Below are 51148 nucleotides of genomic sequence, written 5' to 3' on the forward strand. Positions count from 1 at the left end.
ACGGACTCACGCCCGTTCGATTCTGGCCCTATGCGGTGACTAGTTGGATTGCGATGTTGCCGGGCACGTTCTTATATGTCTATCTCGGACACGTCACCGGTGCTGCGGTCGGCGCCGACCGCCAACGTTCGACTGCCGAATGGGCGATGCTGGCAATCGGCTTGCTGGCGACCGTCGCCGTGACCGTGTACGTGACTCGGCTGGCAAGTCGCAAGTTAAATGAGCAGGTTGATACCACAAACGGCGGCGAACCGACCGCTGAGGCGGATGACGAAACGCGATCAGCGCCAAATCTCCTCGGTACCGCGCGACTGGCCATCGCTGCGGCAGTTGTGGTCTCCGCGGCAACTTACACTTTCCTTTACGCGGACGAGATTGGCAAATCTCTGATCACCTTGCTCGGACCGTCGTAGATCGAAAAGTTTCGCAGATGTGCTGAGCAACTGGCGATCCCCGTAGCGGCATCCCGGAAAGAAGATTTTGCCTAACCGTGTACGCTTGCGATCTGGTCCATCCCCAAGGGGTATACCCACTTCTACTCTCATTTCGATTTGAAGCATCAGACGCATGCTCAGTCGCTGGAACTTTCCATGAATGCACTGCTACCCAACGACGCGCACAATCAACAGCTACAGGCAAACGTTCATCCTTCCGATTGGACAAACCCAGTTCCTGGTGGCCCTTATCATTTGGTCGTCATCGGAGCCGGGACGGCTGGCTTGGTGACTGCCGCTGGCGCAGCAGGGCTGGGGGCTCGCGTTGCGTTGATCGAGCGTGACTTGATGGGTGGCGATTGCTTGAACGTCGGCTGCGTTCCATCCAAGGGAGTCATCAGCGCGGCGCGGGTGGCTGCGACCGCGAGAGATGCCGGGAACTTTTCCGTGAATGTCCCCAAGGGTGTCGACGTTGATTTTGGCGGCGTGATGCAGAGGATGCGTAAACTGCGGGCCAGTATCAGCCGAAATGATTCGGCGACCCGCTTTCATGAACTAGGAATCGACGTCTACTTTGGTCAAGCAAGTTTTATCGATTCTGAATCAATCGATGTGGCGGGGACAACGCTCAAGTACAAGCGAGCTGTCATCGCAACCGGCGCTCGCGCCGCAGCCCCACCAATCGCGGGCCTGGACACGGTCAAGTACTTGACCAACGAATCGGTATTTTCACTCACCGAACTGCCCAAGCGATTGGGAATCATCGGCGCTGGACCGATCGGCTGCGAACTGGCGCAATCATTCGCTCAATTGGGATCCAAAGTGTTCCTAGTGGAAAACGATCACGGAGTTCTTCCTCGCGAAGATCGCGACGCAGCAGAAATTGTGCAGAACGCCATCACGCACGCAGGCGTAAAACTGTTGTGTTGTGGTCAAAATCTCCGCATTAACGGCGAAAACGGCATTCGGATGACAGTCGATTCTCACGGCACCAGTTACGACGAACCGGTTGACCAGTTGCTGGTCGCAGCCGGCCGTGCACCAAATGTCGAGAACTTGAATCTGGAAGCGGTCGGTGTCGATTTCACGAAAAAAGGGGTCGCTGTCAATGATCACATGCAGACGAAGAATCCACGCATTTACGCCGCTGGTGACGTGTGTTCAAAGTTTCAATTCACTCATGCCGCCGACTTTATGGCACGCATTGTGATTCAAAATTCGCTCTTTGCCGTTGGTCCGTTCGGTAGAAAGAAGGCCAGTGACTTAGTGATCCCTTGGGCAACTTACACATCGCCCGAAGTCGCGCACGTTGGAGTGTATGAAAACGAAGCGCTCGATGCAGGAATTGAAATTGACACTTACGTTCAACACTTCGCCGACGTGGATCGCGCGATCCTAGAGGGCGATGACGAGGGGTTCGTCAAGATTCATACAGCACGCGGGACCGACAAAATTGTCGGCGCGACGATCGTCGCTAAGAATGCGGGGGACATGATTTCCGAAGTGACGCTGGCGATGGTCAACAAAATCGGGCTCGGCAAGATCGCCAACACGATCCATCCTTACCCAACGCAAGCCGAAGCAATTCGCAAACTCGGCGATCAATTCAACCGCACTCGGCTAACACCGACCAGCAAAAAAATGCTCGACGTTTTACGTCGACTGAATGTCGGACGTTAGCTGAACCTCGTCAAGATTGAACCGAGACAGCTGGCTTGACTTTGTCAAGGCAATCATGGATTTCTCCTTACTCGGGGTGTTTCCGTGGCATTGTAATGAAACCCAGGCTGTTCAAATGTGCCGCACTAACAGTCCTTGGCAAGGGCATCTAGAATCTTTGATGCAAGCGACGGACAAGTTCAAAACTCACCCGGATTTTCCTGGCAATCGTAATCAACACTGGCGGATCGTTGTTTGGTCTCGCCGTTCGATGGTTGTAGACGTGCTGCAAGCATGCAGACCCAAGATTGCTGATCCATATTTGCAAACAAAAAATCTTCTTGGAGATCGAGAATACTCAATGACGCATCCATGCACAGTGAAGTCAAAACGGTACAATTTCGGTTGCCGTTCCGCCTGTGTTCTAGCCAAACGCCGTTAGAAAGCCAACCGAGTCATGCCCGAAGCTTTACTCCACAAGAATGAGCAATTGAGGCTGAAGGCACTTCGGATGCTCGGCATTTTAGATACGCCTAAGGAGGAAGACTACGACGCCATCGCGCGACTCGCTGCGGAATTATGCGGTGCACCGATCGGCGCGATCAGCTTCGTCGATGAAGACAGGCTGTGGTTCAAGGCGGCGTTCGGCTTCGACGCGCGCGAGTCACCTCGCTGTCAGGCGTTCTGCGCTCACGCGATTCACTCTCCTGATGCACCGCTGGTGGTATCGGACGCGACCAAGGATCCACGGTTCAAGGATAATCCACTGGTTCTCGGCGAGCCTCGCATGCGATTCTATGCAGGCATTCCGCTTGTCACCGAACACGAAAAGATGCCGATCGGTACACTCTGCGTTATCAGCAACGAGGTGATGACGATCGATGACCGGCAACTCAGAACGCTTTCGCTTTTGGCAAAGCATGTAGAACGACTATTGCATTTGCGTGAATCCAGTCAGCTGCTCGCGCATCGCAACGCACTTATCGATGCTAGCAGCGATGCCATCATGACGTGGACGCATGCCGATGGAATTCTATCGTGGAATAGAGGCGCAGAGGTGATGTACGGTTTCGGTCGCAACGAAGCCATTGGTCGCCAGCCCACTGACATCCTGCGATCAGAGGTTGCGATTCATCAGCATGCCAATGGACTGGCTGTCGGTGACGAGTGGGTAGGCGAAGCAACTCATCAAACCAAGGCCGCCGAACGCATCATTGTTTCGACAAAACTGCAGCGCGTTGGCGTCGGTCACGAGAGCGTGTTTCTGGATACCAGTCGCGACATTTCGGAACAGAAGCTGAAGGACCAGGAGTTGCGACGCGCAAGACATGCGTTGGAGTTTGCCGCTGACGCAATACTTTGGCTGCGGGAAGAAACGGGTGACCTTTTTTATGCGAACCAAGCCGCAAGCGGACTCTATCAATACACTGACAATGAACTCTTGATGCTGAACATTGCCGACATCGATCCCAAAATGCGAGCGCCAGAGGCACTTGCAGAGATTAGAAAACGTTCAACCGAACTAAAAGCAATATTTTTTCAGACAATTCACGTTCGCAAGGATGGCTCAGAAGTTCCTGTCGAAGTCGCGTCCCACCGAGTTGATTTCGAAAATGAAAAGTTTGTTTGTGTATTTGTACGAGACATTACCGAAAGACGACTCACACAACAGAAGCTCGAAGAAGTCAGCACCGAATTTCAAATGGTCTTTGACGCGTTACCGGTGGGCGTTGTCATCACAGACAAGCGACGCCGAATTAAAAGAATCAATCCTGCATTCGAGGAGATGTTTGGATACGACCAAAAAGACATTCTTGGAAAGCAAACAAAAATGCTTTATGCAGACCCCGCGGACTTTTCAGAACAAGGACGAGCGAAATACAATCAAGACAACAGCGCAGAGCTTACACCCTATGAAATGAACTATCGCCGCAGCAATGGTGAGATCTTTACCAGTCAGACAATTGGAAATCGGGTCGCAAATGAATCAGGTGAATTCATCACGTTCGTAGCACTCATTCAAGATATCTCTGAAAGCGTCGCATCTAGACTGGAAGCAGAGAAACTCAACGAAGAGCGTCGAGCGATGCTAGAGTTGCTTGGCACAACGGATGGCGTTTGGTCGTGGCAGGTCGGCAGTGAAGACTGTGACTATGCCCCAGGATTCAGAAAGATTCTTGGGTTTGACGGTGATGATCTCGTCTCTTTCCCGCAAACCATTCGAGCGGCTCAAGAGCGAATCCATCCCGACGATATTGACGAGTTGCGACGGGTAGTGAATTCCAGCCTAAAACGACGTACACCCTTTGTTCACGAGTTCCGATTACGTCATGCGGACAACAAGTACATCTGGGTTCGCTTACGGGCAAATTCGATCCGATCTGACAGCGACGTGCCTCGGCGACTTGTCGGGTCTATCTACGACATTTCTGATTTCAAGATCGCCGAGGCCGAACGTGAGCGGTTTTTTAACGCCGGGATACAACACTACGGTTTGGCCGACATTCAAAGCGCGACGTGGCTTAGAGTCAGTGAGAATTGGAGCGAAGTTCTGGGGTATACCAACGATGAATTGGTTGGCCAGCCCTATCTCGATGCAACTCACCCGGACGATCGTCCGCAATTTGAAGAATGCATGCGGCAATTGTTTGAGGGCAAGCCTGTGCTTGGGTTTCTGGGGCGGATGCGACACAAGGACGGATGTTATCGCCTGATTGAATGGAATGTGGCGGCACCGGAACCCGATAGTTCATCTGTCTACTTCACTGCCCGTGACGTAACCGACGCGGAATTCGATGTAATCCGAAAGATTTCTGATGCCGTTCCGATGACGTTTTTCGTGTACGACATTCAGGAGCACCGTAACGTTTTTATCAATCGGCATATCGAAAACTTGCTGGGTTACACACCGGCCGAGTTCGTCGCCCCAAAAGAGAAAGGGATCGGGGCGTTAATTCATCCAGACGACGAAGGCATTGTCGCCAATTTTTTTGCGGGGATTATGCGAGGTAACGAGGACCAATTCTTCGACAGTCAGTACCGCGTGAAGCGTAAAAATGGCGAGTTTCGGGAAGTCTACACCACTTGTCGGATCTTCAAGCGTTCTGCTGACGGAAAGGTGCAGCAGATCATCGGAACCGCATCGGCGGTGGATGATCTGGCGATCTTGCGGCGATATGCCAATGATTTGGAGGTCGCCAACGAAGAGCTCGAAGAGTTTGCTTACGTAGCGTCTCATGACCTGAAACAGCCATTGCGCGGTATCGACAACCTAGCTCGCTGGATCGAGTCGGATGCGGGAGATTCACTCCCCGCAATCGCTCGTGAACACCTAGTGAAATTGAAAGGACGAGTCGCAAGAATGGAGCGATTGCTCGATGACCTGCTCGCGTACTCTCGAATCGGACGAAGATCATCGGAGGTCGAAGCGATCGACGTCGGACAACTTGTTTGCGAGGTTGCTGAGTTTCTGTCGTCTCCGGAGAGTTTTCGAGTTGAATGCTATGGCCTAATGCCAGTTCTAACCACCCAGCGAATTCCACTGGAACAAGTTTTTCGCAACCTCATCGGTAACGCGATCAAACATCGCAAGCGTGATGATGGTCACGCGATCGTATCCGCTAAGCGAATTGGCGATCATTATGAATTTTCGGTCCGTGACGACGGTCCGGGCATCGCATCAGAGTATCACGAACGCATTTTTCGAATGTTTCATACGCTGCGTCCACGTGATGAAGTGGAAGCCAGCGGGATGGGGCTGGCATTATCAAAGAAGCACATTGAATCTCATGGTGGCAAGATCAGCGTCGAGTCGGCGGAAGGCGAAGGATCGGTCTTTCGCTTTACATGGCTAGCGATGTCTGAACGATCGACATGACGTTTAGTGAAAGAAGTCGCGCAGGGAAAGAATTTCGTGGGGGCAGCGAACAGGGCAAAGAATGAACTTTGAAGACAATATCTCGATTCTGCTCATCGAAGACGATGACATCGATGCAGAGTGCGTGCGAAGATCACTTCCAAAATGCACGGCACTTCACCGTGCGTCAACGCTCCAGTCCGCACTAGCAGTGCTCAGCGACATGCCGCTTGATTTGATCCTGCTCGACCCCGGCCTGCCAGACAGTTCCGGAGTCGATTCGTTTCTTCGGATTCGCGAGTCCTCGCCCGAACTTCCCATCGTTGTACTCACTGGTTTCCAGGACAAGGAGCTAGCAGTGCAAATCATCCGCCTGGGAGCTCAGGACTACCTGCTAAAGGATCAACTGGATGAGCGCGCGATGCAGGCACTACGCTTTGCCGTCGAGCGTGGACGACTTCTTCGGAAGCTGGAAGACGAACAAGCTCAGCGAGAACAACTTGCTAGTAAACTTCGTGAGCAGGAGCAAAGCCTCGCGCATCTAGGACGTGTGGCACTGATGGGTGAATTGGTAGCGGAAATCACACATGAAGTGAGCCAGCCATTGAATGTGATTTCGGCATTGGTTGGCGCGCTAGAAGTCTCGCATCAGCAAAGCGTCGTGGACACTGCGCAAAATGCAATTTTGATAAAAAACCTGTCCGATGCCAATTTGCACGCGGGTGCAATCTTACAGAGGCTTAGAGAGTTTATTCGAGACAAAACAACGACGTTCGATACGTTTGATATTAAAGAACTAATCATTTCGACAATTGATTTTGTCGATTCAGAACGTCGTCGACGAAAGATCACCATCAAGCACGATTTTACAAACGGTCGACTATTTGCTCTTGGCAACACGACGCAAATTCAACAGGTCATCGTGAATTTACTGCGGAACGCATTTGACGCAATGATGAACCTTCCTGAATCAAACCGACTGGTGACGGTTAGGGCCTATCAACAAGACAGCACCGTTTGCGTCGAAGTCATTGATCAAGGAAGTGGACTGGAACTTGAGACTGCTGCAGCCTTTTCCGCCTTTAAGACAACGAAGAGTGAGGGATTAGGCATGGGGCTGGCGATTTGCTCTCGGATACTACACAACCATCATGGTCGAATCACCCATCTGCCCAGTGATCGCCCTGGCTCGACCTTTCGCTTTGAACTTCCGAGCTCATGAGTTCCCTACCCTCAAATTCCCTGCCCTTAAATTCCCTGCCCTCAAATTCCCTGACCACTGCATTGATTGCTCTCGTCGATGATGATGCCTTGGTGCGATTCGCAACCAAGACACTCTTGGACTTCTATCAGTTCGATGTTCAAGAGTTTGATTCCGCGGAATCCCTTCTTGAAGTCGAATCACTTGCTAACTTCGATTGTTTGATCATTGACTATCGTATGCAAGGCATTTCAGGGCTGCAACTTCTTCTGGAGTTGAAAAGGCGTGAGTCGCGAATACCCGCCATCGTGGTTAGCGGATACATCAGTGACGCCGAGGCCGCTGAGTTGAGTGTTGCTGGGGCCTCGGCTATTATGGAAAAACCAGTGAAGGCAAAGGAACTTGTTGCGGAGTTAACGCGTTTAATCCAACTGCGAAAAACTCTCTAGTCAGGACAAGTAGCCTGTTCCAGCGAAGCATCAAATAGGTCTCGAAGTGTCGTCAAACAAAATTCTCCAAATTCTACTAGTCGAAGATGACGACATCGATGCTGAAGCCGTTAAACGCGCGCTGATGAAACAGCGGATCGCAAATCCGATTGTCGTCGCGAGAGACGGAGTCGCTGCGCTTGAGCGATTGCGAGGGCAGGATGGCAGTGAACCGCTGCAGAGGCCGTTTCTGATTCTGCTTGACTTGAATTTGCCACGAATGAATGGCATCGAGTTTCTTCGCGAGTTGCGTAGCGATCCAGAACTCCAGGGCAGTATCGTTTTTGTGCTGACAACGTCAGATGCTGATCGAGACAAGGTCGCCGCATACGAGCAACACATTGCTGGCTACATCGTGAAGTCTCAGGCTGGCGAAGAATTCGTCAACGTGATGGGAATTGTCGACCTCTATTGGCGATATGTCGAGTTCCCACCCTCCCCGTTCGAATCGAAGTCTCCATAACGAATTCGCTTGAGGTGCTGCCTTGCCCTTGCGGCGGGGGGAACAGTCGTCTTTTTAGGCAGCTATCTCTTGGTTGGTCGAATGAGTTGATCGGTGGTTGTGTTTACCACGCAAAAATCCCTGCGGTTATCCGAACAAAAGGGTAACATGATCGATTGGGTAAAACGCTCGGACGGTGCGGAATGCTTGGGTGTTCAGTACGTCACACGGTCAGTGCTTTGCCAAACGGAAGCAACGCCGTTTCGGTTTTCGTTATCGAATTCACTCCTAACATTCGCGAGTTTCATCATGGCAATGATCGGCCGACGACAGTTTGCAATCGCTAGCACCGCGATGCTTAGCGCTGCCTGCGCACATCTTGACCAAATTGCATTGGCCGAACAACGGTCTTTGCACGAGCAACAGTTAGTGCTGTTGGGGCTCAATGCGTTGGCTCGAGCGCCACAGCGGAGTTATTTCGCTGATGGTCACCGAGGTGCTTCGATGATCTCAGCTCACTTGATGTGCGTTGACAACGAACTCAGCGAACCAACGACGAACCGAATTGTTGAACTGTTTGATCGAAATTGGGCGTCATCGAAACTGTGTGAACCTTTCCCAGATGGCGACCATGTTGACGATGCTACTGATCGAATCGGCAGAACGCTTGCGGAGGGCAAAGGAGTATTGCGTGAGGTTGGCCACGACGCGATTTTCGCAATGCACGCGATAAAGGGATTTCGTATGATGCCGGAGTCTGCCACGACTGAGCGAGTTGACGGCGTGTGTGATCTGATTCGTGCAATCAAGCCTTGGCGTGACGTGACGCCGAACGACGACATCAACCCACCTCCGTTCGCGGACTCTGTCGAGGCTTCCAAATTTATTTTGCGGGAAGCCAGCGACTCGATTGATCGCTTTCAAGGATACGGTCAAGGCTTTGCCGGCCACATGCTGACGTTTGGTCAATCGCTGGTTGAAATGGCCGCTATGGGAATGCCCGAGTGGGCCGAGAGTTGCCGCGTCGCGTTTTGCAAGTACGTAACAGTGACGAGAACCGGTCCCGACCCCAGCGATCGAAAAATCAAAGATCACCAATTCAGCAAGTTGCGCCCAGACGCAACGGAGTACTGGAAACAGAGAGGCGACAAGACGCTAGGGATCGGGCACGTCTTCAAGTATCCCTATGCGTACTATGATCTGCTGGCTCGAGCGAACGATCCGGTGCTCGAGCAAGAACTCGACGCGAAAGCATGGCAGTTGTTCTAACTCTAACGATACATTTCCATGTCAATCAGAGTCGTTCTGGATTGATCATTACCGTCGGTGTTTTCCCAGACGCTCTGCCGCGCAGCATTGGCGTTAGACGTTCAATCACGTGTTTCGCCCGAGCATCCGGATCACTCGCAAGATTGTTGAACTCGTTGGGATCAGCATGGTGATCGTACAATTCAGCGCCGTACGTACCCTCGCCCCACTCGGTATATCGATAGCGATCTGTACGAATGCTGCAACCCATCACTTGCTTTGGCAAGCGACTATCGGCCGGCCGCAATATCTGCGTGACTGCATAGCCATCCCAATCGACGATGGGATCGTCCATCAGAGCACGGAGACTGCGACCGGCCAACCCTGCGGGTGAATTGATTCCCGCCAGGTCGGTCAACGTCGGATAGATGTCAACGAACTCGACAACTCGGTCGGTAGCACCGTTTGATTTTTGGTAAGGAGACCGAACGATCAACGGACTGCGTGAACCTTGTTCGAACAGGGTCCGCTTTTGCCACACTCCGTCATGCTCGCCTAGGTGATATCCGTGATCGCTCCACAACACCACAATTGTTTTGTTCGCAATTTTCAACTCGTCAAGCGCGCCAAGCAAACGACCGATTTGAGCATCGATGAACGATACACAGGCGTAGTACGCTTGCGTTGCACGCAGCAACGTCGTTTCATCGAGTCCATAGTTGGGGACCGGGCAGTTGTGCGCAAACGCAGCGACCGGGATGTCGCTTCGATCGTCTTTGGGGGAAAATGGTAAACGGAGCTCATCGATTGGGTACATGTCAAAGTATTTATTTGGCGCGATGTACGGTGTGTGCGGTCGGAAAAAGCCGACACCAAGAAAGAATGGTGTTCCCTTTCGCTCTCTCATGATCTTGATCGCTTCAGTCGCAATCATTCCATCAGTCTGTTCTGCGTCCGCTCCGTCCGCGGCAAGCCAGCTTAGCGATCCACTGATCTTGCGGTGCGGTTCGGCATTGAAGACGAGTGCTTCGTCGGTCTTATCGCGTCCCTTGGGATTCACCGTCTGGTTCCATGATGGCGGATCGTCAAAACCATCGGTGCCAATCGAGGCTGGAACGTTGTAGTGATAGATCTTTCCGACGCGGGCGGAGAAGTATCCAGCCTGCTGGAACGCCTGCGGCAACGTCACCACATTGGGAACCTCATCTCGAAAGTGTCGATCCAAATCGTACACTTTGATGGTGTCGGGACGCAGTCCTGTCATCACCGAAGCACGCGTTGGATTGCAAAGCGGCAATTGACAGTACGCACGCTGGAAACAGGTTCCCGTCGACGCTAAGCGGTCAATGTTAGGAGTCCGGGCGATCAAATCGCCGTAACATCCCAGCGAACACGCTAGATCATCGACCGAGATGAAGAGCACGTTTGGTTGATCCGCCTTGGCTCGGCACCTTTGCCCACTCGCCAACAAAATAACGAGCAAGGCGAGTGGCCAAACGGTTGACCAGCGACCAAATCGCAAAAAATAATTGCACATGGCGAGAGATGCTTTCGTGAAGATGACTAAGTTTCAAGCGGATAGTATCCAGCAATGTTTTCTCAGAACGTGACGGCCCTCTATTTGTCGTCGACCTCGTCGTGCATTGCTTCCGTTCTGGGCACCGCATTGCGATCTTCACACGTCTCAGTGTTGACTCTGGCTGGCCATTCTAACTTGTCTAGCGGCTGAGGATTCTCGTTCTCAAACAAATCGATTGGATAAGGTTTTGTCAACAGTTCCTGCTGTTGCATGATTCGTTCTCCATCGTATTGAACTCGGAAATTCGTCTTTCCTTCTCGATTCGATCCAACGGATCCGCTCTGCCCGATGCGGACGATAAGTCGATAATTGCAACTGTCCCGGCCGTGATTGACTTCCAACCCGGCGGGATCATTGCACCGTAGGATATCTCGAGTTCGCGAAGCAAGTGTCTTCGATAGAGCTCTGGCGCAAGCATCGTCGCTTCGCGATTAGTCGTCTTTGATGTTTCGCGACTAATCAACAACGCGATCAGTAGAGCGACCATCGCGATTGCGACCAAAAGTGACTTTAGATTGAATTTCATAAAGATGTTCTGCGGTCAATTTCACCTGCGGTCGCTCCGAGCAAAGTAGCTCGTCAGCAATTTGTGTTCGTTATGAATCGCTTTCGTCACTCGTTTTGATCGTGCGCGGCGAAAATTGATTGACGCAATCGGCTCGGAAACGAACATAGCCCAGGCTGATGGTCATTGCGCAATATGTCGCGATCGTGGCAGGCGCGACACCGGCGGCAAGCATCCGTGGTGTGTCAAGAAACCGTTCGCCAGAAATCCAGGCGAGTGCAAGATAACATCCGTTGGCTAGCATACAAAAATCTGCGACAAACCAAGCCCATCGACGGCGAATCGCGGCGGCAACGCAGAACGGACCGAGCGTCCCGAGCAGTGGGCCCGCCCACAGTGTCAGTCGCGGGTTCGGATCTGGCGAATGCAAAGAGAATGGCAAACGCCATGGTGCAATCGAAAATTTCGTCAACGTCGCGCCGCCGCACCAGCCTCCGACGACATGCCCGATCTCGTGCGTCGTCGTCATGATCGACCACGCTACAACTAGCAGCCCAATTGCAGTAAGCATTCGCGTCATCAAACCATTCGCCTTAGGAAACTTAATTCGCGGTCTTCAACTTCAACGCGAGATCTGATCATGCGAATCAAAATCACGGACTGCAAGAACGAAACCTCGAAGGCCACCGATGCTCGTGCTTAACACAAGCCCGACGCTCACAAACTGTACATCAATTACTTGGAACTGATGGTCTGCTTCATCGAGACTTCCTGCTTGAAAATTGGTTCAACGGCGAACTCGTCGGAGATTTTCATTGGCTTTTGACGAGTCCCGTTTCCCTGTCGAGCGTGAAAGGGGATCGTTTTCTGCGTATGGCGACGTGTTCTCGCATGCACCGCCTCGAAGGGACAGGCTTTGCTAATGGACCGATCAATCGGAGTTTGTTCGTTCGTTTAGGAAGCAAATCCAGTAATCAGCAAGTCCTGCGACGACACCCCACAGGATCGCCGTTTGTCATTACGCGCACATGCATGGCCACCTTGACGCAGGATTGACTCCCGCGTGGAATGATGGCGGATCATCGGGGCCCGTCACGTAACTAACAAGCTATTTTTTTCAACCTGTAAAAACGGAACAGCTAATCGCTTTTGGAATCAACGTTTATTTTCCAAGAGATGCCAAATCGATCAATCACAATGCCGTACCATGACGTGAATGCTGATTTGGTAAGTGGGATCAGAACTTGGCCTCCATTCGCCAGTCCCTCGAAAATGCTTTTACCTCGCTCGAGAGAGTCCATTTGCAAAGCGATCGCAAATCCCGCGAAAACCGGCTCGCTTTCTGTGTCGACGTACCCGACGTCGCTCGCCATAAACACAGTCCCATCAATCCGAAACGTTGCATGAAAGACTAGGTCCTCCATGCCCGGCTTGGTATGAGATTGATCTGGACTGTCGCGAAATCGCATCAAGAACGTGGTTTCCGCGTCAAGCACCATCTCGTAGTGAGCGAGTGCTTCTAAGGTGCGTCCCGCAAATCCGAGTGTGACAATTGTTGCCATAGGGAGGAACCGCTAAAGAGTTATGGAATCAAACGCAAATCAGCTTGGCATGTGTTCAATAAAATGCAACACAAGAAAAAGTTTACTGCCCGAATCGCCTGGGACCGAATTTCCGACTCTGCGGTGTTCTGCTCGCGGAGTTGCGTTGCGATTCTAGCAAGGTCTGCCGACGTTCGAACGCCTCTTCATTAGGTTTGGAAAGAAAGTCATGGCCATGCTGTCGTTCGAGTTCGGCCATCATCGCGATATTCCAATACTCCAATTCCTGCTTGAAAACCGATTCACCGACATCTTTGGGGGCCCGGTTCAGTGATTGGTACTTTACGTTGCATCGTTTGCGAAGAAGTAGCACATGCGCACTGAGACCAGGCGGCATAGGCAATGGAAGATGCTGCTTTTGAAAAAGCTACGTCTCGGAATTGTGTCTGCAGGTTTGTTAGACGCACGCCATACGCCGCTGCTGCATTGACGATACGCTATAACCCCAATTGATTTGTCTGTGAATTTCTGCGGAGTAGATGGCCAAATACATGCTGGTCGCAACGAAAATAAAATCTCTCGAATCACTTGTTGTTCAAGGAGCCAAGTGCGTCGCCCAGCCCACGATTGTCATTCAGTAACGTGTGTCTTGATTCAATGCCAGCTACGTATTCTCTCCGGTGCGTTACTTCGCTATCGAAATTGCAATTCGGGGTTACGGCGGGTTTTTATACTCTCCAGTTATGCGATAACTTGTTCGACGGATTGGGTTGGGAATCGGTACTGGATTTGCCGTAACCCTTTCGGTCTCAACAACGACGCATCGTGTGGATGCTTGTCCGTCGGCAAGCACGATTCGAACAATCTAGCAACGGGTACCGAGAATTCGAGGACAGCGCGTTGACAATCCAAAGCTTGCCCCCAAACGCTGTAATTCGCACGGTGATCAATGTAACAGACTCGACAAATCGCTTGCGTCGCCGAGTCTCGCAGAGTGCCGGTCGTGGCACAGTCGCTCTGGGGTGAGGGGGCGTGTAAGATTAGTCGATGCCTAGACGGCATCACGCGAAAATTGCAATCCGGATATGGGCAGCGGCAAATCAAGCTACACCCAAGACACAGCTCGTTTTGAAAATCAGGCCACACCTTACGGTTGCCCGAAGGTCTCTTGCCAGTTCGCTCAGCCAGCGATCCACCTTTGCACCAACTTTTGAATCCGAGAAAAATCACCTGATGCCTACCGCAATAAAGTTATTGACTGCTTACCGCGTTGCCCACCACGTTTTCCTGATTTTGGCGGCAATCGCTATTTTCGATGCACGGTTTGTGCTGGCGCAACAAGACGGGCGACCGAGGACGCATCCAAGCGAAATCGAATTTCGTCGCCAAGCCGTAAGGCGTATGGTCTTTGATTCAGGTCAGACGATTCCACTTTCGACTCTGGATCCTTCGAAAGTCGTTTCGTTCGACTTGATGCATCCAGAACTGTTGCAGACCAAGGTGAAGGCGAAGTGCAGCATTGATGAAGGCGCGTTAACAGTTGCCTCGGCGGACGAAGTGGCCGAGTCTGTTCGCTGGTTCGGCGGATTCAATCCCTTTGCTACCTACGAAGTCACGATTGGCTCATTCGCTGGAACGGGCTCCTCCGGCCTCTCTTTCCAAGATTTCGAAAACGCGAATTCGTTGAGCGCGGAGGTCATGTTCGCGGACGGGATGCCAGTTGAATTGACATGGCGGATCGTCCATGACTCAATCGAAGTCGATCAGATGCGTTGGGAATGGCCGGCGGAAATCGACGACTTTAGCAAGCCTTTTGTACTTCGTGTTCAGATGTCGGCCGTGGGCGTGAATGTATTTGTTGAGTCAGAAGGACGTTCACATCTTGTCGGCTATGCTGATTTTTCGAAGCATTTTGACTTGCGCAAACAATCGCGATTCACTCGCTTTCACTCCGGAATCTCGAGCCGTCTTCAACCGCAGTCGCATGTCAAGATTCTAGCTGCCGCAGGTGTTCTCTCTCCTGGTTCAGGACAGGCAGACCTTCGTGCGATCACTGATGAACAAGGTGTGCCTCTGATCGAGGACGGTCGTCTCTGGCTAACCATCACCCTTCGAGGCCGTGCGCTGCCTCATCCGACGCAAGGAGTTTTTTCGATGAACCCTTCGGTGTTCGATCTGCGCTTCGAGGGTGTGATCGTTTTCGACATGGGAGACGGTCTCTTGAGAAACGAACTGGCGTCGCACATATTTCGCGATAGTCAGTCAGGCCAATGGTGTGGATGGACGACTGGCTTTAGCGCCTTTGGAAACGACGCCGACAAAGAAGCGAAGACAATTCTTGCAGTTTGGTCATCGACAGATCCTCGACGCGGCTTCAGCGTTATGAAAGCCAAGCCGGTCGGAATTGAAGGGGCTCACGAAGATCCTCATTGCATTTATGATTCCGAGGCCAAGAAGTGGCGTTTACTTTTGTGCGAGCATGGGAAGAAATATCAAGCCGCGATGTGGGAAAGTGATCATTGGGACCACGGTTTCCAGCGACTAGCAGGTCCAGTTGATGTCGATAGCACCGGAACACTGATCCAAAAGTTCGGGGACATTCGATATGCGTTGTTTGGTAGTGCCGACCGAAAGATATACGTGCGTTCGTATCCCGACCTTCAACCGGTCGGTGAACTAAAGATGGACTTGCCACCTTGGAACGACGACCATGGCACTCGAGTTTGGCCCAACGTGATCCCAATGCCCGACGGATACCCGGCACCCTTTATTGCCCTCATGATGGATCGAGCCAACTTTCCTGGAATGCCGAAGCCCAATTGGACTTATGGCGCTATCTATTTGTATCACGGTTACCCCATCCATTACGATGACTAATCGGAATTCGAGGCAAACGCAATAACGAGTGAGCACCCCATCGATCTTTCTGGCTTTCACCGTGACTTGGCGAGCCTGGTGCGACGCTCTTGTTAAACCGGCTTGGACTACCGAGTCGCCATTCGCCGGGCCTATCCTCACAAGCGGTGTCGTTGAGATGTTTTCGTTCAAACCACTGGTTCATATCCCATGCGTCACAAACACATCGTAAGGAACGCAACCGTTCTGCATCATCTCAACCCGTTCAGCCTATCTTCGGTCTACGATATCCATCATTCAACTCCGCGAATTGCGTTAGGTCCATTCAGTCAGGTAAAGATTTCGTACACGGGGCGGGTGCGGCTCAGGGCGATTGCGCCACGATGGGTATTTTGCGAAACTTGGTGAGACATCGCTTTGGGATTGAGTGTTCGATGAGCGACCGGGTGATGCATCTTGCCCTGGAGTCATCGCCTTGGAACGTTCCGCCAGTCTCACCGAGCATCTTAGCAATGTCACGGACCCGCGTACCGGGAAGATCACTTACCCACTGACCAATATTCTCTTCATGACTATTTGTGCGGTAATCGCTGGTGCCGATGACTTCGTCGCCATTGCTCACTTTGTCAACACGAAGAAAGATTGGTTCGCCAAATTCTTGGATATGAGTTCGGGTGTCCCATCGCATGATCGATTCAACTCGATCCTTAAACACATCAAGCCCGACGAATTTGAGCGATGCTTGTTAGCTTGGCTGACAAAGCTGCACGAGATCACCGACGGGGCAAGTCATCGCAATCGACGGGAAGACACTGCGTCGAAGCTACGATCACAAAGACGGTAAGGCAGCCATTCACATGGTTAGTGCATGGGCCACTGAGAATCACATTAGTTTGGGGCAAACCGTGGTTGATGCGAAGAGCAATGAAATCACGGCCATTCCGAAACTGCTGCAAATGATTGAAGTTTCCGGAGCTTTGATCACGATCGACGCAATGGGATGTCAGACCGAAATCGCCGATCGGATCATCGCCGAGAAAGCCGATTACTGCTTGGCCGTCAAAGGCAATCAGCCAACCTTGAACAAGGGACTCAAAGCGTTCTTCTTGAAGCACCTGGAAAACGACTTTGCCGATGTTGAAGTGCAAGAGTTTCAGAGTAACGAGAAGGGGCACGGACCAGGGCAATCGCACGTTGATTTCGTTTCGGTCCAAGGATTGCGTTGTTATTGCTTAAGTCAAGCCACTCGCTTTTGAGTGGCGTGTTTCCCGAACGGCGGTTCCGAGCGATGAACGGACCAGCAGCCATTGTTTCGAAAAGCTATGTGAACGTTGACGACCCGGGGCTTGAGCGTCGCCATAACCATGACTTGCTCGACGTGATTTTCGTCAAACTTTCTGCGACGATCTGTGGCGCCAACAGCTGGGACGGATGTAGAGCGGTTCGCCAATGGAAAGATCAAATGGCTCCGCCGTTACATCAAATTGGAGAACGGCGCGCCCAGTCACGACACGCTCGGACGGGTTTTCAGTCGACTCGATACCGGTGAATTTCTTACCGCGATGCACCACTGGGTCGATCAGTTTGCCGGTTCGCTTCGAGATAAGGGCGTCCCATCGCCGGAAAGGTTCTTCGTGGATCGATCGATCGCGCCGCTGTCCAAAGCCCGTTGCACACGATGACCGCGTTCGCTACCGAGACGCGATTGGTCATTCGGCAGTTGTCTGTCGATGATAAAAGCAATGAGATTCCCGCAGTACCAAAGCTCCTTCCAACTTCGCCACTGCGGTTCACGCCATGGTTATGACTATTGCCCCCGCAGACGATAACGTACATGACTACGCCGGTCGCGAGGCCGACCGGAATGGCGACGTAAGCCTTGGCAAGCACGAAGGCGAAAGATGCGGGGGGCGCAACCAAAAGTGCTCCCACGAGCGGAGAGGCTATGCCGAAAATCACCCAGCTTCGAAGCTGGCTGTTTCGCAGAAAGTAACTCGCAACTCCCCAAATCAGGGTTGACGCTAAAGCAACGTATCGAGTCCAGAAATCATCGATCCTCGGAAAAAATGGCGACCCCAAATACATAAGAATTAAGCCAATCCAACCCATCGATGCGGCAATGACGCACACAAAAGGGAATCGCAAAAACCACGTTCTCAGATTTCTAGACATCATCTACACCGGTCGGCTTTTTTCTTTCATTCGTGCAAACAGAACCGTTGTTGTGGTCAACAATTAACACCAAGCCGCAGTGAAATTGGCCCTTAAGTGAGAATGTTCTCTGTGACGCCAAATCAAACCCTGCAGCTTTAGACCGACATCGTGGCGCTCCGTGTTGTCAGCTATAAAGCTATGTACAATCGGGCACGCGCAAAAGATTCTCAATTGCAAAAACCGGTCAAGCTGCCCTTCGGTGCACGGCATGGTTACCCGCCACTTGGAATACGGCCAGGGAACGTCGGAAGGTGGTCAGTGAGAAAAAAATAGTAGCTCGGATCAACACCGAGACGAATGCAGATGTCCATGTGCAGTTTCGATACTTTGCTGGGCACGAATAGGTTATCATCCGCGATGTGCTCGCAAGCAAATTCACAGCAAACCTTGAGTTCTCCCATCGAGAGAAATTCGTGTGCTGTGCCATAGGAATGCCTAGCTTGCGGCTCCAGTGACGAAAGTATGCTGGCAATGCCGTCGCAACACGAATTGATCGCTTCGGGCGTCCTGTTTGCTGATGCGGTATCGAGTTCGTTCGATTGCCGGTTTCGTCAGTCGGGTGACAGAAGGGTTTTCAGGTTGCGGCGATTGACGTGCAAGCAAATCAAAACGGCGACCACTGCCGCTCCGTCAACAACCTACGGTTATCTGCCCGATTGTGTTAGATGCAAATCAGGCCGAATGCTTGGTCAACGGCGTCACGACCGCCGTCAATCACATCCAAACACTTCGGGCAGTATAGCATGTCGCTGTACTTCTCCAGGTTGGTTATGGATGCGCCGCACACAGTGCAGAGTTTCCCTCGCCAATCATTGACGAAATCGTTTGTTGAATTTTGCAAAGCGAGTCGTTGCAGATCGTGTTGCAATAGGTCGATGGCGTCGAGCTTCGGCTTCGATTCGCCCCAGTGTTCAATTGTAATCGAGCGCATCTTTGCAAAGTGCGCGATTGATCTTGAGAGCAATGCTTGTTTGGCTTCGGTCGAAACCAATGTCATGCGTTTCGCTATCGACAGAATCGCGTCGCCTTCGCGTGAAATCGCGAAGGTTGGCGGAGTATCTGGATGGTCGAGATCAAGCATTGGACTGTGTCGGATAAAGAATTCATGAAGTCCGTGGTTTGAGGCGAGTCGGTTGCTTTCTCGCTGCTGATCAGGCGGTGATTTCGATCTTTCGATCGGTCACAAACAATCGCTTCTGACACGTTGAAACCCGAACCACGGAGACTTCTTATGGTGACATGCGCCATCGACCTTGGCAAGATTGATAGCGTCTGCTGCTTCTCTGACCCGGCCACTCAGAAGCACCAGTTCGAGACGATCGCCACCGAACGAGCCCACGTTGAGCACCTGCTGGCGTCTCGGTCTGACATCGACCTGATTGTCATGGAAGCCTGCGTACCGCTGGGCTTGTTCAATGACATCTGCCAGGAAAGACAAGTCAAAACACTCGTCTCCAGCACCAACGAAGAGGCCTGGAACTGAAAAGCCACCAAGCGAAAGACCGACCGCGACGATGCCCTCAAGCTCGCCGAGATGTCCATGCTGCGGCGACTCCTGCCGGTCCACGTACCCAAGCCTCGGATTCGTGAACAACTCGCTTTCATCAAGTGTCGCAATAGCGTTGACCACGACATCAACCGCTTCAAAACCTTGATACGAAGCGTCTTTGCCAACCGTGGCATCGAGATCGACACCGGCGAGCGTGCCTGGTGTACCGGACGCCAGCACATCAACTCATTTCGCAGGCCCGTTGAGGCTAGTCGAGGCCTGCGACCGTGACGAACTGTGCGCGGCTAGCTCGACATTCGACTCTCACAACTCGATGACTTGACCACAAAACTCGAGTCCCTCGAAACGAAACTCGACACCTTCGCTGCCGAGCATCCTGATATTGTTCGGCTGACGACCATCCCCGGCGTCGGCCGCAAGACCGCCGAAGCGTTCGATGTGGCCATCGACGATCCGCACCGATTCAAAAATGCTCGTCACCTTCCGAGTTACCTTGGGCTGACAACCAAGCAGCGTCAATCCAGTGAGATCGATCGAACCGCCGCAAGAGCTTAACAACCAAGTCCAAACGCCAAACCCGAATCGGCAACCGCCGCACCGAAACGGTTGCCTTGAAATGACACCGAGTAAGGCACGCGGTATTGCGAGCCGGACTGCTTGGGAGCGATCTCAAATGTCTGACCGAGGCATCGAACCGATCGTTAACCTCGAGATAACGAATGCGACGCTCCCGAGGCGTCTTTCTAGACCATCCGACGTTCACGCTTTCACCATCGACCTGGCCGCAGCGAATTGATTGTGCCTGCCGATGCGAGATGACTCAAGCGAAACGCGAAAGACCCCGAGCAGGACTCTCCTTTGGCCAAGGCTACTCATCAAGGTTGGCACTCGGACGCTGCATGCACATCCCGGAGACGCCGCAATAAAGTCTGTGGCTGGCCCGAGCAGACGTTTCTAAACGAATCAATCCGATTGGGACGCCTGTAAGAAATGACGAGACGATGCAAATCAAACAAGTGACCAACCACTTCAGCGTTGGCAACTCGAACAGTCGGATAGTTCCCAGCCGAACTTTCTCACCTCGCGACGATCGCCCACTCCCCTCTACCAACCGCAACACGCTCTCAACACCGCGCGATGAGATGACACACCGACCGATGTAAAAAACAATTGAGAAAGCCGCCAGTCACCATTGGTCAAACCACGAACTTCATAGTCGTAACAGATCAGCGGGGACGGGCGAAAAACGTGCGAGCAAGAGAGAAACCGGACCACCCGTCCTCCGGTGCACGCAATTGTTACCTGCCGTTTGGGTCCGCAACATCGCCTTTCGGGCAGGTATAGTCGCAATTCGGGACGGTCGTCGACAAGCAAGTTGACCGTTCCGGCAGCCATGTCCCAGCGAGCATTGCAGCGACCACGCATTACCTGCGTTCGTGCGGTCGACGCGACGCGAACGGATACCGATCGGATCGCACTTGAAGAGTTGCCGGCAAACAATTCATGGTGTATTTGCCGGCGGATTCGTCGGGAAATTTTGACCATGTGCTCATGCGATACCTACAATCAGGCGAATCAAATGTCGAAACACCGCCAATCGTGAGCAGTGATAGGAGCAATGGAACAGATGCGAGTGAAAGAATCGTAAACAGAAGAAACCAGCGAAAACGGTTCATGGCACTTGGATCGACTCAGAGCGTAGATGCATCAATCACGTGATCTTTTCAGTCGGGTAACGGCTGGCATAGCACGGTCGCCGTGTTTGAGTCGTTGTGAAAGTAAGATCAGCTCGGCGACTCGCTGTTCATGCCTTGGTTCTGTGGTGGTTGCCCTCCCAATCATCGCCCCGATTCGCGAGCCTGCTGGGACGTCATCAATAGTTTTGCCTTGGTTTCTTTAAAGCCTGCGCCGTGTGAGACGACGGTACCATCGGAATTGACGAGGATTGAGTACGGAAAGAAAGTTACCGGGTAATTCGCGATGGGAGCAGTTGGACCTCTCTCGTCGTTCGCGAGGAAAGTGGGATAACGCAACTGCATTCTCTGAATCGCCCGCTCAACTTCCAGCGGATCAGTTCCGGCTGGGTGCATCCCAATGATGACGGCGTCATCGCCCACAAGATCTTGTAGCTCGATAAGATAGGGCTCACAGGCCGAGCACCATGTCGCCCAGAAGAAAAGCAACTGAGGTTTGTCAGAAACGACAGGTTTTGTCCCGCCTATCCATTGTCCACCAAGGAGAGGCGATGCTGGCTTGCCAACCATTTCTTCCAGTTCTCGCTGCGACGCGTTCAACCGCTGCTGAGTGACTGGGTCCAAGGGGGGTGTTAGGTGAACGAACACGAACGCTAGCGTGCCGACCGAACAAACAACGATGGTCGCAAGTAGCAGGATCCAGATCGGTACTGACTTGGTTCTTGAGGAATCAGCGTTCGACATTATGCGGCCCACAGAACGAAATAATTGGGACGAACTCATCATCTATGGTCGAGCACGAAGCTGATCACAGAACGTCACGCGTCACCGGGTACGCGCGAAAGATATTTAGCTTCAGGAACACGCGACTCGCATCCTCCGGTGCACGCGATGGTCATCCGCTATACACCGGTCGTAAAAGTCGTTGATATCGATATGCGTAGCGACAAAGCAACCGACATCGACCAAGCCAGCCACGCGAAACGATGGTGGCGAGCATCAGTCCTTGGTTTCCGCTACCACATCGCTGATGATTTCCAAACGGATCGTTTGTTTATTCGATCCAGTAATTTCGATCGTGCTTGTCTGCCCATTTTGAGAGATTACGGTTGGAGGAGAGACAATAATCAAGTTGTCAGGAATGGCACCGGTCTTGAGGACCATCTTAGATCGAATCGTGGCCTTAAAGTCAGCCGCCGGGGTGTACTCAGACCCTACGTCCGCCGTGGCGGGATGTGCTGGAACGGGCTTGTCGCTTGCATTTGTCAGTTGGCTGAAAACGAATCCAAGGGCGAGCAAGCCTGGCAAGATGAAAAGCTTTCGCATCTTGAAATCCTTGCGTTCATCGAAAGGGCCGAGAAAGAGAAAGAGAAAGAGAAAGAGAAAGAGACCGTGTCGTGTCGTGTTTAGCAGGTTCCCCGTGAGCAAACCAAGACAGAACGCCGTTCCACCTTATTCGGATACCGGCGGCAGTCGCCGAACCGCAGGGTAAAAAATTGATTTTAATAAACGTAACGACAGCGGCTTCGGTTCACCGCTTGGATATCCGCACTGGGCTGTCAATCTGAATGAGATACGGAGAGTTTCAACTTGTGAGCAACTTTGCCGTCGCCCATGTCCAATTCTATTGTTATCGCGCGATCAAAGGGAATTAAGTATCGACCATCAACCTGGTTCTTGCGAGCAACAAATCCGTTTTCAGTTACGGAATCTACGTTGGAGTAACAAAGTGTGAGGTCTGCGATAACAGCGTCATTCTGGATAACAACCGGCTCAAAGCAAAAGTGCAGTCCACGAGGTAGTGTATGCCGTTTGCTGCCCGATAGTTCGTCGGGCACATGAAATTCGCCGTCGTCAAGGTGGAGAAATTCAACGCCTTCAGGTATTGGTCCCAGCACATCCGAACGCGCGTCAATTATTTTGTTGGCAACTGCGGTGGTGAGTGTCCATTTCCCTTTAACGGTTTTCTTTACCTGCTCTTCTGCGGCATAGGTCGCGTAGCAGATCGCAGTGCAGATTCCCAGTAAAAAAAGTGAGTTTCGATGCACAGCATGGTTCTCGTTTTGAGGTTAAGGTAGGTCGGATCAAGCATTCATGAAGTCCGTGGTTTGAGGCGAGCATCACCGGGCGAAGATAGCGATCCACCAAAAGCCAAAAACCGTTACATCGCCGCTCCGTTTGCACCGAGCAAATGGCGCTGCGGGTGAAAGCGTCATGGTCCGACAGAGGGTTGTCATTAACGACCTGCGTGCTTGGGTCACTTCCGAGTTGCTGCGCGGACGAGCAGGTAGGCTCCGCCGGCGAGCACGGAGACGATTACTGCAATGATCAGCATTTCGAGGAAGCCAGGCATTTTGAGTTCCAGTTAGAGAAGTTCACGGGTTGAATTGGAACTTATTCGTCGCGAACGAGAGAGTATTGGCAAGGTGCGTCACATTTTCCGTATTTCCGAACCAATCGCGTAATCACAAGGGGCAAGGCGATGATCAGAGCATCAGGATTTCCAATAAACCGAACGGATCAACAATTGGGGTGCTGAAGCGAGGCTCATCGAGCTCCGTTGGCTGACAAAAGCACAACGACCGACACCAGCGGTGCTAAGAATATCCAGTCGGGGAACGGTAGTGTTGACCGAGATCGCGTCTTACGTCTTCCATGTCAAAACCTCTGCATCGCGATCTTCGGTCCAAAACATGGTTGTCCCAGCGGATCATTGTTGGGTGCTACCTGTGACTCTGTCGGTCAGGAATCCACACGCTCGATGCAAATCTGGCCACCGTCAACGCTGAGGTGCATGATGACGGCGGGTGAATCTAGTGGATCGCTTGTACTACTTCCAAGTGCGGTCATCGAGAAGTCTCTCGGAGCGTTTGGTCCTCCACCTCCCGCCTTAAACGGCAATTTCCCAGGGGGCACGACCGTCGAGTTGCCATTAAGGTCGTCAAGCGTCAAATTCCCATCTGGTCCGCGTTTAATCGAGCAGGATGCTGTGAACATCTGTGCGGCCTCGTTGTATCGAGCACGGTAGACATGATCGGCGAATTTCTGAGTAGATTTTTCCGGCCGATATACCGGCCATTTCGCCAAATAGAAAACGCCGAGCACCAAAACGACAGCGAGTATCGGTTTCTGAACTTGCAAATATTCTATTGTGTCTCAAAGCTGAAAAGGGGTGACTTACAGTAGTGCTAACCTCTTGAGGGATGGCGTCCGACATCAGCGGGAACGGTGGTTCGATTCTCCATTTGCAAACGCGCTATGCTGACCTCCGTTGCACGTCATGGTTATTTCGCGCTTTGTGTCCAAGACGCGGACGCAAGTAAATGTTTACCCGTTCCGTCACCAACATTGTGGTGGATACCGCAGAGCGTTAGCGGCGAGTTAACTATTCGATCAAAACCTTTCGGTTGCAAACGAATCGCCAGGTCATGTCCCGTCGTTGTTCGCGAGATGTTTTCGCAGCCGGATCGCACCGGCCACGAACGTGACGACTCCGGCAACGAGTAGAATTTGACCGGCGCGGAAAATGAAATCGTTCGGCAATTGCACGGCGATCATTGAATAGACAAAGCCAATGCCGAGTCTCACCATAAGCCCGGCAGAGTACAGCGGTGTAGTCCAAGACGCTCCGTTGTTGTTGGTCATGCATTGGGCCTGTGGTCAGGTTGGTGCGGAATGACTCTGCCTGAAGTCGCTACGTTTTTCTTTGCCAAACAACGTGTGCAATCACCGGGTGGCGACGAAAGACGGTCCATTGTTACAACGCCCGACTTCGCGACTCGGGTGCATTGCGTGGTTCTGCGATCACTCGAGTTCGTACACCGCCTTAAGCCTTCGGAACGTCTGTGGCGAGTTTGTTTGCTTTGCCAACTTGAGAAGTACGGGGATATCGCCAGAGTCGGGGAATTGGACGAGCAAGACAAAATCACGCTTCAGCGAAGCCGTTTTGCGATAGTCTCGAAGCCCATTCGCGATTGCATCGAGACATTTTGCCCTAACAATCGCAAACCCTTTGTCGTAATCGACACCATCCAGACCAAGCCTACGAAACGCCGCCCATATTTCATGAAGGCCGAGATCCGAGTCGAACGGAACCGAGATATCCAACGATTCCTCCCCATACGCCCACTCTGGGCAGCCAAAACGTAGGATTTCGGTGATTTCTTCGAGGGTCTGGTCGCTGCCGTGTTTGGCTGCTTGCTTGTGGAGTTTTGCTGCAGACGACGCAAGCGACTCCTCTGTGTTTGCCATCCAGAACATGGACTGCAAATCTTCGTCAGGGCAGAAGGCAAAACCATAGATGGTTTCATCGCCGAGCGCATTCATGGATGCGGCAACAATATCCGAGGCGGCAGAAGCAACGGATTCCCGTAGCGTAGAATAGTTGAGGTTGTCGTACGCTGCCTTGCTCATTTCGGATTCCGATTATTGCTTTCTTTCGCAGAACGATGGCGACAACCGGGTGTCCGCGGTTGATCTTCCATTTGTAAACGCGATGTCGGCCGCTCCGCGTTCATCGCTTGGCTATGCCAATATCGCTACTTGAGGGCCTCGGATATGTCGACCGTTCCCTTTGTCTTACGAAGGCCCATTGGCAGACCATTTAGCTTAACGTTGACCGCTGTCAGATTGAATTCGCAGTCAGATGGTTTTAACTCGAACAAACCAATTGGCCGCCAGGCCATCTCTTCTTCGTTGTAGACCTCCCCCTTGATTTCGACTTCAAGCCCATCAATCGACACGTTTCGAACGGAGTCATTTCCGCGTTCCCATGTTATGGGTGCCATATTGTAACGGTTTTCACGATCAACTCCCTTGATAACGAGACCTTTGATCTGGGCGCTGACGGTTTCATTTTTCCCGCCCCAGCCAAATTGCAAAGGCGCGCCATTTCGATGGTGTTCGATGGTAGTGTTTTCGATGGTTATGTCGCTGTAGACTTTAATCCCATCATCAGCCGTACTTATTAAGCTGTTTGTCACCGATGATCCGCCCGCACCGGCGAAACCATCGCTGTTATTGTTGTTGCCGTCGCGTGTGTCGAGCAATGAACACGAATCGACGTGAATAACAGCATCATTCGCGTATCCCGAAATGATGTAGCCTCGCGGATTCAGGCACGTGACATTTAGAACATGGACCACGGCATCCTCGATTACGCTGACACTGCTGTATTTCCATTTTTCGTTTTCCGAAACGCCGTTTCGGTCGGTCCATGCGTCTTCATCGGTACCGAAAATAACTGACGACTTTCGGTCTTTACCGACGATATGAAGCGGATTCGCCTTTTCCCGATAAAGAACGCGAAAACCTCCTCGAACCTGTACGTTCGCGTCAATGACAATCCGTTTCACTCGTGCAGGGACTCGCCAAAAGAAACCCTCCTTGGAATCGGGCATTGTCCCGCTCGTTTGAAATGTGAGCGTTGCGGTTTGTTCGTCCCACTCGAAGTCGCCGGAGTATTCGATGGATACCTGAGCCCACGCCGACGTTTGGAGAAGGTGGACACACGTGAGAACTAGAGATTGTAGTTTGATTCGTCTCATTTGGCTTTGTGGCATAACGCCTGCCGTAGCCGGGCACGAACGGAAGGCTTTGATCTCGGTTGCCGCGTGAATGAGTGTCCCGGTTCACGGCTTTGCTATTTTGCGAGTATATCTCCAGATTTACCACTACCGACTAGGCGGTGTGACGACAAGTATAGTTGGTGGCGAGATTTTTGGTTGACGGAGCGAGTCAGGATCGCAGCCGCCGTGCAACGCGTTGTTCACCGCCGACAGTTTGGCGCTGCGAATCGCAATAGTTTCGAACGCTTCGTTGTAATCGGGTGATCGTTGTTAGATGTCTACCACATTCTTTGCCCAGATATACTCAAATTGCTGAGCGAGTGGTTTTTCGGTCTGTTCCTTCGTGGCTAGATCGTATTCGACCTATTTATCAGCAACATTTGCACGCAAGCCTGTTACTACGACACGACCAAATGCAAGTGGTACGAAAGTGACACAACCGGTCGCGACGAACCGCTCTATTCCGGCGGCGAGCAGTCGCGCCTCGGGCTGTTCGTCCGTGAGGTTCGGTGCCTCGCGAACAAGGTCGACGTATGAGTGCACTGCCGTATCGAATTCGCGAAAGACCGGGTGCAAGGTCTCCAAGCGAGATTCGTGTTCGGCAGCCATGTCGATCACTCGTGTCCTTTGCAAAATAAGGGTAGTAATCACGGATGGGGAGTTGACTGGCAGAACGCGGCGAAATCTAGATATCGATCTCGCTCCGGTGCATGCCATGGTTATGCGGAGTCGGGTGTTTTTGGTATATCCGTCGAGATCGCGTCGACATAGACAAGGCGAACCGAGACGGTTTCGCCACACTGTGAGCACTTCGCCGCAATCCGCTTGCCGTAGGATGCAGCACCCCACCGTAGACCGCCAGTTTCCCAGACAGAACGCCCGCGGTTGCATTGAGTGCATTGGATTGTCCATCGTTCAGATGAGTGCCTCAATCGGGCAAACCAGGACGCAGGAAGCAGACGTTCAGCGATATATTGGACCTTGCTCACGTGATTCTCCCGTCAATACCAGGTGCAGGAAGCGGTGGGAAACTATCGGTCGAATTCGCGTTTCCCGGAATGAGCCATTGTACCGATCTGACTTTCGTAGCAAGAGCGATAACACGTGGTGAATTCAACGCAAACCTCCGCAGAAGCACTCAAATGATCGGATAACGGTGGCATTCATCGAGGTGCGAACGAACGATCAACCATCAGGAAACGTGTTTTTCAGCACTCCGGTCCAACGCATGGTTCGCCAATCTGCGACTAAATACCGTGCACCTAGCTTGCCACGCGCACATCGAAAAGTCTAAGTCGTGATCCCAGGACAATCGCCGCAAACATAGGGATAAACAAAACGATTTGCGACATAGGATCAGCTGGCGAAAAGGCAGCGGCCGCAGCTAGGCAAACCGCGACAGCAAACAGCCATCTTGCCGTTGCAAATCCACCAGATTGCCGAAGTATGATCGCAGCGGCAAGGATCAGCACAATCAAAATTAGTTCAATAACGCCAAGTACGGAAAGCATAGCTAGTGTCTCCAAAGAAGGTTGTTGAGAAACGGGCTACGCCGAAAGCATTCCGTCGACCGCTGGTCACAGAGATGAAGCGTATGGGCAGATTGTATGATGTAATCCGAAGCGGTGCAACAAAACGGCTGAGCACCTTGATCCGGCGAATGGTGGAAATCACGGGGGACGGGCGAACGACTTCCAAGCAGACGAGGAAACAGACCACCCGTCGTCTCATGCGTTTCATGGTTCTGCGTGCCTCGATTTACTGAGCAATCGGCTCCTTGATCCCAATGAGCGAAACATTCGGTGCTTCGTTTGGAAAGCGAAACATCTTCATGGTGATACCATCGATGCCCTTGCTTTCCACACCACGCGCTGTCAACCGCTTTCCGTGCTGGTCGAACGCGACGAGTTTCGCGTCTTTGTTGAACTTATCTAATGACGATGCGCAGATGACTGTTCTCACTGCGAAATCATCGCTGTCCCTAACGACGAAGAAGTCATAACCGCTCGCAAAACAAATCTTTGGATAGCGGGGTGCAAGTTTCCATCGGAATCCATCTGCTGGAGCGGGCCGACTTTTCTCAGGCTCTGTTGGAATGACCACGGAGTCCACGCGGTTCTCTCCTGTCTTGATTCCCAAGCAGAGATCCGTCGATTTCACTTCCGTCAATTCCTCTTCCGATCTCGTCTAGTTGACAGACGTGTAGAACATTGACCCCGGCAGCAGCTGCCGGGTTGAGGCAACTTTGTCGAATATCGCGGACGCCTCTTCTAAAACACGCTTTGAATTGTCGGGCACCGTGTACTTGGTCGGATCCCAGTTCGCCAATGCCATAGCCACCTCATCGACAGTCACTTCATCATTGAATTTCTTATTGTGTTCTCGAATCGTCACTTCGAGTGGCGTGCTTTCATTGGTTTCGGCTGCGAGTGGCTGCTCGGCAAGTGACGACAGGCCAGAGCATGCAAACACGGCGCATGAAAGAACAAGCCTATTCAAAATCAGAATCGGTCTGCCGTCGAACATGATTCGGTCTCCTTCGAGTAGGTGCTGAACAGAAGATTGAAACGCAGAACGGTACCGATCACTCGGTCGCCGCGAGAGATTTTCTATTTCAAAACGCCCGGCTTCACGACTCGGGTGCATTGCGTAGTTATTCGCTGCGTGTGGCTGCAGTCCGTCTAAGCGATGCATCGACAGCCCATGAATCCGGAGCGTCTACTTTGATCATCGACAGTTCTCGCCGAATTTCCGAGGGATCAGACGCGTTAGATGAGCGACGTACGTAGATGATAGTGTCGTTGTTTTTCGACATCAATTCGTAGTCGACGAACCGTTCGGGATGCGTCAGATTCGAAACGCCCACCCATTCCCTATACGTGCCATTTGTTTCGATTTGCTCAACGGTAATTCCCGGTGGAAATCCCTGCGGCGCAGAAGTCAAACGTGCCCACTGCATCGAGTGAAAAGTCTTCAGATCGTTTCCGAACAGGTCCCACACCTGAATCATTCCGTGCAGCGTTCTACCTTTGGAGGTCAAGACTAAGGACTTCGAGTCGCCGTGCTGAACAGACTCAAATTTCCAAGACAGGCTCTTAGGCCAGGGGAATTCGCAAAAATCGGTTCGTAGTAGAGTAAGCTCCATGATCAGGCAGCGGTGTCACATGGATTCAGTCGGATAACGTCACGCGTCACCCGGTATATGCGAGAAATTTTCAATTCCAAGACCGCCTGACTCGCGTACACGCGATGGTTCCCCGCAATATCGGAAGCCCGGGTGTATCGGCAATCGACGATGTCAAGTGGATTCGTCGGAGCTACGCGCAATCGCTTTATTCGCACGCCTCTCATCGATGATGTACTTCAGCCCAAACCCTAGCAGAGCTAGCCCTAGAATTACGGCCACAACCCCCTTCCACATTGGCTGCGGCTCCAGTCCTTCTAGCGGCTCAGTAAAGGAGTCGGAAATGAACAATGCCCCCGCGCCGAATGCAGCGAAACTCGCGAGGATGAGACGTAGACCGAATCTCATAGAAATCCCGAATGTTGTTGGCGTAATACAAAATCTGAATTTAACTAGATAGTTTGCGGTGACGATGCCTAAGTACTTTTCCGCACGATGGGTCACGCAATTGTTCAAGGAACGGGAGGTGGAATATGGTAATGGGCTCCGTCGGGGAACGACCGCCGTGAACGGGCGGCGACGAACGGTTGTCTATTTCAAAACCGCTCCAGTTCATGGCATGTTTCCCCGCTTTTCAGCACGTCAGGGGTGTCAGTCAAAATCGTTGGTCGTTGCGATGTCGAGATCAGTCCAATTCACGACGCCATTATCGATGCAGCAAGAGAGTTCAACGACACTTCGGTCGTCGAATTCATCGCATTTATAGGCAGCCGAGCTATAGTCTCCACCAACGTGATAGAAGAACGAGGCAGCCTCGGCGGTGTCGGTGTCGACACGAAGTGTGATTCCCCAGATCAACAACTCGTCGGGGCGAATCTTGCGGCCCGGTAAAAATCTTTCGAGATGTTGTTCGGTTTGCTGAGCAATGGTTTCGCGGTTTGCGAGCCAGCCTTCAATCAGCGTCTTGAAGCAGTCAGCATACTCTGACGACATTTCGAGCGTGCCGTCGATTGTCAATGTCACGGGAGCATCTTGCAAATGTACCTTCGCCTCGAGTTCCGGGATCCAATCAGGATTGGTTACAACAAAGTCCGTCGCGTCCAGCTTCTTCCAGTTTGAGTTTGTCATAACGCGGTATCAGTATCAATGGTATTCAGTCGGGGAACGTTGCCGATGAGCCGGTCGCCACGAAAGATCTTCCATGTTCAAAACGCCCGATTCGGCGACGCGGATGCATCGGATGGTTCGCCGTCGGTCATTGGAGTCCGTGTCGCCCAAGCGAGAATTGCAACAGCGGAGATGGAGCCGCCGATGTACGTGGAGATCAGAATGTACTCAGGCGTCCAGGATAATGGGATAGCAATTGAGTTCGGTCCGTAGTCGCCGAGAAACTGCGAGGCAAGCACACAAGCGATGAAACCCACTGCACCCACGATAGCATTCAGGATCGGACCGGTTCTACGAACGGACGCGTTTAGCGTGGCAACACAAGCATGCACAAACCAAACTGCAGTCCCCAATGCGGACGCGATCAACCACGAGTGAGTTTGGTCAATGAACGACGCTATCGTTTCAGTCGGCCCAGCGAAGAGGCAGAAGAAAAGGAATGTGCACACCAAGTATGACAAGATGAAGCAGAAGAAGTGGCAAGGTAGGTAGAAGCGTCGAACGCCTGTCGCACTGGTTCGCATGGTCGAGACGATTGTCGGTGCACTATACGCATTTCGCAATTCCATTTGTTTCGTCAATTCCATTGATTCAGTCTGGATAACGTTACGTATTAGCAGGTGCGCGCGAACGATTTTCCACTTCAAAAACGACCGCTCGCGGCCTCCATTGCAACCCATGATTCGCCGTTCTTTGGGAAAATGCGAATGTAGTCGACTCTGTCAACTCAATCTTGGTCAGGATCAGAATCGGTGGACAAATTCTTTGGGGCAGTCGTTCTTGGGAGCAAACGAAGCATGGACTCGACCTGCCTAAGCGCTTCTTGTGTTTCGGGGTCCGACAGCATTCTGAGCGTCTCGTTTGTCGAACGTATGGTAGATGGGAGTGACGTGACGCCGTTGATTACGTCGTCACCGATAATGTTCGAATCGCGAATGGTTTTCTGGAAATCGTGAAACAATCGGTGCAGAAGTGATCGTTTCAGTTCGACCGTGGTCGAGCCCTCTCCTCGCGCTACGGCCTTGCCGTCGATGATCACATTGTACGATCCCGAAAACTCGAATCGAATGACTTCTTCGTTTTGATGGGGATCGATCGCAGCAATTGGCTCGTCAGCGCAAGTGGTGGGCGGGTGCAAAACCGATGCGAGAACAAGCAATCCGGAAACCATTGAAGTAGTGTATTCAGGCATTGATCGAAAATTTTCAGAACGGGGAGGGTGAATCTTGATGTGTTCGTAAATGTCTCTACGTCGGCGAACGTTGACGATCAGTCGGCGGCGACGGAAGATCAACCACTTCAAAACGCCCGACTTCGCCGCTCGGCTGCATCGTTTGGTTCCCCGCAACTTTAGAGTCTGACGTAGTGTTTCCAGACGATGTAAGTTTTGGCCTCGCCGCTGCCACGTGATACGATCAACGTAGTGGAAGTCGTTGAAGTATTGATGACGATCGTATGGAGGGCAAATGGGCGACCTTCGGAGTCGTCGGACACCAGGACGGATCGACCGTCTTTGAGTTTAGCTTTCGTCTTGTCGTCTGCGTTTTTGTCCGGGGCCAATTTTGTCTTGTAGAAGTCGAGTACCTTTTCGACCGAGTCGTCGGTTGTCATTGTGGCCTTGCATACAAGCGACTTCACAGTGCGATTGCCATCGCTGTTTACCGTGGCGGCATCCGACATCCCTGCACCGTTGAGCTTGGAATTGGGATAACTCCATTGTGAAATCGTACCCATCAAGGTAACCGACTCGTCAGCAGTGGCCGGTTGGCTAGCGATGGAAACGCAAGCTACGGAAAACAGGATCGCGGCAATCAATCGCATCGCGGAGTCTTTCGGCTGGAGGAACTTGGACATTCGTGTCGCGAATGTGCGGGGCCTGACGTCAGTCGGGTAACGGTAGCAATCACCGGGGGGATTGTGCGGGAGAAAGTGTCCTAACGCGCAAAAAAGTTCTGGCCGCACAAACACTTCGGTGCATTGCATGGTGATCCTCCGATTTCTTGCTCGGCGGGAACCAGGGATCGAATCGCTTCGGGCGCAAGGTCCGCACCGTTCGGCCAGCAAACAGTCTTGCAGATCGGATCGACGGTGAATTGGGCAAAGGCGTTTGGGTCAAGCAGTGGCTCGAATATCGGGCCAATCAATAATGGTCGCAGATCAACGGTGGCCGAGAATCCATCGTTGAAACGCAGGTGCAGGGAGAACGGCCCGGCGAGTTCGGCGTCAAGAATGTGAAGAATCGTCGGTATCAGTCCAGTGGGTCGATTGGTAGCAGTGGCTGTTGCGATTCGGCAAGCGCCCAGTCAGCCAGTAGTTCGTCGCGGTGGAGGCCGCACCGTTCAGCAACGAGCTTTCCAGCACGACTCGGAAGCGACCCTTCCAGTATAGCACCAGTGCAGATATCAATCACTGCTTCCAATCCACCGTAGATAGCGTGAAAGTGAGGAGGATTGTGGTCGCGATATTAGATGTAAACGGCGATGCCATAGAATTCGGATATGCGGGGCATCGCTCAGGCAGGTAGAGGAGGGAGTCAGTCGGCGAACGTCAGCCGTCACCGGGCCGGGAGTAAAAATTCCACCATTGAGAAACCGGCCGAAAGCCAGGCTCCGGTGCACGGGATGGTTCGTTGTCTTTCACAGGTCGCCAGCGCGAGACAATTGAAGTTCGTCGCAGAGTCCGTCGAGCGATGCTTCTATGTCGTCATCAGTTAAACTCTTTCTCGCTCGCTCGATTATCTTCAACGTGATCTGTTGCATGCGATCCTCAGCTGGTATTGCAGCGAACGTGTTTCGGAGTGCAATAATCAGATCTCTGGCGGAGTAGGGCTCCAACTTGCGCGTGTCGTCTATCCCAAGCAGGTCGTTTTTCCATTTCCTCGCCACGTCAGTGGAAGCCCCTCGTTCAAGCAGGGAGGCAAACGTGTCGTAATCCAGTTCCGCGATCGCAGTTATGAGTCCCGAATCAAGGTGTTCCTGCGACAGAGCCGAAGCTTTGCCCCCGCCGGGCACCGCCGAATTTGCAATCGATTCTGGACGCACGATGATAGCATCGCCCAGCGGATCGAGAGTTGGTAAGGTCATCCCACGCCGTGAAGCAAATGACCACGTGAGAGATAACTCGAGCGAAATCCACGAACCGAAATCCGGACCGTCCTCAGCTTCACTCTTGTGGAACTGCTTAACTGCAGACTTGATCGCCGTTGCAAATACAGCGTCGTCGCGCCTCGATATAGCCTCATTCGCGGTAGAAAGTAGCCGTTCGAATCTCGTGCCCTTCTTGTCGATAAAGCTGGCCAACTGATCGTGTACGGAAAGACGTTGATGCAGCAAAGACACCAGGTAGAGACAGCAATTGAGAGACGACACGTCGTGGCGAATGCATCGAGCGACGTCCTCATCGACCCAGTTGAGAAGATGTTCGCTTGCTTTCCATCGATTTGTCCAGTCAGCAAGAAGCAGGCCGTTTGTCAGCGGCCAGTCCCAGCCCTGTACCGGCCATTCTGATTTTTTGTCCAGGAAGTACCTGTCTTCCTCACACTCTCTCCACCACGACCCGGAAAAGAACGAGATTGCGTTGTCCAACCCTGAATTTAGAACCGTATTCAATTCTGCAGTGGGGCCAAAACCAAGATGGTCGAAGGCCGCTTGATTGACCGCCCATTGTATTTGGCTGGACTTTAATTCGGCCTTGTCTGGTCTTTCTTCCACACGCCGCAATAACTTCGTCCACTCTCGATCTCGACGCGCCACGGTGGCGTCTGGCGATTCGCCTATTTTGCGTTCAAGAATCTCGTGGCGTTTCATGGCAGGAATGTGAGAATCAGTCAACGGATACCAGATCGACGAACGGTAACGATGTTCGGGCGGCGGGAGTTGACTTGCAAGCAGACCAAACCGGCGACCACCGCCGCTCCGTCACAATCGCATGGTTACCCGCTGTTCCGGGGTTCATTTGGGACACACATGGTAGCGTGAATGGACGCGACAGACGAAAGGAATGCGGGAGAGACGTCATGCGGTGCGTTCAGGACGATAGCAGCAAGTGAATCGTCGAGGGAAACACTAGACATCAAGGAAATTGCAGCAGATGCCACCACAGGTGACCGGCTCATGCCGGCGGAACATGCAACGAGGGTTCGTGCGCCGCTAAGGATCAGTGATCGAACGCAGTCAATCGAGACGCGGATAAGTTGCGGACAGTTCGACCCATCGTCGTGCAGAGGAAAGCGGCAATAGATGTGGTCGCGTCCAAGTTGTGCAGGTTCTTCGTTCGCAGCCAGGTCAATAACCGCTGCAATGTCATGATCATAAAGTTGTCGCAAATCGCGAGCGTTGAATGCGTCTCCGATAAACAGCAAGTTGTGGTGCGTGGCTCGGATCAAAGTTACGTCCCAGCGGCATGTACTTCAGTCGGATAACGTTGCGGATCACCGGGCGACGGGCGAATCGCTCGCAAGCAGACGAGAAGACGAACCACCCGTCCTCCATTGCATGCGATGGTTATCCGCCGTATCGGACGAGCATGAAATTTGAGCAAGGTCAGGCGTCCGGCACGACGAAGCTTAAGTGATGGGCGGCATGCCATTGTTGCATCAAGAGCCACTGTTCACGATTAAGTCGTCCCAGCATCGGATAGTGTGTAACAAATGGAGTGGAGGGATCCATTAAGGTTTTCGCGAGCGCGTAGAACCGGTTTGCGCAGTCGTCTTCGTCGAGATCTAGGGCGGGCTGAAGTTGCTTCGGGGCTTTGCCACGAAGCTTAGATGGTTTGCCCTTCCGCATTGTAGGCATGAACATCAGCTTCATCACTGGTCGCATTAGTGCAGGAAATGTGAATCCCGCACCGTCAATCGTCATTTGCATGGACATGTTCAGATGATCGAGTATCTGGGCGAAGCTCCATGTGCCAACCAGCTCGAAGCCGCTTTCGCGCAAGCGAACAATGTCGGCACAGGCAGCGGCCAAGTCAGGGTAGCGCAAATCCATTCGTCGTTGTGCAGTTGTCGTTACGCGTTCGGGTTTCTGGAGCATGCTTGTGAAATACGCCTGCAGTTGTTGGACGTGTTTTCAGTCGGATAACGTCCGGGATCAGTTGGCGGCGGGAGTTGACATTGATCTCACCAAAAACCGCACCATCGCCGCTCCGTTGCATCTCATGAATCTGCCTTCTATGGCGATGCGATTGCGGTCGGTCGCCGATGTGGCAGGTAGTTGTCGCGGCCATGAGATACCACGGTTGCGAGTAGGTTTGAGTCTACCAGCAGCGAGTGTCCCGGTACAGCGTCAAACGCTTCGGCGCAGATGAGTTGTGCGGCTTCGTTCGCAGCATATCCGCAAGCAAGCAGATAGAGCCAAAGAACCGTTGGTGACCGATTCCAGCCCGCCATGCAATGCAGGTAGATACGACCGTCGTCAGCGATCAATGATCGATGGACCGTGTCAATCGCCTCGATGGCAATTTCCGTTGGTATCAGCGTTCGATCTTCAATGTCGATCCAAGTTACAGATCGAAAAGGACCATCCTCGGTCGTGAGTTGGCTCGATGTGTCGCTGACATTGAGTACATCGGTGACCTTTAGATCGCGGAGTTCGGCAAGACGTTCACGCGAAGCGAAACGCCCAACGTAGATGTCGTTGGTCACGCGAAACAAAATTGGTTCTCCGTTAGCAGATGAGTGAATCCTTCAATGGCAGAACGACCCGCATCACGGGGTGGCGCGAGTAGACATTGACTTCAAAACGGACTGACCACCGCCACTCCCATGCATGCGATGGTTCGCCGCGATCGATGCGGAATGCGACTTCAGTGTCCAGCAACTGGCTGACTTATTTTCCACTCGTAACCGTAGGGGTCGAGAAAAAAGAACACACGGTCTCCATAGTATTCGTCAGCAGGTTCAGCTAACACCTTCAATTTCCTTTCACGTACGAAATCATAGACACTTGCAAGATTGTCGACCTGCAAGATCATAGTGATGCCCAACCCTCGCTCGGATGCGTTGCTCTTTTCAAGTACCTCTGCGCGCTCCCTACCTGTATAGTGAGAGACGTCCAGCCGACCGAGAAATGCAACGCTATCACCATTTCGGAGGTGCGCGTGAACAATCCTCCCTGTCTGACCGGGAATGGAAAACTCGTTACGAAATCCGAGATGTTCGTAAAAACCGATTGCAGTTTCCAGGTCATCAACGGACAGAACAGGAATCACCGATGGAATCTTCATGTTGAGATATACTACAGGAAGGCTACTGAGGCGAACGCTACGCGTAACCGGGAACGCGCGGGAAAGTCTCTAACGGTCAAACCGCTCAACTCACGTTCTCCGGTTCACGCGATGGTTACCCGCATTTGTCTCAATGTTCTAACTCGTTGTCCGTCGACGCAGGTGGTCTTTTGAGGAAACTGTGCAACCGAGCATAGCAGCAATAAGATGCAAACACAAAAATCGGCATCGCCAACAACGAGATGGCGACCACCGCCACCCAGCCTATCCAGTCATTACGTTGTGTCAGCGGCAACGCTAGACCGGCACCAACGCCAAGTAGTGCGATGGCAACAAGCCAATCTTTGGGAACGATGTAGGGTTCCATTTCAGGGAAACATCAGTCGGGTTACGTTGGCCATAACCTGGCGGCGACGAGAGATTCACCATTGCAAGAAAACCTGACTTCGCCGCTTCGGTTCATGGCTTGGTTACGTCATTTCGATTGACCTTGGCCAGACGCAGGCGAACGACGGCGTCCAAGTCTTCGGCTTGCCCAAGTTGCAGTGGCACATCCCAGGCCGTTGCCATTTGAACAGTTGTAAGGGCGCTCGCCAATTGTCGATCGCCAAGCTCGATGTCGGTATACTTTTCAAATCGTCGGCCAACAACGCCTGTGGGCCGCTTACCCTCGCCTTTGTAAAATTCGCTAGCAGTCTTAATGTAGTCGTTCATCCGCTGCCGAATCGTCCGTTCGGCGTTCTGCTTCGTCCAGACGCCGGTCTTCCAGTCCGTCAGCCGAATACGATTGATTGCCTTCATCAAGGTGTCAACCTGCAGCAATTGCTGAGTCGCTTTCGCGTCCAATACGTAGGTCCCCATGACCAATGCCGATTCGGAATTGACGGCTTCAGCTTCTTCGACGCTGACTTGTCGGAACGGTCGGGCATGCTCGGAATCTGTTTCCGACGGAGCTTGTGCTTCGACTTGGGCCGGGGCCGAGAGTGCAACGGCAAGAACTACAAGCGTCGGGATTCGGATTGTCATTGAAACCTCCGGTATGAATGGTAGACGTAACGTTGGCCATAACCTGGCGGCGACGAGAGATTCACCATTGCAAGAAAACCTGACTTCGCCGCTCTGGTGCACGGCATTGTTATTCGCTCTTTGGATCCATTAGTGGTTCACGCCCGTTTCATGCTGTTTGATCATTTGCGTAGAGCCGCAGCAGACCGCACGCCTTGCAGCGAAAGGCACGGACAGGAAGCAACTGAGATCGATCGTACTTAACGCCTGGGCCAAACTTCAGATAGTCCAAGATTGTTTTGTCGTCAGGCACTCCACGATGCCATGCGGTCTGCAGTGCAGCGCCCATCGACACGTCGGGAATGAAACCCACTTCAAGTTCACCGTCGCAATCAGCGCATCTGGATGGTTGTGTCATTGTCTTTTCCGTGAAGGGGATGCAGTAAATTACAGGCGCGGCGGTTCCTCTTTGATTTATTGCCGCTATAGTCCAGGCCGAAAGACTTCTTGAACAAGGCGCAAAATTTCCGTCGGATAACGCTAGCCGTAACCGGGTCGCGTAGAGATAGTGTGCCATTGCCAAACCGCTTGACACGCGACTCCGGTTCACGGCATTGTTATTCGCCGCGCGGCTCGTCACGGACGCAACCGTCATGGTGCTACGCGTGATCGTCCGAAAAGCGTCAGGCCGAGCACTGACGAGATGAGTACTACGAGAATTGCAGAACAAACAAGGCCTACCATCGGGTTGTACGTTCTTAACCAAGCGAAGTCTAAATCTTGAGCCGTTTTCCAGTCGAACCATCCTTGCAGAATTATGACTGCGGGGATCAGTGCCAGCATGCATCGCTTCAAGCCGACAGGAAGGCCTGCGATATTTACGTCGCTTCATAACCTTGTGTCAAATGATGACAGGCGTTTTATGATTCGCATTGTTGGATTTCATTTAGGTGAGAAAATTTCGGGGCGCGACGTCGAGGCAGTTGAATCGAATAACGTATTGGCATAACCGGGTCACCGCGGTTGGTGTTCCATTTGAAAACACGTGATCGGCGACTCCGTGTTCATGCCTTGGTTATGTCGCGAGACTGACAACGGTCTCTAGTTTGAGGTCAATCTGAGGCACCGACGGAACCTGTCGTTTCTTCCTTTCGCTTTTTCATCCGCTGGAGAACGTTCTCGGCGGCCTTGATGTTGAGGGGGTGGTCCTCGCGTTGCTTGAGCGTGGTGACTAACTCTTGACCGTATTGTATCGCTCTGTCTAACGCCTGTTTTGCATCGTCCGAGTTGCCAAGTATGCGATGCGCCCCTGCCAGCGTGGAATAGTGGTTACGTCTCAGCATCAATTGTTCGTCGGTGTCCGATGATTTTCGCGGCCCCATTTCGTTTAGCAGGGCAAGCGCCCATCGCACGAAATCTTTGTCTTTGTTTTCGGGCAGCGCTTTCGTGTAGTGGAAGACCAGAGTGCTTGCGATTTCTGAGTTTTCGTGGTTGTCTGCATCGGCTGCGAGATCGAACGCCAGATTTCGTGCCACTTCATGAGAATCGGGCGTATAGGCCATTTGCGATAGTTTGAATCTTCGCAGTTCTCTAATGACATCCGGCATATCGAAATACTTTCGCATTGTCTCATCCATCTTCTCGATGGCCTCTGCGTGGCGTCCTTTGTTTATGAGAGGGATTATCGTTTCAGTCCGATACTTCTGGAATTCATCGAAGCGTAACGATCTGATGTAAGCATGTTGCTTGAGTTCGATCCGTGCGAGTTCAGTTGATGAAACCGTATCCTGCGACCCAAGGATTTGAAGCACAGGCTCTAACCGATCAGGGTGACCAATCCATGAAATATTGCCATCGTCATTCACCACCAAGACCTGTGGGATTCCGGGGAAACCAGACCGTGCCAGCCAGCTGCGACCGGTTCGACCAGTAGCGTCGTACACTACGGTCGAGGTTATCTGCCGCCCAGCGTTCTTCAAAAAGCGATCGACCTGCTCCTTTTCTTCAACGAATACGGTTACGAAAGTGAAGTCACTGTGCTTGGCCTTCAGTTTTTCGATATGAGGGATCGACTTAATGCAAGGAGCGCACTGTGTGCCGCTAAATTCCAAAACGTATTTTCGGTCATGCTGCAACGATTGGATTTCATCGCCGCGCAATGTGCCTTCCGGCGTGAACTCGGGTGCAGGTGATCCGCAGGTCAGCAACTGCCCAAATGCAAAGTTGCCATCAAGCAGCAACGTGAGCGCAACAATGATCGTTAGGGGTCTAAGCATGAATGAAACCTTTAGCGACATAACGACCGCGATGACCGGGACCGAGCGGTTGAGCAACCATTGCCCAAGATCTATTCCAGGTCTCCGTGTCCATCGCATTGTTCCACATCTTTTTGACGACTGCAATTGATTAGCCCGTGGTGAAGAGGGGCAAGCCCAGGATTAGATCAGCGACGAGGGTAACAGCAAGCGAACCCTGCAGTATTTGAAATCCTCGTGCGGCAGTCTTGCGAGACCGGAAGACGGTGTTCATCACAAGACAAATTCCTAGGTATGCAGCCGCTGGTAGGAGCGCATAGACAAGCGCGACACCCAGCAGACCGACTGCCCCGTAGTGAACCTTGATCGAGCGGAATGGCTCGCGCAACTCCGCGCCCACATGTGCGTCGTGAAAGCATGCAATTCCCCACAATGCCAGGACGTGCAAAGAATATGCGATGGCGCAAAAGATCAGGATGTCCCATCGATTCCAGAACGGACTCGAGGCATTCACGCCAAGCAGCGTGCTCGGCGGCTTGTAGGGATTCCCAGGATCTGTGTCACGTTGAGCGATCGCGATCATCTCGCATGTGGAACGTTACGGTTTACCGGGCGGCCGCGAAGGCCGTGATTTCGACAGGACGTGACCACCGCCGCTCCGGTACAACCGATGGTTGTCGGTTTTAATTGATGAGCGTTGATCGGGTTCTGGGCAGCGGAAACCCCGTCGCAACAATGTAGCGGGCGTTGATTCGTGCAGCAAGAAATCGAGCATTGGACGGGCCGGCAAGTAAACGAGCGTTGCCTTCCGGCAGGGCGTCTTGTCCGTAAACGAAGAGTCAATAAACGTTGCGGTGTCATCAACAAACGCCAACAGCGAACACAAGCTCGGCTTGCGGGCGGTCTGCGTTGCGGCAATCCTCAACGGAGGATCGAGGCGATTGATTTACCGATCAGTCAATACAAAAGCCGAACGACAAATTGTCAATCGAGCGTTGTAGCAATCGCTGGTGCAAGCGAACACTCCAAACTCCTGAGGAGTCATTCCGATAACGGTACCCGTCAGCGGGCCGGGAAGGTTGATTGTCCATTTAGAAAACGCCACAAGCCCGGCTCCGTTGCACGGGATGGTTATCCGTCATGCGCCTCCGCAAGAGTGCACTGAGATGCTCGCCGCAGTGACATCATCCCGAAAACCAGAACCACAACGATGAAGAACACGTTGTGTGAGTACTTCTGGAGAGCGGAAACATCGCCGCGGAGCGGAAAATATGAAAATGCCGTAAGGCATCGAGACAACAAGAGTCCGAATGCGAGGGCAGTCAATCGTGTTCGAGATAGCCTAGCAAAGAACGCAACTGCGGCCAAACAAGCAAGCGTGAAAATCACAACGATCGTACCTAGCCAGGACGGTGCCGCCAGATCCATGGAAATGCCACCAATAAGCCCAATAAGGAACAGCCACGTCGCCGACATCTCGAAGCGTCCTACGCTTTCAAAGTAACGTTGCGGACGCGAGTATGCGCCAGCAACAAGAAACATCGAAAGAGCAAGCGCGCAGCTAATTTCTGTTGTCGAGGCATGTGAATCTTCTATTGAAAGATGTTCGTCCAGAACGAGCAGCGCAGACACAACATAAAGAACGACAATAATTGAAACCCCAAGTCTACTTAGCCAGCGATTCCGACTGGAAGCCGGACAGAGACTCTCCACGATCAGAATCGGCGCAACATAGCTATAGATTACGTGCCCGGCAACGAATGTGGTGGCGGTGTACGCGCTGATTCCGAGTTGGGGAATTTGGGTTGGCTTCGTCATTTGGTCCCAAACTGCAATCCCAAGGTAGCTTTCGCGGAACATGGATTGGTCAATTACACCTGCTTGAACAACTCCGAAAGCTGCCGCCAGAAGAAGGGTGCCACGCATTCCCAGGTCACTTCGCGATACAAGTTCACGAATCAGTACCGCTGCAAATCCGTAGAGCGGCGCAAGGATAATCAGCCCCTGTAGCAAAACAAGCGGATCACCAGTCGAGCTGTCATACGCGGAGAGGTACTCCGCGCAGATGGGAGCGAACGTCGCTAACGTAAAAACTTGCAGAAGTCGAACGCAACGCTGCCCATTGGATGGAGTTTCTGATTTTACGGAGCACATTGGATACAGTACCGAACTTCCGTCGGATAACGGCCGCGTTCACCGGGCCGCGGCAAACGACAATAATTTCAAAAACCGCGCGACCCGCGGCTCCGTGTGCAACGCATTGTTATCCGACGGTTTGAGCTCAGGTGGCATCATCGAGAGAGCCTTGGGGCGATGTTTTGATGAAGAATGAGATGGCGAGACAACTAATCGCCTCGTTGTGAACCTGCCCTAAGCTGCCAATGAACCGATTCAGATTCTGGCAGCTTTCGTAAAAGCTCTTCGAGATAGTCATGGGCGATCAGTTTCGGCTTTCCGTACCAAAGTCCGGCTTTTCTTCCCTTGACGACTAGCGTTCGGTGTAGCAACTCGTTGCCAAGGCGATCTTCAACTAACACGTCGACCAAGGTTGGCTCAAGCCATCCGCTACCAACGAATGCGCTGGCAATCTCGAGTTCTTCCTTCGTCACTAAAGGGCGGGCAGAGTACACGCGCGAAATCCTCATCAACCGAGATGGGAAACCCGTCTCATGGAGCGGGTCGCCATCCAGGAAGAGCGTCGTGAAGTTGCGGAACCCAACATAGTAGTTAAATGGGTCAATGCTACCCTCGCAGAAGTCTTTGGCCCGGGCTTCATTGAACACGTGGAAGTCGCGGGAAATGAATGCTTGGACCAAGTCGGTTGCAGCGCCTTCGGGAGATTCGTGGGATGTCGGACGCGGGTTACCGGCCTGGACCGTAGCATGTAGCGACAACAACGCGAGCAAAGTCAGGATGTAGGATTGCATTCATCAAGTCCTGAAGTCGAGGATTTCATTCCGATAACGGTACGCATCAGCGGGCCGGGAGTGTTGATGTTCCATTTGAAAACAGCCGCAAGCCCGGCTCCGTTGCATGCGATGGCTATCCGCCATTTGTTTTGCGGTACGTTTCAAGCCAGAGCTTGAGCGCGTTCGCGGTTTCAGGCGTCGGTTTGGCGATAGCGAAGACTTCGCGGTCGTCATGAGTAACCGGGGCGGCGGCCGCAGACTGTAGTTGATCGTGGAAATCTTGAACATCAAACGAGGATGGATCATCATCCGCGAAGAATGGCGGCATCGCCTCGAAGTGTATCCAAATGGAACCGTCTGACATTTCTCGGATCACCGGTTCGGCATCGACGTCGAATCCTACTACCGCGATCTCACGAACGATTGAAGCGTTCGGGTCGAAGTCAAGACGCGTTGAGTTGTTGTCGCCGCAGCCACACAACGTCAGGAACCAGCTAAGCATTGCGAATCGTGTCAAGAAGCGAAGTTGAGTCATACGGTCAGTCGGATAACGGCCGCGATGACCGAGTCGCGGCAATGTGGTTTCCAATTCAAGACGCCTTACCCGCGACTTCGGTCAATCGCATGGTTCATCGCGTCGTTGGATGTGGTGTATCACGTCACTCAGGTGCGATTCAATCAACGTATCGTTCAAGTGTCGGGAAATCAAATCGCTGGCAGCGTTAGCGGCGCAATGTCCGACGAATCTCCAGCAGTGAAGCACGGATCATCGCAGCAGATTTGGGCGGAAATCGCAGAATCGCATCAACTGCGGCCCAGAACGGCATTTTCGACTCGTATTGTTCGTCGGCTAGAACGTCAGCCTCACTCTTGCCAGTGAAGCGTGCCATCCGCTTGCGAAACGACGATGACTGAGATCGTCTAGGTGTGTGCAATACAGAGCGACGTGGTGTAGGTCGCGACCGGTTGATATTAGACTTATTGAGCGCAAGGATTGCGTACGCAACTACCGCACCTACGATTCCGCCAGTAGCGGAAGTCAGCGCAATGGCTTCGACTTGTGCATTCGGAATGGCGGTGCCGACGAGCGCACCCAGACCCGAGCCGGCGAACATCAGCAATACGATTAGGAGTAGGTCCACGTCCGAAGCAAGACCTTAGTTCGATGAACGGCCGCGATCAGCGGGCCGGGAAAGTTTATTGTCCATTTTAAAAAAACTCCATACCCCGGCTCCGTTGCATCGCATGGTTCGCCGCTTTGTGGTCGCAGTAGTTTGCGTGGATCAGGGATACGCGACGTCACGATTCACCGCGCAACCTGGCAGTGCTGACTGAATATCGCTAGCACCCTTTGGCGTGATTGCGGTTCTCCTTAAGTGAAGAGAACGCAATTCAGGAATCATTGCAAAATACGGCACGGATCCATCACTGACAGAAATACTATCGAGCGTGAGATGTGTTAGTGAGGCGAGCTTTCCCAGATGTCCAATCCCTTGGTCCGTCACTTGAAGTCGTCCGAGGTAAAGACCTTCAAGCTTGCCTAGCCTGCGAAGGTGTTGGAGTCCAGAATCTGAAACGAGGGGACTTGAAATTGACAACCGCTGTAACTCAAAAAACCCGGAAAGAAATTTTAGATCACGATCGTCAATAGGGATATCCACAAGGTCGAGCATGCGTAGTCGATTCATGCCAGCGAGGCTGCGCAAACCATTGCCCGTGATCGCGGTCGAACTGATATCCAGTTTCTCTATCTCGTCAAGACCTTGGAGATGCTTTAGCCCTGCATCGGTAACTGAGGTTCCAGCAATGTCCAACTGCTTGAGTTCGGGGAAAGGTGCGAGCAGTCCAAGGTCTGAGTCTACGAGCTCTCGTGGCGCAAATCCCATATCAGAAAGCCCAACTGGATCGTAAAAATATACGCTCACAAGCCCACCGGAAGAATCGAGATCAACCAGTGCTTTCAAGTCACGAATTGCAAGCAGACTCGTCTCGCGGGATAGCACGGTAGGGGGACGATTCTTAGCTGGATTCGCCAGATCAGTTGTAGGTGCCAGATCAGCTGTGGGCGCCAGATCAGCTGTGGGCGCCAGAACGGGTGGAGGTGCGAGATCGACGGTTTCCAACACTCGCATCCAAATGATCGCACCAAGCACAACGGCAGACAAAGCGATCAAGGAAGCAACGAAAATCGAAGTCGACTTATCTTTCATGCGTCGCTCCATTTGGTTTTCGTAAAACGATCCCGGCGAACGGCCGCCATCACGGGGATCGCCCCCAAGACGATCCACCGGCGAACGCGCCATGGCGATCTCCCGTGCATTTCATGGTTCGCCGCTATTTGGTTTCGAGGGTGACGGGGGAAGGTCGGTCGTCAGCAGTTACGATGACGCGACCCACGCGATGGAACGGTATCAGTATCGTTTGGTTTGGTTCTTCCAGCGGAGTAATCGCAATATAATCGTCGCCGGAAGACACCACGGTGTTCAGCTTGATGCGTTTGTCGAAAGGAGAGTAAGGAGGAACTGAGTTGCGATTACGCTTCGTCGTAATCGCATTCAATTCTTCCGTGCTAGCACGGCGTTCTCTAGCTTCTTTCCGTTCGCGAACATAGCCCGCCATGCGTTCATTGAATGCTGCGCGCTCGCGACGAAATTCGTCGAGCGATGCGAGGTGTTCTTCGTACTGCTTGGGCGTGTAGACGTAGACCGTGAATGCGGCCAGAGCATCGTCAATGGATAAACCGATGTGCTTGGATTTGCGAAGTTGAGATGCAAAGGTGTCCGCGCCGAATCCCGATGTTGAGAACAGCGTTAGTGTTAATAGTGTGATTGCGAATCGGTTCATGGCATTGCCCCAGAATAAAAGGAATCAGTCGGCGAACGTTTGGGTTTTGCGGGCCGGAACGGTTGATTTTCCATTGCCAAACGCTCGCAGGGCCGGCTCCGTAACAACCCTTGGTTCTTCGCAGTCTCAGAGAATCGGCATACCGCCAGGAGCGAAATGTTTCGGCGCGTATCGTGTCGGCGTTCCGCCAAGGACACCGTCTCCGGAAAGCCGGATTATACCATCACCGTTGGGATGCAGGGATTCGGTATTGGGCGGAATTCTGGTAGTGGCGGTCACCGATCCACAGGAAAGGCACCTCGGATGAGCGGTTCGGTTTTGGAGCCATTCGAGTGCGGCGTTCAATCGTGCAGTGGTTGGTGTTTCAAGTTGACGGCCTGACCATTCGGACAAGAGAACGTTCGACGTATTCGAGCGAATCTCTGATTCAGTCCATATCCGTTCCATCTCGACAAATGAGTTACATCGCGAACACCATGCGTAGTCAACAGACATCCGAATCTCGTGTTCATAAGTCAGTCGGTACCGGTAGTCGATGCAAACGTCGAAACGTGCGAGTACGTGGCCGTTTGAAGGACGAGTTACCTGCAACATCACCATCGATGGATTTCAGTCGGAGAACGTTACGGCATCACCGTGCGGGGAGAGTAAAGCTGTCCATTTCAAATTCGGCTGCAAGCCCCGCTCCGTGTGAATGCCATGGTTATCCGTTCGTTCGATTTAACCCGTTTAGCATTTAAGTCTATGCAGCGGGGAATCTACTTGTCGATCATTCTTACGAGCGATCCCCAGTCATCCCTATAGTTAGCGAGCGAAATACGACCGTGTTCACCGAGAATGTCAAATGCTGCCTGCGGATAGGCCTTAGTGCAAAAATCAAAGAGCACGTGCCGCGTCCGAATGAAGCCCCATTCCTCTGGCAAATCAAATAAAATGGACAGAGGCCCTAGCAAACCGTAATAAAATCCGATCAATGCTGGCAACGCGATGACGCCGAGAATTCGACGATGCTCTCGGAACCGCTCTAACAAAAGGGCGATTCCAATCGTAGGTAGTGGAAAAAGCAACACAATCGACAACGTAATTGTCGGTACGATTGGGAAAAGTGCCAAAACGCACGCGATGAGCAGGGCGAGCTTAAGCAACGATCGCGTTGTAAACTTCATTTGGCAATCATGTTCGGATAACGGCAGTGATCACCGAGCCGGGACGGTTGATCTTCCATTTTCTAAACCACGCGTAAGTCCGGCTTCGCGTGCATTACATTGTTATTCCGCGTATTTCGCAATCGGAGGGCACTGTGCGAGCCTCTCCAGGTCATGGGCAACAAACCTTATCTACGACTTCCCAATCGTGATTAATGTTTTTCATAAGAAGTGAGTGGTCGATCTGTGCGCTTCCAATCGGGAAAATTGAATCATTCGAAAAGAGACTAGAGGACGCCTTGATCACATTCAGTGGCGATACTTTCCAGTTCGTGGTGTTTAACTTGACTCCTTGGTGAGTTCCTTTTTTACCGTCGCTGCTGGGCGAATAGCCAACATTGTCTTTCTCAAAAAAATCAGACGCTTCTTCGATCGTTGAAAACACTGAGTCGGCTGGAAACTTTGCGTTTACTTCGTCAACCAAAACGTCAACTGAGTCATCGTTAGTCGTAAATGAAACGTGGTAGCTGTTCTCCGTCTCATCGACGGTAAACTTTGAAAAAGTTAGATTGCCAGGGAAGACTTTCCCGCCGCCGAAGGCATGTAGCTTAGAGTTCGTGAACCGTTGTTTCACGTAGATACCAGTGTGGCGGGTTCCATCCACCGTCCACTCGACACAAAAGCGATGCGTTCCGTTTTCGGATGACGTTCCAAAGAGCCTGGGAAGCCATGCAGGTCTCATGTCCGTAAACCGAATGAGGCAAATGCCTCCGAGCGCGTGGCCGCCAAATAATCTTGGTAAAAAAGGCGGTGGCAGAATTTTGCTTACACACTCCGGATCGAGGCGATAAATTACCAGAACTCTGCGGTCGATAACGCCTTTCATGATTTTGAGCATGCATCTGACTCCGATTTGCGTTTTACGGGATAGTTGGTGCGCGGGGAATGCGAACTAGCATTTTTCTTCGCACGCTCTTGTTTAATTGAGGTACTGGAGCGGAACGTCCGCCATCACCGGGTGGCGGGAAACATGGTAATTTCAGGAAAACGTGACCACCGCCACTCCGGTGCATGGCATGGTTCGCCGCAGTCTCGAGCAGAGGCGAAGACCGGTGTCATCAAGAGTCAGCATGCGAGAAGCATAATCAGGATCCAGGGAGCCACGAAGAAAGCAACGCCTGACCCAACGAAAAATATTATACCGGGACGAACGCGCCGAGATTGCCAATGCCAGGCGGAGAAGAGCAATCCGATCCCGCAGGCAAAGACCAGCATTATCACGGCAACAACGTAGGGCGGCAGACGACCGGCGTCCGGTGAGATGAAACGTGTGTTTTGGTATCCACTGAAAGCGGAAATGGAAAGCAAAGCGAGACCTAGGATGCTGGAAAGCCAGAACATGAAAACGCAAGCTACTGAACGACGCGGAGAATCAGATTTGCTCGCGTTTGGCGGTGAGTAGGGGTTTTCAGTCATTTAGGTGGGCATTGGATGTGCTTGTCGGCGAACGGTGGCCATCACCGGGTGGCGGCGGTTGACGTGATTTCAAAAAAACGTAACCACCGCCACTCCGGTGCATGGCATGGTTATCGGCATTTATCGACGGGCGTTGATCGAGTGCCGGGCAGTGGCAACCACGTCGCCACAGCTTAACGGGCATTGGTTCACGCGGCAAGCAATCGGGCGTTGACCGGGTCGGCAAGTAAACGGGCATTATCGTCCGACGGTGCTTGTTGACGGTGAACGAAGGATCGAAAACGCTGTCGTTGGATCAGCAAACGAAGACAGCGAACACGTTCAAGAATTGCGAGCGGCTTGGAGGGAGGAAAGCGCAAGCGGAGGATCAATACGTTTGAATCGCAGATTCGCTAACGCAAATGCCGAACGACAACTTTCCAATCGGGCGTTGCAGTAATCGTTTGTGCAAGCAAATAAGCGGAACATCTGCGGAGTCAGTCCGATAACGCTGGTGATCAGCGGGTCGGGAGGTTCGACGTGATCTTTGCGAAAACCGTGCAAGCCCGACTCCGTTGAATCACTTGGTTATCGGCTTTTGTGAATTCAAATCCGAAACGCAACATTTGGACGGCGCTCGAAGGTATTCGCTGGTGTTCGGAATTGGAGTCTTAGGCGAGGTCGGTTATTCAATGCGGTGATCGCCTTCTGGACGGCTTGATAACTAATATAGCCGTAGTGAAGATGCTTGGGGAAGTATTGTCGAATCAGGCCGTTGGTGTTTTCGTTCGTGCCGCGCTGGCCACTGTTGTACGGATCGCAGAAGTAGATCCGCACACCCAACGCTTTGGCGATCTTCCTGGTGTAGGTGAATTCGACTCCATTGTCGAATGTCATCGAGAGTACCTTCTTTGGGTCAATGCCCTCAAACATCTTGATGATTCCTTCAGCGACACGACCTGCCGTCTTGTCCGATACGCGTCGAATCAGCGTGTACCCGCTACGACGATCCACGGCTGTGATCAGATAGCCGCTGGTCTTCGCGCAAGTCATCAGATCAACCTCCCAGTCGCCCAGACGACCTCGCCGATTGATGATCGCCAACCGCTCGTGAATTGACAGCCCATGCTTGTGCTTGTTCGCCACGAAACCAGGCGGTGCATTGCGATTCCGACGTCCACGACGCCGCATTGCCAAGCGATGAGGATGATCCTTGTCGAGATCACCGAGGTAGTTGTAGATCGTCTGGTGACTGACAGATGACTGGCAGACGCTTTTCTTCAGGTGACCGGCAATCTGCGCAGGCGACCAGTTCATCGCTAGCTTGGAATGAACATGTTCCATCAACGCGACGTCGTTCCGCTTCGGCCGAGGCGCGGAATCCAGGCGGCGGCGTTTCACTGTTCTTTGGGCGCATCCGGCATCATAACTTCGATGGCACGAACTGTTTCGCTTGATCTCCCGCCCGATCGTTGACCGGTGCCGATCAAGCTTCCTAGCAATCGCAGCTGGCGAATGACCGCGGCCAAGAAGAAATTGAATGTTAGCGCGGTCTACGTAGTTAAGATGTCTCATGGCGGGTCGCTCGTTCGCTGGTGCTTGGGGGTTGAATACCAAGCAGTTTGCTTCGAGCGGCTCGCCTTTCAATCGCATCCGAAAATACGATTTTCTAAAAAAGTCAAATGTTGCGTTTCGGATTTGAATTCACACTGTATGGACGGGCGTTGATCGATCGTTGGGCAGTGGTAACCACGCCGCAACAGTTTAGCGGGCGTCGATTCGTGCGGCAAGCAATTGGGCATTGATCGCGTCGGCAAGCAAAACGGTGTCGTCGTCCGGCAGCGCGTGTTGTCCGCAAACGAAGAATCAAAAACGTTACGGTGCCATCAACAAACGCCAACAGCAAACACCGGTTCGGCTTGGGAACGCTCTACGTTGTGGCAATCGTCAACGGAGGATCAAAGCGTTTGAATCGTCAAAACGCTAAAGCAAACACCGAACGACAAACTCGCAATCCAGCGTTGCAGTAATCGCTAACGCAAGCGAACACTCCAAACACCTGAGCAGTCAGTCCGATAACGTTACGGTTTACAGGGCGGCGGCGAGTGCCGTGATTTCAAAACAGCGGTACCACCGCCGCTCCGGTACAACCGATGGTTATCCGTTTTATCGACGGGCATTGATCGAGTGTTGGGCAGTGGATTTCAAGTCGCCAAAGTCGAACC

The 51148-nt window shown here is 52.4% G+C and carries 48 protein-coding genes and 2 pseudogenes (1 of these 50 running past the window's edge); 12 read left to right on the plus strand and 38 right to left on the minus strand.

Annotated features, from left to right (window positions below):
- From Poly59_RS16895 to Poly59_RS16925, 7 genes are all read left to right on the plus strand, one after another.
- Positions 1-413, plus strand: the end of a protein-coding gene (locus tag Poly59_RS16895; RefSeq protein ID WP_146535223.1) for a TVP38/TMEM64 family protein. The gene continues 481 nt to the left of window position 1, outside the view; only the last 413 of its 894 coding nucleotides appear in the window; the start codon falls outside the window, past its left edge; it ends in the stop codon at positions 411-413.
- Between the two features lie 177 nt (positions 414-590).
- Positions 591-2114, plus strand: a complete 1524-nt coding sequence (locus Poly59_RS16900; RefSeq protein ID WP_146535224.1) for a mercuric reductase — start codon at positions 591-593, stop codon at positions 2112-2114.
- A 490-nt stretch (positions 2115-2604) separates the two neighbouring features.
- The gene (locus tag Poly59_RS16905; protein WP_186776323.1) at positions 2605-5970 is read left to right on the plus strand and encodes a PAS domain S-box protein; all 3366 of its coding nucleotides are present in this window, start codon (positions 2605-2607) and stop codon (positions 5968-5970) included.
- 61 nt (positions 5971-6031) lie between these two features.
- Complete coding sequence (locus tag Poly59_RS16910) at positions 6032-7171, plus strand: sensor histidine kinase (protein ID WP_146535226.1); 1140 nt, start codon at positions 6032-6034, stop codon at positions 7169-7171.
- Positions 7168-7599 carry a response regulator gene (locus Poly59_RS16915; RefSeq protein ID WP_146535227.1) on the plus strand — a complete coding sequence of 144 codons (432 nt, stop codon included), beginning with the start codon at positions 7168-7170 and terminating at the stop codon, positions 7597-7599. The genes Poly59_RS16910 and Poly59_RS16915 overlap by 4 nt, the downstream gene beginning before the upstream one ends.
- A 46-nt stretch (positions 7600-7645) precedes the next feature.
- Positions 7646-8101: a response regulator gene (locus tag Poly59_RS16920; RefSeq protein ID WP_146535228.1), complete on the plus strand. Its 456-nt coding sequence runs from the start codon at positions 7646-7648 to the stop codon at positions 8099-8101.
- A gap of 288 nt (positions 8102-8389) precedes the next feature.
- A complete protein-coding gene (locus tag Poly59_RS16925; protein WP_186776324.1) occupies positions 8390-9349 on the plus strand; it encodes a hypothetical protein in 960 nt (319 codons plus the stop codon).
- A gap of 25 nt (positions 9350-9374) precedes the next feature.
- Here the strand turns inward: Poly59_RS16925 and Poly59_RS16930 are convergent, their stop codons facing one another.
- From Poly59_RS16930 to Poly59_RS16945, 4 genes are all read right to left on the minus strand, one after another.
- Positions 9375-10865 carry a sulfatase gene (locus tag Poly59_RS16930; RefSeq protein ID WP_146535229.1) on the minus strand — a complete coding sequence of 497 codons (1491 nt, stop codon included), beginning with the start codon at positions 10863-10865 and terminating at the stop codon, positions 9375-9377.
- Between the two features lie 232 nt (positions 10866-11097).
- Positions 11098-11433 carry a hypothetical protein gene (locus Poly59_RS16935; RefSeq protein WP_146535230.1) on the minus strand — a complete coding sequence of 112 codons (336 nt, stop codon included), beginning with the start codon at positions 11431-11433 and terminating at the stop codon, positions 11098-11100.
- Between the two features lie 70 nt (positions 11434-11503).
- Positions 11504-11992 (minus strand): hypothetical protein, encoded by a 489-nt coding sequence (locus Poly59_RS16940; RefSeq protein ID WP_246151717.1) that lies wholly within the window; start codon positions 11990-11992, stop codon positions 11504-11506.
- Between the two features lie 559 nt (positions 11993-12551).
- Positions 12552-12974: a VOC family protein gene (locus Poly59_RS16945; RefSeq protein ID WP_146535231.1), complete on the minus strand. Its 423-nt coding sequence runs from the start codon at positions 12972-12974 to the stop codon at positions 12552-12554.
- A gap of 1212 nt (positions 12975-14186) precedes the next feature.
- On the opposite strand from Poly59_RS16945, the gene Poly59_RS16950 reads away from it, so the two are divergent.
- The 3 genes and pseudogenes from Poly59_RS16950 to Poly59_RS30690 all read left to right on the plus strand — a co-directional run bounded on the left by Poly59_RS16950 (position 14187) and on the right by Poly59_RS30690 (position 17491).
- Positions 14187-15830, plus strand: a complete 1644-nt coding sequence (locus tag Poly59_RS16950) for a hypothetical protein (protein WP_146535232.1) — start codon at positions 14187-14189, stop codon at positions 15828-15830.
- Positions 15831-16278: 448 nt separating this feature from the next.
- Positions 16279-16999 (plus strand): annotated as a pseudogene (locus tag Poly59_RS16955) (ISAs1 family transposase); the annotation flags it as partial.
- Positions 17000-17218: 219 nt separating this feature from the next.
- The gene (locus Poly59_RS30690) at positions 17219-17491 is read left to right on the plus strand and encodes a transposase family protein (protein WP_186776325.1); all 273 of its coding nucleotides are present in this window, start codon (positions 17219-17221) and stop codon (positions 17489-17491) included.
- Between the two features lie 1193 nt (positions 17492-18684).
- On the opposite strand, the gene Poly59_RS16965 is transcribed toward Poly59_RS30690, so the two are convergent.
- Positions 18685-19104 carry a hypothetical protein gene (locus Poly59_RS16965; RefSeq protein WP_146535233.1) on the minus strand — a complete coding sequence of 140 codons (420 nt, stop codon included), beginning with the start codon at positions 19102-19104 and terminating at the stop codon, positions 18685-18687.
- Positions 19105-19203: 99 nt separating this feature from the next.
- On the minus strand, positions 19204-19752 hold the full coding sequence (locus Poly59_RS16970) for a hypothetical protein (RefSeq protein WP_146535234.1): 549 nt from the start codon (positions 19750-19752) through the stop codon (positions 19204-19206).
- A 99-nt stretch (positions 19753-19851) separates the two neighbouring features.
- Between Poly59_RS16970 and Poly59_RS16975 the strand changes: the two genes are divergently transcribed.
- Entirely contained in the window at positions 19852-20088 is a 237-nt protein-coding gene (locus Poly59_RS16975) for a transposase (RefSeq protein WP_186776326.1), read from the plus strand.
- Positions 20089-21371: 1283 nt separating this feature from the next.
- Here the strand turns inward: Poly59_RS16975 and Poly59_RS16980 are convergent.
- Positions 21372-21971: a TlpA family protein disulfide reductase gene (locus Poly59_RS16980; protein WP_146535236.1), complete on the minus strand. Its 600-nt coding sequence runs from the start codon at positions 21969-21971 to the stop codon at positions 21372-21374.
- A gap of 24 nt (positions 21972-21995) precedes the next feature.
- On the opposite strand from Poly59_RS16980, the gene Poly59_RS16985 reads away from it, so the two are divergent.
- Positions 21996-22637: a hypothetical protein gene (locus tag Poly59_RS16985; protein WP_222436115.1), complete on the plus strand. Its 642-nt coding sequence runs from the start codon at positions 21996-21998 to the stop codon at positions 22635-22637.
- Between the two features lie 149 nt (positions 22638-22786).
- On the opposite strand, the gene Poly59_RS16990 is transcribed toward Poly59_RS16985, so the two are convergent.
- From Poly59_RS16990 to Poly59_RS17145, 31 genes and pseudogenes are all read right to left on the minus strand, one after another.
- On the minus strand, positions 22787-23275 hold the full coding sequence (locus tag Poly59_RS16990) for a hypothetical protein (protein ID WP_146535238.1): 489 nt from the start codon (positions 23273-23275) through the stop codon (positions 22787-22789).
- A 1378-nt stretch (positions 23276-24653) separates the two neighbouring features.
- Complete coding sequence (locus Poly59_RS16995) at positions 24654-24872, minus strand: hypothetical protein (RefSeq protein WP_146535239.1); 219 nt, start codon at positions 24870-24872, stop codon at positions 24654-24656.
- Positions 24873-25031: 159 nt separating this feature from the next.
- Positions 25032-25640 (minus strand): DUF4303 domain-containing protein, encoded by a 609-nt coding sequence (locus Poly59_RS17000; RefSeq protein ID WP_146535240.1) that lies wholly within the window; start codon positions 25638-25640, stop codon positions 25032-25034.
- A 125-nt stretch (positions 25641-25765) separates the two neighbouring features.
- Positions 25766-26626, minus strand: coding sequence for a hypothetical protein (locus Poly59_RS17005; protein WP_186776327.1), 861 nt, complete (start codon positions 26624-26626; stop codon positions 25766-25768).
- Positions 26627-27157: 531 nt separating this feature from the next.
- Entirely contained in the window at positions 27158-27445 is a 288-nt protein-coding gene (locus Poly59_RS29620; RefSeq protein ID WP_186776328.1) for a hypothetical protein, read from the minus strand.
- Positions 27446-28056: 611 nt separating this feature from the next.
- On the minus strand, positions 28057-28305 hold the full coding sequence (locus tag Poly59_RS17015; RefSeq protein ID WP_146535243.1) for a hypothetical protein: 249 nt from the start codon (positions 28303-28305) through the stop codon (positions 28057-28059).
- Positions 28306-28552: 247 nt separating this feature from the next.
- The gene (locus tag Poly59_RS17020; protein WP_186776329.1) at positions 28553-28963 is read right to left on the minus strand and encodes a hypothetical protein; all 411 of its coding nucleotides are present in this window, start codon (positions 28961-28963) and stop codon (positions 28553-28555) included.
- 18 nt (positions 28964-28981) lie between these two features.
- Positions 28982-29320 (minus strand): hypothetical protein, encoded by a 339-nt coding sequence (locus Poly59_RS17025; RefSeq protein WP_146535245.1) that lies wholly within the window; start codon positions 29318-29320, stop codon positions 28982-28984.
- Between the two features lie 127 nt (positions 29321-29447).
- Positions 29448-29834 carry a hypothetical protein gene (locus Poly59_RS17030; RefSeq protein ID WP_146535246.1) on the minus strand — a complete coding sequence of 129 codons (387 nt, stop codon included), beginning with the start codon at positions 29832-29834 and terminating at the stop codon, positions 29448-29450.
- Between the two features lie 735 nt (positions 29835-30569).
- Positions 30570-31046, minus strand: coding sequence for a hypothetical protein (locus tag Poly59_RS17035; RefSeq protein WP_146535247.1), 477 nt, complete (start codon positions 31044-31046; stop codon positions 30570-30572).
- A gap of 1389 nt (positions 31047-32435) precedes the next feature.
- Entirely contained in the window at positions 32436-32939 is a 504-nt protein-coding gene (locus Poly59_RS17045; protein ID WP_146535249.1) for a hypothetical protein, read from the minus strand.
- Between the two features lie 80 nt (positions 32940-33019).
- The gene (locus Poly59_RS30695) at positions 33020-33388 is read right to left on the minus strand and encodes a DUF2442 domain-containing protein (RefSeq protein WP_222436126.1); all 369 of its coding nucleotides are present in this window, start codon (positions 33386-33388) and stop codon (positions 33020-33022) included.
- Positions 33334-33534: pseudogene (locus tag Poly59_RS30700) on the minus strand (DUF4160 domain-containing protein); the annotation flags it as partial. The pseudogene Poly59_RS30700 and the gene Poly59_RS30695, both read right to left, overlap by 55 nt.
- A gap of 187 nt (positions 33535-33721) precedes the next feature.
- Entirely contained in the window at positions 33722-34891 is a 1170-nt protein-coding gene (locus Poly59_RS17060; RefSeq protein WP_186776330.1) for a hypothetical protein, read from the minus strand.
- A gap of 125 nt (positions 34892-35016) precedes the next feature.
- A complete protein-coding gene (locus tag Poly59_RS30705; protein WP_146535251.1) occupies positions 35017-35469 on the minus strand; it encodes a dual specificity protein phosphatase family protein in 453 nt (150 codons plus the stop codon).
- A 157-nt stretch (positions 35470-35626) separates the two neighbouring features.
- A complete protein-coding gene (locus tag Poly59_RS17070; protein WP_246151718.1) occupies positions 35627-36073 on the minus strand; it encodes a DUF1569 domain-containing protein in 447 nt (148 codons plus the stop codon).
- Positions 36074-36255: 182 nt separating this feature from the next.
- The gene (locus Poly59_RS17075; RefSeq protein WP_186776331.1) at positions 36256-36729 is read right to left on the minus strand and encodes a protein-tyrosine phosphatase family protein; all 474 of its coding nucleotides are present in this window, start codon (positions 36727-36729) and stop codon (positions 36256-36258) included.
- Between the two features lie 161 nt (positions 36730-36890).
- Positions 36891-37310, minus strand: coding sequence for a VOC family protein (locus Poly59_RS17080; RefSeq protein WP_146535254.1), 420 nt, complete (start codon positions 37308-37310; stop codon positions 36891-36893).
- A gap of 130 nt (positions 37311-37440) precedes the next feature.
- Positions 37441-37677: a hypothetical protein gene (locus Poly59_RS17085; protein WP_146535255.1), complete on the minus strand. Its 237-nt coding sequence runs from the start codon at positions 37675-37677 to the stop codon at positions 37441-37443.
- Positions 37678-37769: 92 nt separating this feature from the next.
- Positions 37770-38336 carry a hypothetical protein gene (locus Poly59_RS17090; protein WP_146535256.1) on the minus strand — a complete coding sequence of 189 codons (567 nt, stop codon included), beginning with the start codon at positions 38334-38336 and terminating at the stop codon, positions 37770-37772.
- Between the two features lie 148 nt (positions 38337-38484).
- Complete coding sequence (locus Poly59_RS17095; RefSeq protein ID WP_146535257.1) at positions 38485-38733, minus strand: hypothetical protein; 249 nt, start codon at positions 38731-38733, stop codon at positions 38485-38487.
- 694 nt (positions 38734-39427) lie between these two features.
- Positions 39428-40690 carry a TlpA family protein disulfide reductase gene (locus Poly59_RS17100; RefSeq protein ID WP_146535258.1) on the minus strand — a complete coding sequence of 421 codons (1263 nt, stop codon included), beginning with the start codon at positions 40688-40690 and terminating at the stop codon, positions 39428-39430.
- A gap of 1011 nt (positions 40691-41701) precedes the next feature.
- The gene (locus Poly59_RS17110) at positions 41702-42724 is read right to left on the minus strand and encodes a hypothetical protein (RefSeq protein WP_146535260.1); all 1023 of its coding nucleotides are present in this window, start codon (positions 42722-42724) and stop codon (positions 41702-41704) included.
- Between the two features lie 191 nt (positions 42725-42915).
- Entirely contained in the window at positions 42916-43497 is a 582-nt protein-coding gene (locus Poly59_RS17115) for a hypothetical protein (protein ID WP_146535261.1), read from the minus strand.
- A 115-nt stretch (positions 43498-43612) separates the two neighbouring features.
- Positions 43613-44014 (minus strand): hypothetical protein, encoded by a 402-nt coding sequence (locus Poly59_RS17120; RefSeq protein WP_146535262.1) that lies wholly within the window; start codon positions 44012-44014, stop codon positions 43613-43615.
- 187 nt (positions 44015-44201) lie between these two features.
- Positions 44202-44621, minus strand: a complete 420-nt coding sequence (locus tag Poly59_RS29625) for a hypothetical protein (RefSeq protein WP_186776332.1) — start codon at positions 44619-44621, stop codon at positions 44202-44204.
- Positions 44622-44762: 141 nt separating this feature from the next.
- Positions 44763-45689, minus strand: coding sequence for a leucine-rich repeat domain-containing protein (locus tag Poly59_RS17125; RefSeq protein ID WP_186776333.1), 927 nt, complete (start codon positions 45687-45689; stop codon positions 44763-44765).
- Positions 45690-45813: 124 nt separating this feature from the next.
- Positions 45814-46323, minus strand: coding sequence for a hypothetical protein (locus Poly59_RS17130; protein ID WP_146535264.1), 510 nt, complete (start codon positions 46321-46323; stop codon positions 45814-45816).
- 758 nt (positions 46324-47081) lie between these two features.
- The gene (locus Poly59_RS17135; RefSeq protein WP_146535265.1) at positions 47082-47468 is read right to left on the minus strand and encodes a hypothetical protein; all 387 of its coding nucleotides are present in this window, start codon (positions 47466-47468) and stop codon (positions 47082-47084) included.
- A gap of 172 nt (positions 47469-47640) precedes the next feature.
- Positions 47641-48366 carry a DUF2071 domain-containing protein gene (locus Poly59_RS17140; protein WP_146535266.1) on the minus strand — a complete coding sequence of 242 codons (726 nt, stop codon included), beginning with the start codon at positions 48364-48366 and terminating at the stop codon, positions 47641-47643.
- A 1163-nt stretch (positions 48367-49529) separates the two neighbouring features.
- Entirely contained in the window at positions 49530-50576 is a 1047-nt protein-coding gene (locus tag Poly59_RS17145) for an IS30 family transposase (protein WP_146535267.1), read from the minus strand.
- Between the last annotated feature and the right edge of the window lie 572 nt (positions 50577-51148).

It is taken from the genome of Rubripirellula reticaptiva (assembly GCF_007860175.1).
Classification (GTDB): Bacteria; Planctomycetota; Planctomycetia; order Pirellulales; family Pirellulaceae; genus Rubripirellula; species Rubripirellula reticaptiva.

Coding starts and splice junctions, on each gene's coding strand:
- Poly59_RS17015 (WP_146535243.1), bottom strand. CDS start 28,305: ATGCTTTCCGTACTTGGCGTTATTGAACTAATTTTGATTGTGCTGATC.
- Poly59_RS17060 (WP_186776330.1), bottom strand. CDS start 34,891: ATGAAACGCCACGAGATTCTTGAACGCAAAATAGGCGAATCGCCAGAC.
- Poly59_RS16930 (WP_146535229.1), bottom strand. CDS start 10,865: ATGTGCAATTATTTTTTGCGATTTGGTCGCTGGTCAACCGTTTGGCCA.
- Poly59_RS16980 (WP_146535236.1), bottom strand. CDS start 21,971: ATGTCGAACGCTGATTCCTCAAGAACCAAGTCAGTACCGATCTGGATC.
- Poly59_RS17085 (WP_146535255.1), bottom strand. CDS start 37,677: ATGGAACCCTACATCGTTCCCAAAGATTGGCTTGTTGCCATCGCACTA.
- Poly59_RS16915 (WP_146535227.1), top strand. CDS start 7,168: ATGAGTTCCCTACCCTCAAATTCCCTGCCCTTAAATTCCCTGCCCTCA.
- Poly59_RS16935 (WP_146535230.1), bottom strand. CDS start 11,433: ATGAAATTCAATCTAAAGTCACTTTTGGTCGCAATCGCGATGGTCGCT.
- Poly59_RS17145 (WP_146535267.1), bottom strand. CDS start 50,576: ATGCGATTGAAAGGCGAGCCGCTCGAAGCAAACTGCTTGGTATTCAAC.
- Poly59_RS16995 (WP_146535239.1), bottom strand. CDS start 24,872: ATGACCAACAACAACGGAGCGTCTTGGACTACACCGCTGTACTCTGCC.
- Poly59_RS17120 (WP_146535262.1), bottom strand. CDS start 44,014: ATGACTCAACTTCGCTTCTTGACACGATTCGCAATGCTTAGCTGGTTC.
- Poly59_RS17140 (WP_146535266.1), bottom strand. CDS start 48,366: ATGCTCAAAATCATGAAAGGCGTTATCGACCGCAGAGTTCTGGTAATT.
- Poly59_RS16940 (WP_246151717.1), bottom strand. CDS start 11,992: ATGACGCGAATGCTTACTGCAATTGGGCTGCTAGTTGTAGCGTGGTCG.
- Poly59_RS16905 (WP_186776323.1), top strand. CDS start 2,605: ATGCTCGGCATTTTAGATACGCCTAAGGAGGAAGACTACGACGCCATC.
- Poly59_RS17005 (WP_186776327.1), bottom strand. CDS start 26,626: ATGCCCGATTCCAAGGAGGGTTTCTTTTGGCGAGTCCCTGCACGAGTG.
- Poly59_RS17080 (WP_146535254.1), bottom strand. CDS start 37,310: ATGAAGATTCCATCGGTGATTCCTGTTCTGTCCGTTGATGACCTGGAA.
- Poly59_RS17000 (WP_146535240.1), bottom strand. CDS start 25,640: ATGAGCAAGGCAGCGTACGACAACCTCAACTATTCTACGCTACGGGAA.
- Poly59_RS17095 (WP_146535257.1), bottom strand. CDS start 38,733: ATGACACAACCATCCAGATGCGCTGATTGCGACGGTGAACTTGAAGTG.
- Poly59_RS17125 (WP_186776333.1), bottom strand. CDS start 45,689: ATGAAAGATAAGTCGACTTCGATTTTCGTTGCTTCCTTGATCGCTTTG.
- Poly59_RS16950 (WP_146535232.1), top strand. CDS start 14,187: ATGCCTACCGCAATAAAGTTATTGACTGCTTACCGCGTTGCCCACCAC.
- Poly59_RS16900 (WP_146535224.1), top strand. CDS start 591: ATGAATGCACTGCTACCCAACGACGCGCACAATCAACAGCTACAGGCA.
- Poly59_RS16965 (WP_146535233.1), bottom strand. CDS start 19,104: ATGCTTGATCTCGACCATCCAGATACTCCGCCAACCTTCGCGATTTCA.
- Poly59_RS16925 (WP_186776324.1), top strand. CDS start 8,390: ATGGCAATGATCGGCCGACGACAGTTTGCAATCGCTAGCACCGCGATG.
- Poly59_RS17035 (WP_146535247.1), bottom strand. CDS start 31,046: ATGACAAACTCAAACTGGAAGAAGCTGGACGCGACGGACTTTGTTGTA.
- Poly59_RS17115 (WP_146535261.1), bottom strand. CDS start 43,497: ATGCAATCCTACATCCTGACTTTGCTCGCGTTGTTGTCGCTACATGCT.
- Poly59_RS17025 (WP_146535245.1), bottom strand. CDS start 29,320: ATGTTCGACGGCAGACCGATTCTGATTTTGAATAGGCTTGTTCTTTCA.
- Poly59_RS17130 (WP_146535264.1), bottom strand. CDS start 46,323: ATGAACCGATTCGCAATCACACTATTAACACTAACGCTGTTCTCAACA.
- Poly59_RS17100 (WP_146535258.1), bottom strand. CDS start 40,690: ATGCGATGGACACGGAGACCTGGAATAGATCTTGGGCAATGGTTGCTC.
- Poly59_RS16910 (WP_146535226.1), top strand. CDS start 6,032: ATGAACTTTGAAGACAATATCTCGATTCTGCTCATCGAAGACGATGAC.
- Poly59_RS17090 (WP_146535256.1), bottom strand. CDS start 38,336: ATGACAATCCGAATCCCGACGCTTGTAGTTCTTGCCGTTGCACTCTCG.
- Poly59_RS17045 (WP_146535249.1), bottom strand. CDS start 32,939: ATGTCCAAGTTCCTCCAGCCGAAAGACTCCGCGATGCGATTGATTGCC.
- Poly59_RS17070 (WP_246151718.1), bottom strand. CDS start 36,073: ATGGATTTGCGCTACCCTGACTTGGCCGCTGCCTGTGCCGACATTGTT.
- Poly59_RS17110 (WP_146535260.1), bottom strand. CDS start 42,724: ATGTGCTCCGTAAAATCAGAAACTCCATCCAATGGGCAGCGTTGCGTT.
- Poly59_RS16945 (WP_146535231.1), bottom strand. CDS start 12,974: ATGGCAACAATTGTCACACTCGGATTTGCGGGACGCACCTTAGAAGCA.